This window comes from Aporhodopirellula sallentina SM41, from assembly GCF_000346505.1.
Taxonomy (GTDB): domain Bacteria; phylum Planctomycetota; class Planctomycetia; order Pirellulales; family Pirellulaceae; genus Rhodopirellula; species Rhodopirellula sallentina.
This window is the reverse complement of record NZ_ANOH01000224.1, coordinates 1-45,551: the sequence shown is the minus strand read 5'-3', so window position 1 is coordinate 45,551 and position 45,551 is coordinate 1. Positions and strand designations below refer to the sequence as shown.

The 45,551-nt window shown below is 52.5% G+C and carries 40 protein-coding genes and 1 pseudogene; 18 read left to right on the top strand and 23 right to left on the bottom strand.

All coding sequences use genetic code 11. The annotated features are described in order from the left end of the window. The coding region (locus RSSM_RS15345; protein ID WP_008680427.1) for an ArdC family protein at nt 1-732 on the bottom strand (732 nt) is incomplete at its 3' end. 228 nt (nt 733-960) lie between these two features. Between RSSM_RS15345 and RSSM_RS15340 the strand changes: the two genes are divergently transcribed. Beyond that, nucleotides 961-1,830, top strand: a complete 870-nt coding sequence (locus tag RSSM_RS15340; RefSeq protein ID WP_008680424.1) for a PGN_0703 family putative restriction endonuclease — start codon at nt 961-963, stop codon at nt 1,828-1,830. 47 nt (nt 1,831-1,877) lie between these two features. Here RSSM_RS15340 and RSSM_RS15335 read toward each other — a convergent pair whose 3' ends face one another. Genes RSSM_RS15335 through RSSM_RS15325 form a run of 3 tightly spaced genes read right to left on the bottom strand, consistent with a single transcriptional unit; the run spans nt 1,878 to nt 4,972 of the window. Further along, nucleotides 1,878-2,798, bottom strand: a complete 921-nt coding sequence (locus RSSM_RS15335) for a TIR domain-containing protein (RefSeq protein WP_044302653.1) — start codon at nt 2,796-2,798, stop codon at nt 1,878-1,880. Beyond that, nucleotides 2,791-3,402, bottom strand: a complete 612-nt coding sequence (locus RSSM_RS34275) for an SEC-C metal-binding domain-containing protein (RefSeq protein WP_044302652.1) — start codon at nt 3,400-3,402, stop codon at nt 2,791-2,793. The genes RSSM_RS15335 and RSSM_RS34275 overlap by 8 nt, the downstream gene beginning before the upstream one ends. 4 nt (nt 3,403-3,406) lie before the next feature. Then, nucleotides 3,407-4,972, bottom strand: a complete 1,566-nt coding sequence (locus RSSM_RS15325) for an adenylate/guanylate cyclase domain-containing protein (RefSeq protein ID WP_008680421.1) — start codon at nt 4,970-4,972, stop codon at nt 3,407-3,409. 199 nt (nt 4,973-5,171) lie between these two features. On the opposite strand from RSSM_RS15325, the gene RSSM_RS31725 reads away from it, so the two are divergent. The 3 genes from RSSM_RS31725 (at nt 5,172) to RSSM_RS15300 (ending at nt 7,799) form a co-directional block, all read left to right on the top strand. Continuing rightward, nucleotides 5,172-5,588, top strand: a complete 417-nt coding sequence (locus RSSM_RS31725; RefSeq protein WP_008680419.1) for a helix-turn-helix domain-containing protein — start codon at nt 5,172-5,174, stop codon at nt 5,586-5,588. Nucleotides 5,589-5,826: 238 nt separating this feature from the next. Further along, nucleotides 5,827-6,588 carry a hypothetical protein gene (locus RSSM_RS15305; protein WP_008680418.1) on the top strand — a complete coding sequence of 254 codons (762 nt, stop codon included), beginning with the start codon at nt 5,827-5,829 and terminating at the stop codon, nt 6,586-6,588. Continuing rightward, nucleotides 6,480-7,799, top strand: a complete 1,320-nt coding sequence (locus RSSM_RS15300) for an AlbA family DNA-binding domain-containing protein (RefSeq protein ID WP_081613798.1) — start codon at nt 6,480-6,482, stop codon at nt 7,797-7,799. Before RSSM_RS15305 ends, RSSM_RS15300 begins: the two co-directional genes overlap by 109 nt. Before the next feature lie 64 nt (nt 7,800-7,863). Here the strand turns inward: RSSM_RS15300 and RSSM_RS15295 are convergent, their stop codons facing one another. Together RSSM_RS15295 and RSSM_RS15290 are read right to left on the bottom strand one after the other, a co-directional pair. Further along, on the bottom strand, nt 7,864-9,009 hold the full coding sequence (locus RSSM_RS15295; protein WP_008680412.1) for a DUF3883 domain-containing protein: 1,146 nt from the start codon (nt 9,007-9,009) through the stop codon (nt 7,864-7,866). A gap of 14 nt (nt 9,010-9,023) precedes the next feature. Next, the gene (locus RSSM_RS15290; RefSeq protein WP_044302659.1) at nt 9,024-9,380 is read right to left on the bottom strand and encodes a helix-turn-helix domain-containing protein; all 357 of its coding nucleotides are present in this window, start codon (nt 9,378-9,380) and stop codon (nt 9,024-9,026) included. Nucleotides 9,381-9,504: 124 nt separating this feature from the next. Here RSSM_RS15290 and RSSM_RS15285 point away from each other — a divergent pair, with 124 nt between their 5' ends. Genes RSSM_RS15285 through RSSM_RS33220 form a run of 3 tightly spaced genes read left to right on the top strand, consistent with a single transcriptional unit; the run spans nt 9,505 to nt 12,497 of the window. Continuing rightward, nucleotides 9,505-10,140: a hypothetical protein gene (locus RSSM_RS15285; RefSeq protein ID WP_144059843.1), complete on the top strand. Its 636-nt coding sequence runs from the start codon at nt 9,505-9,507 to the stop codon at nt 10,138-10,140. Continuing rightward, a complete protein-coding gene (locus tag RSSM_RS32500; RefSeq protein ID WP_008680407.1) occupies nt 10,133-11,185 on the top strand; it encodes an AAA family ATPase in 1,053 nt (350 codons plus the stop codon). The genes RSSM_RS15285 and RSSM_RS32500 overlap by 8 nt, the downstream gene beginning before the upstream one ends. Nucleotides 11,186-11,237: 52 nt before the next feature. Further along, nucleotides 11,238-12,497 (top strand): hypothetical protein, encoded by a 1,260-nt coding sequence (locus tag RSSM_RS33220; RefSeq protein ID WP_144059842.1) that lies wholly within the window; start codon nt 11,238-11,240, stop codon nt 12,495-12,497. Here the strand turns inward: RSSM_RS33220 and RSSM_RS15275 are convergent. After that, the gene (locus tag RSSM_RS15275; RefSeq protein WP_144059841.1) at nt 12,457-13,557 is read right to left on the bottom strand and encodes a DNA-methyltransferase; all 1,101 of its coding nucleotides are present in this window, start codon (nt 13,555-13,557) and stop codon (nt 12,457-12,459) included. The two genes, RSSM_RS33220 and RSSM_RS15275, sit on opposite strands and share 41 nt — an antisense overlap. Before the next feature lie 350 nt (nt 13,558-13,907). Between RSSM_RS15275 and RSSM_RS15270 the strand changes: the two genes are divergently transcribed. From RSSM_RS15270 to RSSM_RS33205, 5 genes are all read left to right on the top strand, one after another. Beyond that, nucleotides 13,908-14,177, top strand: a complete 270-nt coding sequence (locus RSSM_RS15270) for a hypothetical protein (RefSeq protein WP_044302648.1) — start codon at nt 13,908-13,910, stop codon at nt 14,175-14,177. Nucleotides 14,178-14,439: 262 nt separating this feature from the next. After that, the gene (locus tag RSSM_RS33760) at nt 14,440-14,592 is read left to right on the top strand and encodes a hypothetical protein (protein ID WP_008680404.1); all 153 of its coding nucleotides are present in this window, start codon (nt 14,440-14,442) and stop codon (nt 14,590-14,592) included. Nucleotides 14,593-14,607: 15 nt separating this feature from the next. Further along, nucleotides 14,608-15,777 (top strand): hypothetical protein, encoded by a 1,170-nt coding sequence (locus RSSM_RS15265; RefSeq protein ID WP_008680402.1) that lies wholly within the window; start codon nt 14,608-14,610, stop codon nt 15,775-15,777. Beyond that, nucleotides 15,722-17,008 (top strand): hypothetical protein, encoded by a 1,287-nt coding sequence (locus tag RSSM_RS33210; RefSeq protein WP_160168136.1) that lies wholly within the window; start codon nt 15,722-15,724, stop codon nt 17,006-17,008. The genes RSSM_RS15265 and RSSM_RS33210 overlap by 56 nt, the downstream gene beginning before the upstream one ends. Before the next feature lie 432 nt (nt 17,009-17,440). Then, nucleotides 17,441-17,989, top strand: coding sequence for a DUF7002 family protein (locus tag RSSM_RS33205; protein WP_144059840.1), 549 nt, complete (start codon nt 17,441-17,443; stop codon nt 17,987-17,989). A gap of 9 nt (nt 17,990-17,998) precedes the next feature. Here RSSM_RS33205 and RSSM_RS15245 read toward each other — a convergent pair whose 3' ends face one another. The 6 genes from RSSM_RS15245 to RSSM_RS31720 form a co-directional block, all read right to left on the bottom strand. Next, nucleotides 17,999-18,871, bottom strand: a complete 873-nt coding sequence (locus RSSM_RS15245) for a DNA adenine methylase (RefSeq protein WP_008680392.1) — start codon at nt 18,869-18,871, stop codon at nt 17,999-18,001. Further along, nucleotides 18,871-19,464, bottom strand: a complete 594-nt coding sequence (locus tag RSSM_RS15240) for a hypothetical protein (RefSeq protein WP_044302644.1) — start codon at nt 19,462-19,464, stop codon at nt 18,871-18,873. Before RSSM_RS15240 ends, RSSM_RS15245 begins: the two co-directional genes overlap by 1 nt. A gap of 221 nt (nt 19,465-19,685) precedes the next feature. Next, nucleotides 19,686-20,225, bottom strand: a complete 540-nt coding sequence (locus RSSM_RS15235; RefSeq protein WP_144059839.1) for a hypothetical protein — start codon at nt 20,223-20,225, stop codon at nt 19,686-19,688. Nucleotides 20,226-20,426: 201 nt separating this feature from the next. Further along, entirely contained in the window at nt 20,427-21,176 is a 750-nt protein-coding gene (locus RSSM_RS15230) for a helix-turn-helix domain-containing protein (protein ID WP_008680386.1), read from the bottom strand. A gap of 177 nt (nt 21,177-21,353) precedes the next feature. After that, nucleotides 21,354-22,901, bottom strand: a complete 1,548-nt coding sequence (locus RSSM_RS15225; protein WP_008680384.1) for a hypothetical protein — start codon at nt 22,899-22,901, stop codon at nt 21,354-21,356. A 1,322-nt stretch (nt 22,902-24,223) separates the two neighbouring features. Next, nucleotides 24,224-26,266: a recombinase family protein gene (locus tag RSSM_RS31720; protein WP_008680379.1), complete on the bottom strand. Its 2,043-nt coding sequence runs from the start codon at nt 26,264-26,266 to the stop codon at nt 24,224-24,226. On the opposite strand from RSSM_RS31720, the gene RSSM_RS15205 reads away from it, so the two are divergent. From RSSM_RS15205 to RSSM_RS15180, 5 genes are all read left to right on the top strand, one after another. After that, entirely contained in the window at nt 26,259-26,978 is a 720-nt protein-coding gene (locus tag RSSM_RS15205; RefSeq protein WP_008680381.1) for an ATP-binding protein, read from the top strand. The genes RSSM_RS31720 and RSSM_RS15205 overlap by 8 nt on opposite strands. Nucleotides 26,979-26,987: 9 nt before the next feature. Beyond that, entirely contained in the window at nt 26,988-27,500 is a 513-nt protein-coding gene (locus RSSM_RS15200) for a hypothetical protein (protein WP_008680377.1), read from the top strand. 370 nt (nt 27,501-27,870) lie between these two features. Then, a complete protein-coding gene (locus RSSM_RS15190; RefSeq protein ID WP_008680374.1) occupies nt 27,871-28,536 on the top strand; it encodes a zinc metallopeptidase in 666 nt (221 codons plus the stop codon). Beyond that, complete coding sequence (locus RSSM_RS15185) at nt 28,529-30,541, top strand: YjhG/YagF family D-xylonate dehydratase (RefSeq protein WP_008680372.1); 2,013 nt, start codon at nt 28,529-28,531, stop codon at nt 30,539-30,541. Before RSSM_RS15190 ends, RSSM_RS15185 begins: the two co-directional genes overlap by 8 nt. Continuing rightward, complete coding sequence (locus RSSM_RS15180) at nt 30,534-30,887, top strand: DUF971 domain-containing protein (protein ID WP_008680371.1); 354 nt, start codon at nt 30,534-30,536, stop codon at nt 30,885-30,887. Before RSSM_RS15185 ends, RSSM_RS15180 begins: the two co-directional genes overlap by 8 nt. Nucleotides 30,888-30,923: 36 nt before the next feature. On the opposite strand, the gene RSSM_RS15175 is transcribed toward RSSM_RS15180, so the two are convergent. From RSSM_RS15175 to RSSM_RS15150, 6 genes are all read right to left on the bottom strand, one after another. Beyond that, complete coding sequence (locus tag RSSM_RS15175; RefSeq protein ID WP_008680369.1) at nt 30,924-32,309, bottom strand: tRNA modification GTPase; 1,386 nt, start codon at nt 32,307-32,309, stop codon at nt 30,924-30,926. Between the two features lie 199 nt (nt 32,310-32,508). Continuing rightward, nucleotides 32,509-34,152 (bottom strand): di-heme oxidoredictase family protein, encoded by a 1,644-nt coding sequence (locus RSSM_RS15170; protein WP_008680368.1) that lies wholly within the window; start codon nt 34,150-34,152, stop codon nt 32,509-32,511. After that, nucleotides 34,149-35,399: a hypothetical protein gene (locus tag RSSM_RS15165; RefSeq protein ID WP_144059838.1), complete on the bottom strand. Its 1,251-nt coding sequence runs from the start codon at nt 35,397-35,399 to the stop codon at nt 34,149-34,151. The genes RSSM_RS15170 and RSSM_RS15165 overlap by 4 nt, the downstream gene beginning before the upstream one ends. A gap of 638 nt (nt 35,400-36,037) precedes the next feature. Then, entirely contained in the window at nt 36,038-37,504 is a 1,467-nt protein-coding gene (locus RSSM_RS15160; protein WP_052336060.1) for a trypsin-like peptidase domain-containing protein, read from the bottom strand. 324 nt (nt 37,505-37,828) lie between these two features. Continuing rightward, nucleotides 37,829-38,584, bottom strand: a complete 756-nt coding sequence (locus tag RSSM_RS15155) for a dehydrogenase subunit C-like protein (protein WP_008680363.1) — start codon at nt 38,582-38,584, stop codon at nt 37,829-37,831. Beyond that, complete coding sequence (locus RSSM_RS15150) at nt 38,581-39,636, bottom strand: purine-nucleoside phosphorylase (RefSeq protein WP_008680361.1); 1,056 nt, start codon at nt 39,634-39,636, stop codon at nt 38,581-38,583. The genes RSSM_RS15155 and RSSM_RS15150 overlap by 4 nt, the downstream gene beginning before the upstream one ends. 383 nt (nt 39,637-40,019) lie before the next feature. On the opposite strand from RSSM_RS15150, the gene fusA reads away from it, so the two are divergent. Beyond that, on the top strand, nt 40,020-42,107 hold the full coding sequence (gene fusA / locus RSSM_RS15140) for an elongation factor G (RefSeq protein ID WP_044302638.1): 2,088 nt from the start codon (nt 40,020-40,022) through the stop codon (nt 42,105-42,107). 365 nt (nt 42,108-42,472) lie between these two features. Here fusA and RSSM_RS15135 read toward each other — a convergent pair whose 3' ends face one another. From RSSM_RS15135 to RSSM_RS15125, 4 genes and pseudogenes are all read right to left on the bottom strand, one after another. Continuing rightward, entirely contained in the window at nt 42,473-44,065 is a 1,593-nt protein-coding gene (locus RSSM_RS15135; RefSeq protein WP_052336058.1) for a DUF3987 domain-containing protein, read from the bottom strand. Between the two features lie 426 nt (nt 44,066-44,491). Next, nucleotides 44,492-44,632, bottom strand: a pseudogene (locus RSSM_RS35455) (bifunctional DNA primase/polymerase); the annotation flags it as partial. Beyond that, nucleotides 44,572-44,964 carry a bifunctional DNA primase/polymerase gene (locus RSSM_RS15130; RefSeq protein ID WP_008680356.1) on the bottom strand — a complete coding sequence of 131 codons (393 nt, stop codon included), beginning with the start codon at nt 44,962-44,964 and terminating at the stop codon, nt 44,572-44,574. The pseudogene RSSM_RS35455 and the gene RSSM_RS15130, both read right to left, overlap by 61 nt. 92 nt (nt 44,965-45,056) lie before the next feature. Then, the gene (locus RSSM_RS15125; RefSeq protein WP_044302636.1) at nt 45,057-45,428 is read right to left on the bottom strand and encodes a hypothetical protein; all 372 of its coding nucleotides are present in this window, start codon (nt 45,426-45,428) and stop codon (nt 45,057-45,059) included. Nucleotides 45,429-45,551: the final 123 nt, after the last annotated feature.

Below are 45,551 nucleotides of genomic sequence, written 5' to 3'. Positions count from 1 at the left end.
TTCAGCACACATGAACGCAGCCGCCATTTCAGCCCGCAATTCTCCTTCAGCGTAACTGCCGGTCCAATCGCACCGTTTTTCGCTCCAGTGACTCAGTTCATGAAGCAACGCCGCATAGAACTCCTTCTCGAACTCGAATCGATGTTTCTTCACCATCTGGATGTGGTCCGTTGAAGGCGAGTAAAAGCATCGGTCTCCACCGCACAGAATGGTTGCTCCAGTTGCCCGAATCGCTGCTTCAGCAGGAGCGAAGTCGATGAACTCGCTTTTCTTCGATTCAGGTTCAACATCAGCCAAGTGTTGCAAGTTATCGGGCAATTCAACTTGTTCAGCATTGAACACGCTGTACTGCTTCAGCATCGGGAAGTTCACTTCCACTTCCTCGCCGGTCCGAGGGTCTTCCTTTGTCCGTTTGATTGGGGCGTAGAAAATAATTCCCGCACCCCACTCACCCGGTGCTACGTCGTTCGGACGCCGCATTACGTTGGCACCAAGGTCCCGCCACTGGTTCCACGTTGCGTACCATTTGCTGTGATAGTCGTTCTCATGGCGATGCAGTTCTAAGAGCAGCGGATTGATCCCCCTGTAACGCTTGCCACTGACGAGATTGGTGGGTGCTCCGCAGTTCGGCGAAGTGCTCCACGGCTTACGCCAAGGAATCGTGCCTTGCTTGAGCGACTCGATGATCTTGTTGGTGATGTCTTCTTGAATTTGTTTTGCTGACTTAGCCATCGTTGTTCCCTTGAGGTGGAAGGTTGGGTTGACGATGGCGGTCTTTGGTCCAAGGCGGCGTTGGGTGAGTTGAGAATTCGCAGTTGGCGCACTCTTTCTAGGTTGAGTACCGAAGTGGGAAAGATACAGGCTTGGTCGATGAAAGTTCGCTTCGTTTCACGTTGCGTCCATTGCTGTTAGAATCTGCACGAAGTTGAATCGTTGTTGGGCAGCTGGACCGAGAGTGAAATGATGTGGGACAGAGTCAAGACAAATCCGACGCTTTACAAAACAGCGCTAACTGAAGACGAAGGGGATTCATTTCGTTGGCATACCCATGCAAACCAACCGCATTCATCTCAGGTTTTCTGCGTGTCACTTTTTGGCGCATTGCGAAACCTCTGCAAGCGTGATTCGATAGTTCAGCAGATTCTTGGCGCTGCGAAACTGACAAGCGAGGAGAGAGATTGGACCGCTTCGCTCGAATACGAAGATGAGTCGCTATTGTCGGAATTTGGAGGAAGTCAACCTACGAGTATCGACGCACTTTTGAAAAGCAAGAATTCGTTGTTCTGCATCGAGGCAAAGTTTCTGCGTGACGCAAAGGCAGGATTTGGAAAGTGCAGTCAGCCGAAATCGGTAAACGGCGTTTCAAAATGCGCAGGCTTTTTTGGTCCTGGTTCGGATATGGGGACGCAAACAAATGCCTGGTGCAGACTAGAAGCCTGGGACGGTAGGCGCTCTCCTCGCACATATTGGACGCTGGGTCGAGCGTACTTTCGTGATTCTGTTTATGCACGCCAGTCTGAAGGGGAAACATGTCCTTTCAACCGCCCGCACTTCCAGTTGATGAGGAACTTCCTCTTTTCAGCATCGCTGGCCCAAAGGGAGAAAAAGTCTCAATTTGGTGTCATCGTTGTTGCCCCAAGTAAGTTTGCTAACTCCCTTGAAAGTCAAATCACCGATTTTCGCAACAACGTTCTTCAACCGTCTTTTGGACAGCTCATTCAACTCGTGCAGTACGAGCAAATAGTTGAGATTCTAATGGGCGCCGACGCATCAGACTCAACTGAGCTGGGTGTGTTCCTGGCCGAGCGACTGAACTCGCTTATTCACTGAACGAGTTTCGAGAATTACCGGATGACGGATTTATCTTCCACTTTAGTCTATCTCGGCCCGGCTTTGGTAAACATCGATTTGAGTTGGGTGCAAACTGGTGCTAAAGCAATTGCGAGTTTTCTAGGATCACTCGGATCGCTTGGAGGATCAAATGTAATCGGGTTCAAGCCGAGTAGATCGCTGGGCAATTTGAGGTCAACGCCACGTGGGATTACCATTGCGGTTCGTTCACGCCCCAGTTGCCCAATGAACAAACCGAGTTCAAAAATGACGTTATCTCTCGGCGCCGCCTTTTGCTTTTTCCTTGCTCGAACCACATCCTCATTCATTAGAACTGCGATCCCAAAGTCCGCCGACTGAAGCTCTCGTTCCAGGTCTTCCATCGTTTGCTTCATCGGACCAAATACCTGGTCCGTCCAAACCGTCACTTCACTTGCGTGATGATCTAGCGTTAATTGAATCCCTTCCGCATAGGTCAGATTCTCGCTTGATGAGCAAATGAAAACATTGGGCACTTCGTTTGGACGACGAATGAATCGGTTGCGGTTACGGAGTCGGTCACACAATTCTATTGCGATCCGTCGCCACAGCTCTGGATTGCCATTGGCCACCTGACTGAAGTCCGGTTCGGAGACCATTGCAACAACGGTCTTCTCTGCTGCCAAAACGGTTGCTGATCGGACGGCTTGTCTGTCGATCAATGCCATCTCACCAACATGTGTTCCGGCACTTCGAGTGGCTACCGTTCTGCCGTTTGCCTGGATGGCTAAACTGCCCGTGATTACGAAGTACATGTCGGTGTCTTCACCACCTTGTGTGATAAGTATGTCACCTTTCTGTAATTCTCGAAGGTGCGACACATTTGCGAGCGCCCCTGCAAACGCTTCACAACCCAATACAACGGTCTGCTTCCGTAGTTCAGCAATCAAATGTCGCTTGCAGTCATCGCCTGAAAATCGCTCAATCATCGTTTCGCTTCCCCGCTTCTTGTATTGACTGTTCGTTTTGGTGTAAGTGACACTGTTTGTATTTCTTTCCGCTGCCACAGGGGCACGGCGAGTTTCTTCCGACGTTGCGCATCGCCTGGATCGCTTCCCTGATGCCTTGCTCACCATGAGAACGGTCTTCGCCAGGCCACTCTGCTATCACTCCAGTTTCTTTCGATGCAGCAAGGCGTCTCTGGTAGATTCGTTGCTTGATTAAGAAGGTGTGGACAACTGCGAACAAATCATTGAGCGATGTTGAATCGGCAAAAATGATTCCCGACTCACCAGGCACAAACAGACAGAATTTCCAGTCGCTCTCAATGTGACTATTGCCAGTGTTCTTCCATTTTCCTCGATGGCTTTCAAGAAAAACGCATGGCGGAACATTCCGGTGAGGAAACTTCGATGGGTACTCAATTCGCAAACCTATAGTTTCGTAAAGATGCCCATGCTGCGAATAGAGGTTGAACTTGCCCCGCATAAATGCCTTACCATTGCTATCGATTCCTGCTTGAAAATCATCGAGCAAACTGGCGCCAATAGCGATCTCATTTGACCATCGATCTGGGGAGACTTCGTGCCACATTGAATCACTCCGATCTCCACGGCTTACTGTCATGCCAAGGCAATGGAGATGGAGCCGTAGCATTTGTTGTCACATGTATGCGACCTTTGCTGACGCTGGCGCCGAGACGCCCTGATTCTGCGGCATCTTCCTCTTTCTTGTCGTCGAGTGCCGGGAATGTAAGATCGGTGGCCACGTAGGTGTTTCCACGCTTTCGAAACTCTTCTTTTACATCCTCGTCATCGAGTTCGTCGTAAATCTTGCTCGAAATGCGGATTTGCTTAGCGCTGGAACTCATCTGAAGTCGCTCTGCTTCCGATACCTCAGGACCAAAGCAGATGGTGATGCGTTCTCCATGTTTTCCAAGCCTAGATACCATGACCTTTCCTGCGTCGAGACCCACTGCGACATGGATATGCTTTCGGTCGGTAAGTTGTTCGTTGAGGACATGCTCCATCGACGACTGAAGGCCAATGGCAACGTCAACTGCATCTTGGCAACGGTTCTTGCGGTTGCCACTGCCACATGGCAGATGAACGATTCCCAAGATGCAGTCGCCCCGGTGCTGAATCGCCAACCCATCGAAGTCGGACTCAACGACGGCATGGAACTCAGCACGGATCATGTGAAACTGTCGAATCAGGCTAATCACCTTTTCGTCGGTCTCGGCTTCCTGAACGTAACGAGTAAAACCATCCAAGTCAGCATAGAACGTTACCGCTTCGGTGCGTTTGCAATTTCGCTCCGTTAGATCGGAGACATCGATCAGCTTGGTAGCGTCCGAAATTTCGATCTTATCTAGTGGGAGATCGTCACGACGTTTCTCAGTCTCTTTCCTCCACTTTCCCTCGTCCCAGTTCACGCCAAGTTCCTTGGCTAAATCTGTATTACGGCTCCACCGTAAACCAGTTGCTTGGTAGGGCTGGGGGTCAGACTCCGTGTCAAGTTTTACAAAGTGCCCCTTAAGGCATTCAGGCAGCACTTCGTACATCGACTCGGTAATCGTGATCGTGTCCCTGCGACCGATAATTTTTGCAGCGACGTTGGCGCAGGTTCCAAGGGAAATCAGCTCACGCTTGCCAGTCTTTCCAACATTGCAGATGTAGCTCGTGCCGCTTGCCAAGCCCACAGCACTACTGAAATCACGCACGTCTTCGAAGACATCATTGAAAACGTCAAGGACGTAGGTGTTTTGAGTAATGGCATGAATGACGGCCTGCTTAGCACGATCAGCATCTTTCGGCTCGTCCTTGCCGTTGTACGGTTTGTAGACAAGCCCGTGCGCTCGGACTGTTTGGCGTTGAATGTCGCCAACATCATCATTGCTCATCAAACTGCCCTGAATCCGACGCAGAACGCTGGCTGCTCGAACCAGCTTCCGTTGTTTTTGTTTGTCGTTTCCGGCATCCTCAACCGCTCTGTGGAAGTTCGGCACGTCCACATACAGGTGAACACCCTGCGCCCGGCGAACGTCTTTTTTTCCGAGTTTGTTGAAGTCCATCGACCGTGCAAGGTCTTTGACATTTACGTCGAGATCATCGAAATCGTTGTTCTCGACCCGTTCACGTGACTGTTTTTCATTCCAAGCCATCTCGATTTCTCCGTGGCATACCGAGGAAAGACTAGCGGCAAAGTCGCCGCAATCGCCAAGATCGCTACAGTCTATCTGTTCGCTATGCAAGAAGTCAAGCAGTCGCCGGAAGAGACAGTCTGCTTGAAGCGGACAGGCGGGAGCGGTAAGATGTCGTGGGAATTACGGTTTTGCATTTTCAGAAAAGGGTTGTGCCGCCATGACGACAGTCGGTGAACGCATCAAAGCCCGTCGAGATGAGCTTGATTGGACGCAAGATGACCTGGCCACCAAGGCCGGGATCAGCAAGAGCTTCCTCTCAGACCTCGAAAACGGAAAAAGAAACGTCGGAGCAGACAAGCTCCTCGATATCGCTCGTGCATTGAGTCTGTCGCTGGACTACTTGATGACAGGCAAAGACGCCAAGAAAACGACAACTAAAACGCCAGAGAAGGAGGTTCAGATACCTAAAGCGCTGGCGGAGTTCGCAGGCGATGAAGGAATAACGTTTCGACAGGCCATTGCTCTTCTGGAGATGCAAAACCAGATCATTGCCCATCGCAGTAGCACCAAAAAAAGTGATTTGGACAAAGTTGATTGGCAGAAGTTCTATGAGGCGGTAAAGGAGTTTCTATGAGCGCATTGGATCAGGAACAAGATGTTGTTGATCTTGCTGAATCACTGGGGCTTACCGGTTCTCCCGTCGCAGCAATCATCAATTTCTGTCAGAACCAGATAGACACTTGGGTCCATGAAGCAGGTGGCGTTTCGCGGTAGACGAACTGGAGGCCGTTGTTGCGGATCGTCTCAACCTTGCCTTTGAAGAAGTCAACGACGAGTCCGACTTTGCCCGGCTTAAGGCGAAGTACGTCCCGATGGGCGAACCCATCTTTGCCGCACTCCATCTTGATCTGACAGACGACACCTACGGTACGATGATCCGTTTGAGGGACGGCACCCACGTCGCTGTCATCGATTGCCGAGGGGACAAGGCCGCTCGCCGATTCTTCACCCGGTGGCATGAGATCGCCCACCTGCTGGTCGAAGAAGATGTAGACAAACAGGTTTTCAGATCCACTGACGAGCCGCTCGAACGCCTAATAGACCAAATCGCTGGTCACGTCGGCTTCTACGACTCAATCTTCTCGCCGCTGTTTAACACCCATGTTTCGCAGGGCGACCGATTGACGTTCGACATCGTCGAAGCCATCCGGAAGCAGTTTTGCCCATACGCCAGTTTCCAATCAACGCTGTATGCCTGCCACCGGCGACTTGCTACACCGCTGCTCTACATCGAAGCAAGCATGGAATACTCCGTCAGTGAGCGTCGGGGTTTGAACCAGATGCGCATGTTTGACGACGACAAACCGGAAAAGAAGCTACGCATCCAGCGTGCTGTTCCGAATGACGCCGCCAGCGAAATTAATTTAACAGTTAGATGGAACATGCGAGTGCCGGAATCATCGATCATTTACACGGCATTTCATGAAGAAATCACGGACGCAACAGGAGAAGAAAATCTGAATACATGGACCTTTTCCAAAGGTGGCTCCCTGATCGACTGCGATGTCGTCATTCAGACACGACGTGTCGATCAGTTGGTGATGGCAACGATCCAGCCGAGGGTTGGCCAGTGAACAGCGACTTTATCGAACAACTGCTTTACGAAGAAGAAGGGCCAACGCTGGACTTCAAGCGAGACCAGTACGCTTTCGCCAAGGCAACCGAGGAAGAAAAGTCTGAACTCTTGAAGGACATCATCGGATTCGTGAATTGTTGGCGTCGTGGTGAAGCCTTCATTCTGATCGGAGTGCAAGAGGTCCAAGGTGGAAAAAGTACCATCTATGGAATCTCCGACCATTTGGCGGATCATTCGTTGCAGCAATTCGTGAACAACTTGACAAATCGCCCAGTGCAGTTTGGCTACGAAGCGTGTGAATGTGACGGTAAACAGCTTGGCGTTATTCGCATTGAAATGCAGAAGCGGCCAGTCTTTTTGAAGCGTGACTACGGCAAGCTCAAGAAGGGCGAGGTCTATGTCCGCAGAGGGAGTTCGACAGATCTATCGAAACCAGCCGACCCTGATGAAATCGCATTGATGGGTAGCGGGCACTTAGCTGAACGGAAAGAAGCGTCAGTAAGCGTGGAGTTTGCTAACGCAGATGTAGAGCAAAGTTTGGGAATCCAGATGGAATGGACTGCTGAGTATTGTGAGATGCCAGAGTCGGATGAAATTCCGTTGTTGGACGACCGCCCCCCCGCCGTACAGCTTCCCGGTGGTCGGAGTTTTCAGATGCCGAGTGCTTCACCACTCGACCCAATGCACAGGCTGAACGAGACGTTTTATCACGATCTTGCATATTACGAGTTCATCCAACGACTCGTGAAAGAAGTCCGATTGGTTGTCACGAATACCGGCGACGTTCCAGCAAATGATGTTCGTCTGGAGATCGTTGCACCAGTTGGGCATGGATTCAACCTTGCTGACGCTTCGGAGATCCCTGACGAACCTGAACGTCGAAAATGTTTGCTGTCTTCCCCGGCAATGAAGAACCTTCATCTTCGCCCGGCGTTGCGCCACGCTGGCTATGTCAAGATAGACAAGAACGATCAGCACATGAAGGTCGAGGTTGACTGCGGCGACCTTCAGCCTGGACGCAAAGTCTGGACAGACACCTTCCATATCGGGATTGGCAATAGTGGTGAGATTGAACTGAAAGGCCGCATCTTTGCGGCCAATTTGGCCAAGCCCCAAGAGTTTTCGTTGAAGATCAATGCCGATATTCAACACACCTCGATGACGTTGGACGAGTTGTTCGCACTCGACGAGAACAACGAAGAAGAGTAACCGAGCTAGGTGGCTAGCCCAACAGAACTCAGATCGATGAAGGTGACGCAGCGCATTGGCTTCTTTAGATAACTGCCCGATACAATACCGGGTCAAGCTGACACAATTGGCTCAATGCACCGTGAAGAATGTACAGTCGTGGTGTTCTTCCAAAATCAAAGACCCGGAACAAGTTAAATTGTTCAGGGATATCCTCAGAACAACGAAGTTCGTTGGCAGTCACATAAAACGGGAAGAACTTGCCAAGACCTGTCGCTTTCACTTCCAACATTCGTTCTGAATCATCGGCATCGTCAAACGATAAAATGTCGAATCCCAATCCATCACCGATGTCTTTCGATGCCCAGACGACCTTTTGAGCCAAGTCATCACGACCAGCCAATTGAAGGCGGTAGCGTTCAAGGTCATAAACAAACTGTTCCGCCAAAGATCCCAATTGCCTGTTGCGTGCATCACGTTCAGCAAAATCAATTTTTCGTGCTCTTCGTGACAACCATGGTTTTTCTGATGACTTCGGTGGAACCATCTTCTCTGGTGGAGCGACAATGACCTTGTTGAAATCAGGCGTGATGATTTTCTTGGAATCAACTGGGTTGAGTAAAGGAGCGGAAGCGATCTTTTGAAGCAACCCCGGATGTTGATCAAGAAACAAATCAACTTCAGATGCCAGCAAGCTCTGGTAATTGCCACGAGGCTTGTAACCCTCGATGTAAGGCAAACCATGTTCAACCAAAACGGCACTTATATTCTGATGCTTGAATTCAACAGAACCTTCGGATCGACCTGCCAGTTGAGGAACCAGTGCCTTCCGGTGCTCTGACTTTTGGTATGACTTGTCGAGCAGTTCAGCCTCAAGCATGTCGAAGTAATCGGCAACAATCAGACTAACTTCATTTGCCGACCACTCTTTGCCGGTTTGTGGCTCCTCTTGTTCTTCACCTTTGCGAACCACGGTGAAGCCAAGTTTTCGCAAAACAAAATTGGCTTGTCCGGGAGCTTCGCCACCGCTGAATGCTTCCGGCTGGAGAATGCGACCAATTGAGAAGCGGCAAGCAAGTCCGATGACAGCCTTGGGGGCATATCGCTTGCCATCATGGTCAAGCTCGTAACCAGTTGCTATGCCAAAGGGATGATCGATCCCGGCGTCGAGATCAGCCAGTGTTTTGAGAATGTGTTCCTTCTGGAGTCCAGCGGGGATCGATTGTGGCACAGCAATCCCTTTCTTTACGCTGGCTTGGATTTTCTACGGCGTGGACGACCACCGATTTGCGACATCATCTTGTCGAGTGTTTTATCATCGCAATCCGCCAGTGCAGCAAACACTTCTGGCCGCTCAAACACTCGTTCCTTGATCTTTGACGGAACCTTCTTCGCCAAGATCAAAAGTTCGTCTTCGTCACATTCGAGCGCTGTTGCCAACTTGCAGATCAGTTCTTCACTCGGGAACTGGGCAAAGTCGAGTCGTTCGTTTTCGATCTTGCTCAAGTAGGTGAACCCGACGTTAACCTCTGGAGCAAGCTCCCTCAACGTCAAGCTCTTTGCCCTCCTGAGTTCCCGGATTCGTTTTCCAAAGGTTGTCATCGAATTCAACTAGCCTCAACTGCTTGTGAAGACTCTTGCCAAATTGTAGACTGACTTGCAGTTTTCAGGCAACATGCGGGCTCAGAATTTAGCCTGTATGCTCTTCGGCACAGGGCACGATGTAATGAATCCACACGATGCACGACGCAATGTTGTGTCAATGATAAAATCGACAATATCAGCCTATGGTCTTGAAGTAGCGGCCAGCGGCGGCAAGTTCGAAGATTTGAGGCAGAGTGTCGATCCCAGCACCGGCTACTGGTCTGACTCTTCCTACAATTCAAAGCCTTCTCGGCTTCTTGTTCACCTGCATCACGAGGACGACAAGATCGTAGCGAGTATTCCCGATGCGAATTCAGGTCGAACATTCTCATATGCGAACGCACAGGGCAACCGCTCAGTTGGTTGCATAGTTGTTCGTTTGATGGTCATACTTGCAGGTCCGAATGGAGACTTCAAGTTGATTGATGATTGGGAGTGGCTTCTTTGGTATTGCTTTCTTCCTGCCCTGCCCAGTGGAACAAGCGGAGAGGTATTCAACAATTTCTTTCCGAGCCGTGGAACATTCAACTACCAAGGACAGCCCTGCTCTTACATTTCAGCCGGGTTAGTTGGATTGTCGCCTTCCGAAGAGTTAAGAGAGTTTCCAAACGGCGAAAAGATCAGCTATGCGGTAGCAACCGAATCGCTATCGGAATTCATAAGAGTCAACGTCGAAGAATTCGACAATAGCGAATCTACAGGACAAGTCGATGAGTGAGCAGATACCCACATATAACGGTCTGAGCCCGACATCGCTCGATGCGATGCTGAAAACCATCCAAGCATCACTGGCAACCGCATCCGCATCGATACAGTCAGCCGAAGATGATGAGGGTCAAGGATCGGTTGCCTTGACGAACCATGTCAGCGATTTCGCTAACCTTCTTGGCGTTGACCCTGAAGTATATCGACAGATCAATTCGGCACTGGCATCTGGAAGCAGAAACCTCATGTTCTATGGCCCACCGGGAACTGGAAAGACAACAATTGCACAACAAGTTGCTGGGGCAATTTCAGACAACTATACAATGATTACGGGGTCTGCTGATTGGTCATCTCAAGAGATAATCGGAGGCTATCATCCGTTGTCGAGCGGTGAGATTACGTTCCTGCCCGGCGTTATGCTCAGGAACTTTGATAAACCGCTTATCTTCGATGAACTTAATCGGTGCGACATTGATAAGGTTATCGGGCCACTCTTTACAGTTCTCAGCGGTCAAGCTACCACCTTGCCGTATCTTACGGACGCCTCCGATCCAGAGTCTCCACGAATCGAAATCACACCCCATGGAGTTGCGGACCCTCCAAGAGTGTACGCACCATCTGCAGACTGGCGATTGATTGCAACAATCAACTCAATGGACAAGGCTTCTTTGTATCAAATGAGCTATGCGCTGACTCGAAGGTTTGCATGGATATTCGTTGACGTTCCCCGAAATTCACATGGATTTATCTGTGAATTTGTTCAGCGATATCCCTCATCTCCCCAGTCGCCCTTAGACGGCTTCAGTCCACTAGGGAAGATTTGGGAGTCTATTAACGAGGTCCGTCCCATAGGTGCTGCGCCAATAATCGACATCATCCGAACAGTCTTGACGGGTAATCCTGCTTTCAATTTATTTGTTAAACCATCTCCAGAAAACACCGTTGCAATCGACAGTTATCTTGATGGTTTTTTGTTTTTTTGCTCCCGATGCTCGATGGGATTTTGCGAGAAGCTGGCGAAAAGTTGGCGGCGGATGTTGTTTCTGCTTTGGGGCTAGAAGGGGTGTCGGCCGAGAAAGTCAAGCATCGCATTTTGGGCATGACTATCTGATGGCTTTCACAACAACGATTGAGAACGATATATCTCGCATCCTGATTCGCTACTTTCGAACGGGCGATGTTGTTGAAACATTGACTGGCGGTACATTCAATCTTGCCGATGATCTTGAGTTTCTGAGAATTCACTGGGCACTGTCCAGAGAAATCGAATCACTAGCAGAACACTTACTTGAAAGGCGACACGAGGCACAGGCAACACTGGAGGTAGTACGGAAGGATATTTCGGCCACGATAAAAGGCAGGCTGGATGTGGCACGCACGATAATGCGGAGACGCCTCACAGGCGACGTGTCACAAGTCTCATTCTACGAGCCTTGTCGCTCATTCCTCGACGGCCCGAATCATGTGCTGTCGTGGGTGCTTCGATACTGTGGCCACATACTCACGAGATACGTTACGAATCTAAATTCGGATGATGCGTATGGCATTCGATGCCGCAAGATTACTGGAGCACTCAATTCAATACAGCAAATAGCAGGAATCGGCGATGCGATAAGCAGAACCGGGTTAAGCCCACGCCCGTCAGTTAAATCGGTCATCCAAGCAGGCCAGTCACGTCGTTGGCTTTACAGAAAAGCGTTTGCTGCATATCAACGTCTACTAGCTGTTGAGCGGGGTGACTTGAGTAAAACGATGGAAATGCTCAACGGTTCGCTGATTGGCCCGATGGCAACTTGGCAAAAGTTTGAACTTTTACTTGGGCTTAGAATTGCAGAGAGCCTTTCCAAATCAACAAAAGTCGATCTCACGCTGTGCTCGATCAAGAGAGGAGGTGGATCGCCTTTAGCTGTAGTTGGTCCATACGAGATTTACTGGCAACAACGCACGCCATTGGCAAGGCCCCCTAACCTTGAACCCAGTGAAAAAACGACGAAAGTGATCCTCGAAAGCTACGGAGTTGGCATGGGAGGAGATCGGCCAGATATAGTCGTGTGCGATACAAGAACTAATACGATAGCTGCTATCGCCGAAGCAAAATATTCAGAGTCAACATCTGCTGCTTGGGAAGACTCATTTCGTGACGCAACAACACAACTGGTGCGGTACAGTCGTCTTTACTCACATCACACACCACAGGATCAACTACTTCGTCGCTCGGTGTTGGCTATCAGTTCGCTCCCTTCTGCCGTTCAGAATCGGACTGCTCATTCGATGTCTCCAATTGCCATTGGACTCAACGGGCTTGTTGAAGGGCGTCTTGATGAATGGGCTAATCGGCTTTCTTCGCATCCGTCGCTTTTGCCTTCTTAGAAGACTTCGATTTCATTGTTTTTGGGCGTTCCTTTCCACCATCTGCAGCAAGCGGATCTTCGGCAACGCCGTTCCAAAGGACAGCGGGGCTACTTACCGAATACGAAGGACGAGCCAATTTCGTAGATTCGCTTGAGTTGGTTGCGAACCGTCCTTTGGCACCAAGCAAGTAGTCCTCGACTAGCTCGCAACAAACCCAGCGTCTCTCAAGCCTCTCCGCCACCTCGCCCGTAATGCAACTCCCTGCAAAGGGATCGACAACCGTGTCACCGGGGTCTGTCAACATTCGTATAAAATATTCTGGAAGCTCAGCAGGGAACCGAGCGGGATGTTGAGGAAGATCGTGTTCCTTGCAGTAACGCAGGTAATAAGAGTTGCTGTCCGTATTCGGAAACGGGAGAAGATTTGGCGGTATGGATGCTCCATTGTTTCGAGAAAATTTCTCGCTGATGTCATGCCCACTTGGTCGCTTCTTTGCAATGTAGCCGTTCTTCAGCAAGTCTTTCATAGAGTCGCTGTACGGAGTCAGAACCCGTCGATTGCTCGCCTTTGGCCATGGAGTGGCAGATAGCCACCACACGCAGTTAACAGCATCTTTAACTCGAACTCGCCGAACCGTTACCCATTCGGCCGGTGTCGGGAGCTTTGCGGGATTCCACCAAAAAAAATCTTGTGCAAGATGAAAGCCAAACTCCTTGCAAAGCATGATCAACAATTCGTAGTGGTAGAGGCTGCGAGTCGGCTGCCCCGGAATCCACGCACCACCGATGTCGATAACGAGAGATCCAGAGTCCTTGAGAACTCGCCTAAAGAGTTCGCCAAAAGGCCGGAACCAGTCGAGATAATCGTCGGCGTCTACGTTGCCATACGCCTTCTTGCGGACTAGCCCGAATGGTGGACTGGTCATGATCAAATCCACGGATTTCTCTTCGATCTTTGACGAAAGCAAAATCTGTGAGTCGCCAAGGTAGGTCTCTCCAAACTTCGTTTTGTCGAAGCGTCTACAGGTCTTACTGTGTCCGGGTTCGTCCTTTGGTTTGGCATTTTTCTTCTTCGCCATCGTGGTTCTCCATTGGGGCCACTCTTGCCGTAAGTACTGCTGCTCGCACGAGATGAGCCGATCCTGTAAGCTGATTGAGCGAACCGAGTTACGGCACCGAGATTGTAGCGATTTTCGGTCCAATTACCAGCACGTCGGATGCGGGATAGATAATCTGGACCGGCTTCAATTCAGGAAAGTAGATCAAGCTTCGGATGAATCCTCTTCCCGCTGCCTGACGATTGGCAAAGCTCGACAAGCAGGTGCGGTGCGGAATGCCCCGTCAGTGAATCGAGTAACTGCTAAAAGCTGCAACTCTCGTTGCAACGCAAGTCGCTGTCACCAGACAAATCTGCAAGGAGAAACGACAAGTGCTCAAGTTGAGTATCACAAAAAGCAATCTTCGATTCGGCTATGTCATCTGGAAAACGAAGCAAGACGGTGCCGTCAAAAGGTTACTTGGCGATCAGGAGCAAATTCAGGTCATATTTGAAAACAGCGATCTCGGACTTAAACGCATTGACTGGAAATATCACAGAATTTCGCTTGGCCCGAGGAAAATGAGCAGTGTTCCAGAGGGTGCGGTGGAATTCACATTATCGCTAGATGATAAAAAGCGACTTTTGATTCGTTGCGAGTAATGGGAAGTTTCTTGGATCAGCTTGAGTCGCAAAAGAAGCCAACCTCGCTAATGCAACACAGTTTTCAAGTTCATTGGCTGACGAGGAAACTCAACCAAACTCATCACGAGCATCCATCAACGCAAACCCAAGCAAGTTCTGACCCTGCCAAGTTGCCGGGGTCTTTGATCGTTCATCGTCAGCCTTCAAAGCGGAGTGTTAAAATGACTCATAAAAGCCGGGCGGGTGCAACCCATTTGATTGATCTAAAACGGATAAGACAGTGACAACGAACACAGAAGAATTCGAAATCAAAGGTAAAGACGCCGAAGGAAAAGGAGTCTTCACCGACAACGGCTTTCTCGTGAAGGAAGGCTCGCTTGCACGACGAGAAATCGTTCCTTCTGCGCAGTCATGTTCGGAAACACGTTCTTGATAAAGGCGAAAGCGGATGGAGACGGGCAATCCAGCGATGTCGGACGCTCAGAAATTTCTTTCGTGGGTTAATCTTGCGATTTTGTTGGTGCTTTTGCCACTTGTTGCGACGAACTCTTGCTCGAAACCGGAGACCGTTGTAATTGGCGAAGCGGCCTCGTCCGCAGTTGTCGGGGACGATGTGGCGGATGCCCTTGCGAATGCAGAAGACCTGTTGGGGGCCGGTGATTTTGCGGGCTCGTTTGACATGCTCCTAGTGGCCTCAAGGCTCGCCCCTTCCGATCCCAAACTGTTTGACATGGTTGTCCGTTTTGTTGATCAGGCGTCTTCGTTCGAGTCCGAAGAGGCTCAAGCGTTGGCCGAAGACCTTCTTGGTCGTGGTGACTCCCTCGTCTACTTTCAGCGTCCCCAAAATGTAGCAGCCGCACGCAAACGCCTCACGGATCTTCAGCTGAAGTTCCTTGCGAGCGAATCGGAGTTCGAACCTCCCCAGCCGCTCGACTCGGTGTCGCAATTTGTGTCTGTCGCACAGAATGAAACGAATCCCACTTCCGTAAGAACAAGGGCGGCTGAGCAAGCCAGATCACTTCTGGATGATCTCCAGCTACAACTTGCCATGGGAGAACAATCCGAGACTGCGCAGTTGAACCAAGCGATCTTGATGGAAGTTTACGAGAAGATAGATGCAGTTGAACAACAATGTATCGAAAGCCTTTTCGCAGAAATAAAACCCAGAGTTAATGAATGGCAGACGAGCGCCGCACAACTGAACAGTAAAGCAGATTCGGCATCGAACGAAGAAGCTCCCGAGATTGGGCGGAAACTCGGGCGAATGGCTGATAAGGGTTACGATTTACTTCAAGAGTTAATGCCTTACTCAAAGTCGGGAATCGAAGCCGCAGTCGCAATGTCGGCGACTGTTGAGGATGCTGTGAAAGACTTACAGCGTCAGAAAACTTGGCTGTACAACAAGCAATCTTTGGCACGAGTTCGTGAAATTGAGTCCGCCGAAAAACCGACCCCGCAAGAGAAAATCGGATATCTGGCCGAGATTCACGAAGAACAACTATCGCCCTATGTACTTCGACGCCACAACGAAGTTTGGGAGAAGATATTTGAGGAACTTCCTGATGAAGATGAGAAAGTCAAGGCAGTTCGAATGCGAATTCTCAGAAGCAAGAATTAGGAAGCACACCATGCAAAAATCACCGATAATTTTGTTGGCCCTTGTCTTGCTGGGTTGCGGCCCCACAGGATTGCTTGCGCAAGGGACCATGTTGCAGTCAGGTCCGTTTGTTGACCATCCGGTCGCCCATCCTGCTACTTCACGATCTGCCGGAAATTGGCGGACTAGCGTGGGGGCTTGGGGAGAGAACTTCGCTGACCAGTCATTGAGACTGCGTGGATTCAACGAAATTCACGAGATCAAACATGGGGCGAATAATGGCATCGACCGGGTCGCTGTTAAACGAGGACTCTCTGGAAGAATCAAAGATGTGCGGTTTGTCGAAGTAAAGACCACTCGATCATCAAAGCCTAAACTGGGGCAGACTCGGTACGGCGGAAAGCAGATGTCTCGGCGGTGGTTAGCGGCAAACCTTCGGATTATGCGCAATTCTGGTGATCCATCACAAAAGAAACTAGCGCTGGACATCAGCCGATTTCGTAAAGCTGTCGGTGTTCCAATTGAGTCCATGGGCGAAGTGATGCACGTCAACACGAAAACGGGCAAATTGACTGGGTATGCCGCTGATGGACGAGCGATGCGGTATGGTCAATCAATTGAACGCTTGCTGAAAGATATTCAGGCACGAGCGAGTTCAACGACAGCACGAAATTGGGCTGCGAGAGCACTAGCTGGGTTAGATCAGATCAACGCATCGAGCATGTCTGACTATCTCGGCAAGACGGCAGCGCAACAGAGCAAACGCTCACTCGTGTCTGCTTCAAGTCAAAATGCACAGTCAACCAAGGCGGCACGGACCGCAGTTCTCCGACAATCGAAGAATGAGTTGGCTCCGACAATCATCAAGCGGTCAGCGGGCAGAATCGCAATATTCGTCGCCGTAGCTGTGGATGCCAAAGAGATCTTCGATGTTGAGTATGCCTATCGGAGTGGAGCGATTTCTCTTCGGCAAAGAAATATTCAATTGGCAACGTCGGCTGGGGGAATGACTGGAGCATTTGCAGGCGGGGCAACCGGTGCTGCTATTGGTGCTGTAATTGGAGTTGAGTTCTTTGGCGTTGGTGCATTACCGGGATCGATAATCGGTGGGATCATAGGGGGCGTCGGCGGCTATTTTGGCGGATCAAAAGTTGGGGCTTATGGGGCGACAGCTTGGTATGAATCTATTGACGAAACAGTTCGGGACAAATTTGAACTCAGTTGGCTCAACGGCAACGGAATTGGCAAATGACAAAATCGACAATAAGGAATCTCGCCCTTGTTTTCTGCTTACTTTCATTCTTGGGATGCGGTAATTCAGGCGGGGAATCTCCACAGGACGAAGCAAACGCTGGTGAAACGGAACAGTCGTCGAGCCAAGACGAAGGTTGGATCCCAAAAACAACACTTCCAGATCCAGACTAAAACACAAACATATGCAGCTTCCAAAATTTTTATCTGGACAGTAACACATTGCGGTGGTTGGGATGTAACCGTCCAACGACAAAATGATTGTTCATAAAGATCGTCTTTAGCGTTGACTGAAACGGGGATGAAAGAGATCGTCATTCTTTGCTCTCGTGACTCGATCTGGTTTGTAGTGTGATCATTCGTGACAGTGATTGTACAGATGACAAAACATCAAGTGATCATCGACCGATTGAATTGAGGCTGACGCTCTCCAATGGCAATTGATTTTACAAAGTTGATCGACCGGACGCCGTTCCTGTTTCACCTTACATATCTGCCGTCTCTGGAACGAATCCGACGTACCATGACGCTTGAGTCCGCTGCAAGGCTGCTCGATCTTGGCAACAAGCAAGAGTGGCTTAGGAAGCGACGAGAAGACATGCTTAGGTTCAACATCGGAAATGATAAAATTGTTCTGACAGATCAGCGTCCTCTGACCGCTGGTAATGTCGATTTCCGAGATGGATGGGAAGTTGGTGATCTTGTCGAATTCGTTAACCGTCGAGTCTTCTTTTGGCGTGGCGATCATACTGGCTTGCTATGCAAAGACCGTGGCCACTTTGGCACTTACAATGAAAGAGGCAAACAACTTGTAGGCCATTTCGTCGTCGGCATCGAACAGCAGATCGGAAACCGCATCCGCAGCGATGCGGATAACGTCCTCTGTCATATGGTGACTGATCCGAGCAAGCACTCGCTTTCTAATGGCTATCTCGTGATCTATCCCGTGTTCATTCATCGCTCTTTTCCTTGGAACTTTTAAGCAGTGAGATTAAAAGTTGCACCAAACCGACTCAACCATTACCCGTTTTTGTTGCGCCCCGGAAACCTTATTGTCGATTTCAAAGTCGTGTCGGTTCCAACCGTCCAGCATTTCGTTGTAAAGGTCGTTCGGATAACCCGAAAGCATCACGTTGCCTTTACAGGCACGGATTGTTTCGAGTAGCAAGACATGCTGATCGTTGGTCATCTCGTGTTCGTAGTTGCCACTGCTTGCTCTAGTCGAAGGCAAGTACGGAGGATCAAGGTAGAACAACGTCCTTTCACCATCCTGTTGGCAAATGACATCCAGGGCATTTCGACACAAGATAACGACCCGTTTCAGCCGGTCATGAACCGTTTCAAGTCCATCAATGGCGCCCAGCCATGCCGAAGCCTGCTCGTTCATTCGACTTCGTGTTCGGTTACGACTTAATGTGGCAAAACTTCTGAAGGAACCTGCACGACTCTGGCGACAGCGCACAAAGAATGCCACTGCCGCTTCCACGTCGAGTTCGTGCGCTGGAAACAATCGCTCAGCCGAAGCATCAAACTCAACTTCCGAAAACGTCGTAGCGCTAACGACACGCTGGAAATCCGAAAACGTATTCGAGTCTTTTAAGACGTTCCAGAAATTCTGAAGTGGGCCATAGACATCATTCACAACCTCGGAGACGCCTTGTTCATACGACGCCTTGCCCCACTGGTGTCGTGGGTCGAACGGGTCTTTATTGAGTAAGACCGCCAACCCGCCGCCAAATGGCTCGACGTAGTGCAAGTGCCGAGGCATCAGATCGATGATCTTCGGCGCCAAATAATGCTTGCCGCCATGCCACTTCAGCGGCAGCGTTAATCGAGTTGCAGCACCCAAGTCGTGAGTCAGCATCAGAATCCCTCCTTTCGCCAATTGACACCATCAACCTTATCCGCCTTGAGTTGCAGCCGTCTCTTGGCTTGAGAACGATCTGCCTCTTCTTGCATATATCGAATAAAACTTTCTTCATCAAGAAACTCATGAGGGGCGTCATTCAACAATTCTTGAACGTCGTTTACGCCGTCCTGGCTTGATTCACCATCGGCTTCCATTTCCTGAATATGGCGAAGGAAATCTTCCCGTTCACCTATCGCATCGCCTTCAGATACCGCTGGATACCATTCCACATCAGACTCTTGATACATCGCAGCAAAGTCAAGACAGGAAGTATCCCAATCTCCAGCCAATGCTTTACCAATCTCAACTCCTGTGAGGGATTCCAACGACTCGATGCTATCGTCAGCATCTTCGCATTCTTGATGAATAAACTCGTCGCACAGCCCGTCTGCATTGCTTGCGTCATAGTCGGTGGCCGAACATCTAGAACTAAGCCATTCGCTGAGTGGTTTCATCCCATCCGCACCACAACTCTTGACATAAGCAGTCATTACAAAAGTTGCAAACTTTTCTTGGAGTGGAGTATCAATTTTTTCATTCTTTGTCATTTCAGTAGTCCTTGGGTTTTAAAAAGGTAGGTCTCGCTTGAAATCAGCGAGGTTTGGGGAGTATCACAAAGTCGACGGAAGCCATGCGGCACGTCTACGGAAAAGTTTCGGAATCAACTCGACCGAAGGATCGAAGTTGCGGGCCGTACTGATCGATGCGCTGGAGGAGTCCGAGACATGCGGAAGATCAGCAGAAGCGAACAGAAAAGGTCTTGTAAGGTTTATGGGGTTGATGTGGGCGAGTCAGACGCAACGTCAACTACCTTCCGTACGAACGACAGCAGCCAAGGAACTCCATGCTCGTAAATCGCTTCTGTAATCACGTCGTCTGGCTCGACCCAATCGACTGCGGCGAGCTTGGCGGAATACTCGTGCAGAGCCGAATCATTTGCGCCGAGTCGTGCGATTACTTGATCCATGATGTTGTGATACCACTTCAGGTTCTCGCAGATTTCATTTGGGCTCATGGAGTCATCGTCAATCCAGTAACGGGCTGTGATCGCTCTCTTGCCCCACTCTCGCACATCATCATCAGAAAGCTGACTCAGATCGGGAGGCACCGGCATCCCTGCCGTGGACATTAAGCGTGTCCAGCCGGGGTAATCTGATAGTGTGAAGATTGCGTAGTGAGACGAGATCGTCTTCTCCAGACGCTTAGCGAATGGCATGACACTTTCTTCCGACTCGTCGAATCTGTCAGGCGTGACTTCGTACTCTCGATCCCCGTGTCCAAAGTCGGTATAAAGTAGATCGTCGTTCATTTTTTTATCCTTGTTTCGCATTCAGAAAATTCAGTCGCCAAACATCAGCGACGTACATGCAGCTTCTCAGGTTGCTCGGAAGTTCCGGGGAACGACTGCGGAAATCTGGCGGAAGGTGTCCAATGCTATGGGTTCAAATGAAAAGAGCCGAGGACTTTCCTCGGCTCTTTTCATGACACAGCAAACGACGAGTTTTATTTTCTAATCCAACTGCAACGCCCAAGAGTGATTCTTGAAATCGAGGGTAACGTTTGGAAGAGGCATTTGCTTCAGCGCCTTCCGTGCGAACCGTGCTTGTCGGTTTAGCGTCTCATCGTTGACGAACTCGTCCTTCCACACATCCCTCTTCAGCGTATCCAAGTGGACGTAAATTCCAGGGCGTATTGAAAGACGCTGAATTAGCCTGAACTTGAGCGAACCGTCAATTTTGAACGGTCCTTGTTCACCGTAGTAAAGAGTCATTGTTGAGAAGTCCACGATCAACTTGCCGGACGGCACTTCGGCGATGCCAGGCTTCGATGACCTAGCGAATATTAGCGCCGAAACCTGCTGCTTGATGTAAACCGTTTCCTGTACGGGATGCTCGCCCAGTTCTTTTAACTCATCGATGGCTTCAGGTCCCAGCAATTCGATTAACTCACTCTGTGACCAAAAGTCATGAACGCCTCCCTTGGTGCCGAAATCTCTACAAAACTCCACGGCATCGCCGTTTTCGAGAATGGTGGCATCGTCCCTAGCGACTCCGTTCACCAACGCAGTCAGGTCGAGAGACAGGTTGAACACATCACGTAATCCTTTGCGCACATTGGCAATGGTCTTCCCAGCGAGGGGATAATAGCCTTCGTTTGCACCGCTGATAACACGAACCCGGTTTGGAGATTGGTCGATTGCCGAACAATCGATTCGTTGGCTGGAAACAAGACCAGAAAATATGGTTTTCGCTTTCGTCATTGCTGACTCCTGTTGAATTTGTGTGTCTGAGAACCTCAATCTTCGAGTGAACTACTGAAGCGTAGTGATTTTACGAACAATCTACGGAATGTTAAACGAACGCAGCGACTTTTGAGCAAAGCGTTGCACCCAAGGATATGAAGTTCCCCAACCGATATGGCGCACTGCTCCCGTGGATCAAGCGGCAAATTGCATTGCTGGTTGGACAAACTTCGTCAGTTCGTCGGGTGAAAAGAGGTAAATCGGTTGCCTGAAGACGAGAGTTGGTCGGATTGTCTCGTTGTCTGGCGTAACAACGAGGGACGAACACCAATCGATAAAAGTCTGTTCCCATAAAGGATGTTCTCTCTCTTCCTCAGAAACGGGTGAGGAAGCGGAAACGGGAGAATCAATGGAAGATGACAGCTGTTCCATCAACTCAGACGAGAGTTTCCACTTGGCGGACCGCCCTGGAACATATTCGCCATCCTCTTTCTTCCAACCCACGCAGTACGAATGATCTTCCCATTCGATCAGTCCCAACGAAGACAATCGATCACGTATGAGCTTGAACCGTTTGTGGTCCCAAGCACGATCAATGTGGCTCTCTTCACAGAGACTTCGCCACATCCCTTCCCAGCGGGCAGTTGGCATCGATCCGTCTGAGTTCATGTTGGCAGTAAAGAACTCACCAAGCATCAAGACGATGGCCATGTCCAAAACCGTTACCTTGGCTCGGCTTCTTGTGGTCAAATCTTCACCAGACAACAGTGCTTGTGCGACGGCGTGATACTTGCCGCCTTCGTCCAGTCCTGCGAGATGTTCGGTTGTGAAGTGGTGACCACTTACGGAGCCAGCGGAAGCACATGACACTTTGTTGGGTTTCGCAAACTTCTTTGGCGTTTGGACAGCAGGAAGATTTCGCAATTCGCTGGCGGTCATGACCGTGGTACTGCGAAGCTCACTAAAACGATCCAGTAGGCCACGAGGCGCCTTGGCCAGAACGCCAGATTTGTAAGCCTTTAGCTCGTACTGATCCGTTCCCCAGGACAACTCAGGCGGTAACCCTTTTACCTCGACCAGTTCCACGTCGAAATCTGTGGCAACGTCATTCAACCAAATCTGAATCTGTTCCTTTAGGATCGGCTTGATGCCCTGAGCCGACATCTCTTCTTTGTCGAGAAGGAAGTAGCCATGACCGCCGTTTCCGTTGGTGGAAGGCTCAAAGTAAAGGTTGGGAAAATGTGCTTCCCGCAAGTGTTCGAGATACGACAATGCACCATCGAGCGAGCCGTAGTTGTGGCAATCGACATCGATCATCACGAGCGTGTACGGTTTGTACGACTCACTGGAACCTGCGAAGTAATAAGTCTCTTCACCTGAGCAGTGCGATGCGATGACATCGCTGGTCCACTTGCTTTTTAGCCAAGAGCCGCTTCCCCATCGCAGCCGTTCAAAATGGGTCTTTATCTCGTTATTCGTGTTGAGATGAATTGGGTGGGTGTGCCCTCGCTTTTTGGAAAACACTTTCTGACCCACGTCGATTTCAGAAACGACCGACTTGAGCCAAGCCAGCGGTGTCTTTTTGGAGACCGGGTATTCGGGATCACGCCGTTCGAGCTTTTTCCTGACTGGTTGCTCTCTGTCGATCCCAGCCTCACGAAGGCGCAACCGTTCCTGCACTCCTTCGTACACACCGAGGAAGGCTTGGCTGTTCATCCATGCTGTCAGTTTTCTTCCGTTCATAGGGCTACAAGACGTGCTTCGTTGGACTTTGTGTTGATCGCCATTCAACTGACGAACCAAAATACCCGGCGAGCTGCGTGACTTCCTCAGCGCTCCAAGCACGCTGGTTAGAAATCCATGCTTGCGGCTCCGGCAAATAACCGTTCTGCAAAGCGTAGATGATGCGATGTCGCAGCACGCCCGTCATCCGTGAAACCTGACCAAGTCCATAAAGTTGATTCATAACGACACTCCTCCTTTTCGTGTATGTATGTATGAGAGTGTCGTTCTCCTCATTATTCGGAAAAGAATTCTGGAATTTTTTTACGATGTGTGCTATTAGGCGCAAGCAGGTCAGGCTTGCCTCACTATTAACCGCCTGCTTCGCAGTTCATGGGCAGTTAAGTGTTTTGCCTGTAGGAAGTTGCGTGGAACCTGCCGGAAGTTGCTTCGTCGATTGATAACCGTGAGTTATCCGTTAACAACGGAAGTGGGTCGTGCCAGACCACTAAGACGTTCACAGGAAGCGGCTATTAACCAACGAAGAGATTGCTTGTGAAGTGATTCTCCAGCTTGCCTTCTCGGCAGCGCACTAAAGCTTTCAGTTTTTCGTAGATAAACAGACTGTGAGGTTTTGGTTAAATTTTCAAGCGTCCCCTGCCAACCGTCTTCCCCGTTGCGTTTGATAGCGGGATCATCAGAGCGAGCAAATTTGTCTCGGAGGATGAGCAATCACACAACGGGATTTTGGAAGATGAGCTTCGAGATCGAGGTAGGTGGAGTCGTGTACCGCCGAGACGAATTACAGTGGGTTAACGAAAGCACAAGTATGGCGGTGCCTACTGTCATGGAACACAAACTTAATCGAGCGTACCTTGACCGGCACGCCGAGTCTGATTTTCAGAGATGGGGTCGAGAAAACTTGTCGGGGTTTCTGGGGTTTGTTGATTCGATGGGCGGTAGCAAGGCAGACCTAGTCCGACTTGGCCTCGGCTTTCTCGTGGAAACGGAGCAAAGGGATGACCCATTCGAAAGCCCTTTGCATCTAATGGGCTACATTGTCGGGAAGAATGGGGCGCCGAGAGCAGAGAGGCGGCGAATCCTTACGGATGCGTTTCAGGGCGCACTTCCGAATGCGGGGTCAGCCGAGTACATGGCGAGATGGGGAATGCCTGGCACGAAACAGCGATTTTACGCCATAGCTGGACACATCAGAAAACGGCGGGACGAGCAAGTGCGCCCGTCCTACGACTACTCGGTTGCGGACAAAGATTGGACCGAGGACTTGAACTGGTTTGCAGCGAAATTCAAGCCGTGAGGGATTGCACCAGATGAACTACTGCTCATTCACCGCTCAAGACTTGCGCTGCACTTTCTTTCCATCCCGGCCATTCAGTTGTAAGACCTTCCTCGAACAGCCAAGCGAGAAGTTCCTTACTTCGGTTGTAATTTACTCTTGCCGTATTCACGGTAAGCTCTCCGTTTGAAAGCATTCTCTTCAGCGTGCGCTTCCACTTTCCCCACTTTTGCTTATTTAGGTCGGCGCATTTGAGTTCCTTGCCCAATGCACGAACTGTTCGGCGAATTGCGGCAGGTATTGTGCGGTACGACCCAGCGTCCACTTCATTTCTTTTCTGCGCAAGCCATTTTTCCGCAGCTTCCGCAATGTTGCGTGGCTTCGCCGTTGGTACGGGATGAAGTGCCGAGTCGGATTTCTCCATGATGTCCTTGGCAGACCAAGACAGATGACCTTCTGGATGACGAAGGTCTGTGGCCCAAGAAATCGAATAGGGAAAGTGCGGAAGTGTGTCAGCTTTCTCTCCGGTTCGGATAGTCACACTTCGTGTGCCAATAAAACGATCCGGTAACATAAGCAGGTGCTTAGCTCCTCCATCTAAGAAGTTCAACTGGATAACAGCAACGCTCTTTGACCGGTACTTTTCCGGTTTGACCCAAATCGATTCGACAATTTCGGGCAGCAGCATTTTGACCTTAAGCCGAAGCCTTTCCGCTTCCTCTCGTTCATTGGGCTGTTCTAAAACCGCAAGCACGCCTTGAGCCTCTGCAATTGGATTCTGTCGGTGCATCGCCTGATTGAGTTTATCAATCTCCTGGTCGAGAGCTGAAAGCTTCTCTTCAACATCTTTGAGCGTCTGAGCCAGAGCCTTGACGTTTGAAAACTTGGGATCGGCAAGAGTCTCCTGCAACTGTTTGAGATGCGCTGCCAGACCTGCTCGCTCTCGTTCTTTAGCTTGAAGCGCCGAATTGTCATGATGAGGTCGAAGGTCATCTGGATTCAACTCAGAAAGGAACGACAAGACTGCTTTTTCGAACTTTTCATACTCAATCGATACCGGCCAAGCACCGGGTTGTTTCGACTTGTGTTTATAAGACACCATACGTCGTACTCGCCCGTCTTTGCTGTCCGGTGATGAGTACACGTGCATACTGCTTTGGTCCTGAGCGCAAAAGACAAGACCAGTGAAGAGATTGAGAAACTTGCTATTTGGCCCCTTCTGTTTCTTGCGAGTGCTTCTTGACGATTTCGATTGATACCACAAATCTTCATCGATAATTCGGGGATAGTAGTTTGGAATCGGTGGGCCAACCGGAACTCGATTGCCATCATCATCGATTTCCTTGGGTTGCAGTTCACCGAGCACCGACCGATCTGCGAGAACCGAGTTGATGAACGAACCGTTCCACGTGCCCGAAGTCCCCAGCGGTTTGTAGTGTTCATGCAATCCGGCAAGAATCCTGTGGTGACCATAGCCTTCGGCCGACTTCTGGAAAATGAAGGGGATTGCTTCCCACCCGTCTCGTTTGACGAAATCCCGCTTTGAGTCACTCCATCTCAGCCAAGAGGGACACCTTTTGTTAAATTTCTCTCCCTCTTCCGCACGTCGCCGCTTCTCAGTCCAAGCCTCTTTCAGCCGATTACTCTTTTTTTGGGATTCCAAGTACGCCAAGTAGAAGTGAATTAGCGGTATCATCATTCCGATGAGATCGTTGGCGGATTGCTTCGTGTAGTGCTGCTCGTAGGGTTGGAGTACGACAATGTCGATTCCGGCTTCGAGGATTTTTCCGAAGAGGTTGAGTGCTGGGTGGATGCCTTCACGGGATAATCGGTCGAGGTTTTCAACCAGCAGAATCGATCCCTTCTTCACGCTGCCAGATTGAACTTCATCGAGGAAACGCTTCAACGCCCCTTCATGCCGATTCTTCCCCCGAAAGGCACTGACCCCAGTGTCTTCGAGGGTGAGGTTGCCTTTGGTATGGTTATTCTTCTCGATCCATTTGTCGCCGAGCTCTCGTTGTCGCCGAAGCGAATCGCCTTGCTCTTGCTTTTTGCTTGAAAATCGAATGTAGGAGTAGACTATGGCCACCGATTACTCGCCTCGATTTCAACGTTTGAAACCCCAAGTTTACACCGATGAGTTCAAAGCCGCAATGCAAGGAAACGGCATTCTCTTCCTCGACGAACTTCCCGAGTTCAATCGCAAAACACTCGAGGTCATGCGGCAACCGCTCGAAGACGGCATCGTTACCATCTCCCGAGCACTACGCAGCACCACGTTCCCCGCTGACTTCATGCTGATCGCCGCGGCCAACCCATGCCCTTGCGGGTATCGCAGCGACCCTCGACGCAGTTGCAACTGCACCCCGCCCCAAATTGAACGTTACATGGGAAAGATTTCTGGCCCCTTACTCGATCGAATTGACATTCACATCGAAGTCCCCGCGGTTCCGTTTGAAGAACTTTCGGCGAAATCGGCGTCCAGCGAAAGCAGCGCGATGATGCGTGAAAACGTGGTTCGTGCGCGGGAAGCACAGGCGGAACGGTTCCGCGACAGCCCAGTTCGATACAATGCTCAGATGACCAGCCGCCAAGTGAGACAATACTGTGAACTCGAACCGGCCAGCGTTCAATTGCTGCGTGCCGGAGTCGAATCGCTCGGCCTTTCCGCCCGAGCACACGACAAGATCTTGCGGGTCGCTCGAACGATCGCTGACATCGCCGGCAGTGGGACGATTGGCGAAGAACATCTCGCCGAAGCGATCAGCTACCGAAACCTCGACGCCGATTTGTGGGTTTAACACACACCGATGAAACTTCTCTCACTCTGCTGCAACCACTGCGGTGCACCGATCGAGGTTCGCAAGTCGGCCAAATTTGTCACCTGCGGCTATTGCAACGCTCACCTCGCGATCCACCACACCGGCAGCAGCTACTCAACCGAACTGCTCGAGGAAATCAAACAGACCACCGACACGCTCGTCCGGGATGTCGCAAAACTCAAAGGCGTTTCCGAACTAGACCGACTCGACCGCGAGTGGGAACAAGAGCGACGCGAATACATGTCCACCAACAAGGACGGCACCCAACGCGTTCCTGATAAAGGGACAGCCATTGCCATGGGGGGATTCGTGACGGTCTTTGGAATTTTCTGGACCGTCGGTGCCGGAATCGCGTTCCCTCCGATGGCGTTGTTCGGAATCATCTTTATTTGCATGTCGGTATGGGGAATCATCCATACCTGCGCGAAGGCAGACCAATACAACAGTGCGAAACGGCGGTATCACGAACGACGTCGCCAACTGATCCGCGACCATGAGTAATGGCATGAGCGCCCCCATTGGCATCGTAACTTTTTGGCAGAGCAAAATTGGATACGAATCGATGATTCGCCACCGTTCCAAGCCCTCTCGCCACAAAGCGAACACAGCGGCCGAGCCAACGCGAAGGAGACGGAGCCTCCCCGGCGAGCAGGAACTCGACACCAACCAGAATGCGATCGCAACCTTCGACGCGAAAAGGACTTAAGGAAACACCAACCCGCAATCGACGATGCGATTCGAACGTTGGCCCGATTCTTGCGTATCAATCCGTTGACCTACTAACGTCTGCCGAAATGGCGTTAGAATGGTCCGTGGACCGCGACCGGATTCCTCCGGCACACCTTTCACCCAACACTCATTAGTTTCACCGATGATCTATTTCCTGTTTGTGCTTCCCCCGTTTCTGTTGGGCCTTTACGCCCAGTGGAAAGTCAAGTCGTCGTTTGCGGCAATGAGCGAAGTGCCAGCATCGATGACGGGCGCCACCGCTGCCCGCCGAATGCTCGACGCAGCAGGTTTGCAATCCATTGGCATTGAACAAGTCCCCGGTCAGCTTTCTGACCACTACGACCCACGCGCGAAAGTACTGCGTTTAAGCCCGAATGTTTACGGCGGACGATCCATGGCCGCGCTCGGAGTCGCCTGTCACGAAGCCGGCCACGCTTTCCAAGACGCCGAAAGATACGCGCCGTTGGTCGTTCGCAATCTCGCCGTCCCGGCAGCAAACTTTGGTAGCGGGATCGGGGCGACGCTGCTGTTCGTCGGCGCGATCATGGCTTTCAAACCGCTAATGTGGATTGGCGTGATCCTGTTCTCAGCGGTTGTCTTCTTCCAAGTTGTCAACCTGCCGGTCGAGTTCGACGCGTCGAATCGCGCACGAGCTCACTTGGTCGAGTACGGACTGATCTCTGCCCAAGAAGAGAAGTATGTCGCGAAGGTACTCAACGCCGCCGCACTCACCTACGTCGCGGCGACGCTGCAGTCGATCATGACGCTCGCGTACTACCTCTTCATCCTGATGGGCCGACGTGACTGAGAAACAACCGGTCACACCACTTCGCCCCGACTACTTTGCCGCACTCGATCCGCCGGAGTCTTTTGAGACAACGGCGGATGGCCCCGCTGGTAGCCTCCCTTTGAGCGACGAAATCCTTCGCCAATGGAGCAGCGGAGACATCTTCGGGCTGACCCAGAGCGTCGGCATGGGGTTCGATCCGAGACGAGTGCTCGGCGACCAGTATCTCATCCTCAGCACCCAAGGTGGCGTTCGCAATCCAGACGGAACGCCAGCCGCGCTCGGATATCACACCGGACACTGGGAAGTCGGCTTGCTCGTGCGTGCCGCCGCCGAACAGATCGAAACAAACGGCGGTGTCCCCTTCGCGGCGTTCGTCAGCGATCCGTGTGACGGACGGACGCAGGGCACCAACGGCATGTTTGATTCGTTGCCGTATCGAAACGACGCGGCCATCGTGATGCGAAGGCTGATCCGGTCACTACCGCAACGAAAAGGCGTGATCGGGGTTGCCACGTGCGACAAAGGCTTGCCCGCGATGATGATGGCCCTCGCCGGGACAGGGCATCTCGCGAATGTTTTGGTCCCCGGTGGAGTCACGCTGCCTCCAACGGTCGGCGAAGACACAGGCAAAGTTCAAACGATCGGCGCTCGCTACTCGCGAGGCGAACTATCGCTCGAGGACGCTTCCGCGGCAGGTTGCCGGGCCTGCGGAACACCGGGTGGCGGTTGCCAATTTCTCGGCACCGCCGCTACCAGCCAGGTGATCGCCGAAGCACTCGGGATGACGGTCCCCCACGCGGCGCTCGCGCCGAGTGGTCAACCAATCTGGACCCGCCTGGCACGTGACTCGGCTGCCGCAGCGGCCGCGATGCATGCCAACGGCATGGCAATGAGCGACGTTTTGACCGAAGCCGCATTCGAAAACGTGATGCGAATACATGCGGCCGTCGGAGGCAGCACCAACCTGCTATTGCACATCCCGGCAATTGCGGCGGCCGCTGGCGTTCGGCGTCCAACCGTCGACGATTTCTCACGGGTGAATCAACGAGTCCCGCGTTTCGTTGACTGCCTACCCAACGGCCCCGTTGGCCACCCGACGGTACGATTGTTTCTCGCCGGAGGTGTCCCCGAGGTCGCCTTGCATCTTCACCGCGCGGGATTGTGGAACGCCGATGAGAAAACGGTTTCCGGTTTAACATGGGGTGACATTCTCGACGCCTGGGAACGTTCTCCCCGGCGAGAGGTTTGCCGCGAACGATTACAACTCGCCGACGGCGTCGACCCCGACGACGTCATCATGTCTCCCGACAAAGCCAAAACAGCGGGACTCACCAGCACCGTGTGTTTCCCAAAAGGGAATCTCTGTCCCCAAGGTTCGGTCATCAAAGCGACATCGATCGATCCTTCGGTAGTCGATAACGACGGCGTGTATCGCAAACGAGGGCCTGCCCGCGTGTTCACGAGCGAACGCCGGGCAATCGAAGCCGTCAAAGGCCAAACCGATTCGCCGATACAGCCAGGCGACGTGATCGTGTTGATCGGACGCGGGCCTCTCGGTTGCGGGATGGAGGAAACGTACCAAATCACCTCCGCACTCAAATACCTATCCTTCGGCAAAGAAGTTGCGTTGATCACCGATGCCAGGTTCTCCGGCGTCAGCACCGGTGCCTGCATCGGTCATGTCGGCCCGGAAGCACTCGCGGGCGGACCAATCGGGCGAATTCGTAACGGCGACATCATCGAAATTGAAATCGATCGGCATTCTCTGCAGGGGCACGTCAATATCGTCGAGACTGTCGACGGGGATACACCCGCCAAGGCACTCGCGACACGGCCGATGCATCCCGACCTGCAGGTGGACCCCGCGATCCCGGACGACACTCGTTTGTGGGCGGCACTCCAACAAGTTGGCGGCGGCACATGGGGTGGATGCGTGTACGATGTGGATCGGATCGTCGCCACCCTTGAGGCCGGCCAGAGGGCTCTCGCAAACATCGAAAACAAAGGGGACAACAATGAATGACTCGGTAACCTACTCACCCACAGCGATCGAGCGAATCGGCGAAACCGGAATCGAGATCACCTGGAGCGATGGCGAAAAAACCCGTTGGACCGCGCAACAACTTCGCGACGCCTGCCCCTGCGCGACCTGCCGAGAAAAGCATGGCAAGATCCACGACGTCGATGAGGACACCGGTGCGACACAACCAAAACCGATCGGATTACCTGTATTGAGCGCCGCCGAAGCACAGCCGACGCGAATCGAAGGCATGCAACCGGTCGGCACCTACGGATACAACATCGCGTTCAGCGACGGACACAATTCCGGCATCTTCACATTCCCCCGCCTGCGACGCGAAGATAGCTGAGGCCATTGCAGGACGGTTCTGTTTCCAAACAGACCGCTACTTTCCGATACAAAACCGGCTAAACACTCGGTCGAGCAGATCATCGGTGTAGACCTCACCGGTGACGTCACCAATCAATCCCGCCGCCTCGCGAATTTCCGTTGCCACAATTTCGTGACCGGCTTGCAACTGCGTCGCCTCCATAGCTCGTTCGATCGCCTCGATCGCGCCGACCAATGAACCGCGGCAACGGGCGGCGGTACCCATGACGCTTCCGATTTCGGTTGCATCGATCCGTTCCGCCATCTCGACGATTCCACTGCGGAGGTCACCGATACCGCTGCCGTCGAGTGCACTGAGCATCATTACTTTGGAAACCGAATCGCTCAGATCATCGGCCCATCGAGGCGGCTCGGATACCAAATCGCCTTTGGTCAATACTCCCCAATTCTCCACCACCTTTTTATGCGGCTGCCTCTGCGTCGACAATAAACGCAGATACTCAAGCGCATCGTCTGGTTCTTCCTCGGTCGCGTCCACGCACCACAAACAAAGATCGGCACGCGAGACTGCTTCCATGGCTTGCTCCTGTGCCTTCGCCAGGACCTCGGCATCGGGATCATTCGACGGACGCGATTCGATTCCAGCCGTGTCCGTCACGCGAATCGGATAGCCTCCCAACTCAAACGAAACCGAGATGCTATCGCGAGTCGTCCCAGCCTGCTCCGTGACAATGGCAGACTCCGTCTGCGTCAACGCATTGAGCAAACAACTCTTTCCCGCATTGGGCAACCCCCTTAAAACGACTTCGAAGGCTGACGAAGATGCGGACCGCTCGCGCAGTTGCCCACTCGCCTGCCGAAGAAGACTTCGGAGCGATCCGAGCCGATCGACAAGATCACCGTCTTCGATGAATTCGATATCCTCATCGACAAAATCCAAACCAGCTTCCACATCAGCAAGCAGGTTCAACAGTTCGCCACGAGCGGTCTGCAATGGTCGCGACAAATTACCAGCGAGTTGCTCGAGGGCGTGATCGAGCGTACTCGGATCTTCCGCGTCGATGACTCCCAACACAGCTTCGGCCTGCGGCAGATCCAATCTTCCCGCCAGAAAAGACCGCATTGTGAATTCGCCGGCCCGGGCCGCTCGACCTCCGGCCGCGATCAATCGATCGACCACCGCATCGAGAATCGGCAACGAACCGATCAGATGCAATTCCGCCGAGGGCTGTCCGGTGTAGCTACGCGTCGTCGGCCACAGCATCACATCAACATCGATCGCGCCGAACGGATCACCCAACTGAACACAGGCACGATAGCGACGTGCCCTTCTGTCCGTGGTTCCCTCCGACAGCAGCTCGACCCGACGTAAGATCTCGACCACACGATCGCCCGACATTCGCACAATGCCGCGGGTGGCGGGAACGAGCGGCGATGCCACCGCAATGATCGTGTCGTCGACTGAAAAACCGTTAATGCTGCTGACCTCGAGGACGAATGAACGCGCTCCCCACGTCGGGAGAAATACTCGGAGAAACGCGTATCATTGACGCCCGCTCACTCGATTGCAACGCGAAATGGACGCTGCGAGGACACGCCAAGTCGCTGGATCACTCTGTCGCCAGGCGAAACGGTCTTCGTCAATTTTTCGGGGCGACCAACGATTCCAAGAACGTGATCAGAGCTTGGCGATCTTCGTACGACAGCGAAAGAAATCGGTCGCGGGTGCCAGCGGCCTCACCGTCGTGCATCGCGATCGCTTCGAGCAAAGTTTCCGCTCGCCCGTCATGCATGTATGGCGCCGAATCACGGACTCCCCAAAGAGGAGGCGTTCGCCATTCTTGCACAAAATTCGTTGGTTCGATTTGCATTCTCTCGTAGTAATCCACGCGAGTGATCGGATCGCGATCAGCAATGCGCAGTTGTCTCTGCCTTTCAGCAGCAGGTTTGATCTCAGAATCGATCAGACGAAACGCAACCAACACTTGCGGTTGTTTGGGGGCGAAGAAAGAAAACGTTGCACGACCGTTTTGATTGGCCCCCGATTGTCCCGCCAACGGTGCGTTCGTAACGTTGCTGACCGATTGTTCGAAGGCATCCGGCAACGGTATGGCCGTGGCCGGACCGTAGTAGGCGACTGGTGGCCCCGCCATCGCCTGCGCTGGAAACGATGCTTCCACTTCATTCTCGACGAGTTTTCGGCGAACGACGTACGGTTCGGCGTGATTCAAATCGAGTGATTCATAGCCCATGTCGTGCAACAACAGGTCGCTGTAAATTCCTCGCGCTACACCCATGTCCTGTGCATGACACACCGCGCATCCGATTCGATTGAAAGCGACCTCACCTTTTTGAACGATTTTCCGTTTCGCCGGATCATGAGGCACCGATCGAACCGGTGCGGGCAATGCAGCCACAAACTGCGTGAGCGACTGGACTTGGGTGTCGGTGATATCGAACGTAGCGTTCATGTACGACTTGTTCGTCGGATCGCCGGTTTGTTGTTTGCGCCGCGTTTGCAAACCCATCTCATTCGCACACGCTTGGTCAGTGAACTCAAAGAGCGTCGCCACGTTGGCACGCCAGCCAAACTTTCCATAACGATTGTCACGTAGCGTGGATGGCCGACCGCTAATCTCCGGATGGTTCTTTTGGAGACGAACTTGATGATCGAGCAGTTCGTCGGGAACTTGATCGATCAAGCCGCTACCAAAGAGCGACGTCGTGTTGCGACCAAACATGCGTGCCTTGATTCGCACCAAATACCCGTTCACGTTCCGTTCGAAAACGATCGGCGTTTGAGAAGCAATCCGCACTTCGGATGCATCCATCGGGCCGCCTGCATCGGCAAACTCCGCCCCCGCCGCGTTGACCATCGCATCGTGGAATTCTCGCGCCAGCGGTGTTCCGCCTTGATGAGACAACGCGACCACATTGATGATGTTCCCTTCAGCTAACACAAACCCAGGATGAAAGTTCGAAACGATCTCCGCCAATCGCGTCCCTGTCAGCCCGTGGCCTTGGATCTCGATCGATTCGATACCAATCGATTTCGCGTTGAATTCGGCTTCACCACCGCCGCCCATACCACCCTGGCGATGACAGGTGGCACATGAGTTTGCGTTGAACAAAGGGCCCAAACCATCGCTGCCGAGCGATGGATTTTGGGAATCCCACTCTTGTTCGAAAAGCTGCGCTCCGACGACAACCGCATCCGGAGCGACCGCATACGCGTGGGCCTGAGACAGTACCAACAACAATCCACAAACGTATCTCAGTTTCATCGCTGAACCTTTCGAATCATCGTGATGGTGGGGCCAGGGGCCTCACCGTCACGAATAGGGTAAGGGTGATCCGCCGCCGATCGAAAAAACAAATGCCTAGCATGACTCGGACGGCTAATATCGACAGGTCGCCGTTGACCTCGAATCAACCACTTCGCCAAATCACGATTGGAAACACGAAGTATCGGCAACTCTTCGATTTCCGCATCCAAATCATCCCATCCGAGCCGATGCCGCCGAGCGACTTCGGAGACCGGAATTCGCTGCGCGCCTCCACGCCGTGAAAGCAAAGGAGGCGTTAACTCGAACGTGAATGCCGCTTGAGCATCCTGCTGTGACACCCAATCCGCAACCACATCTGGTTCTCCCGCTAGTTCACCGGGTACGGCAATCTGCATCGCGGAGCGACTCCAAATGATTTCCGTTAGGTCAACATAGAGTTTTCGTAAATCCGCCCCCGCGACGAACGGACCGATGGTCGATGCCCACGGCATTCTCGTCGCAGAATGCTGTTCGAGAACGACGAGTCGGTCGAGATCACTTTTTTCGGTGAGCCCAAACCGCATCTGCACGTCCTTCAGGTAGACGTTCTGCAATTGATCGGCAAGCGGCCCCAGCCGAACGACGATCTCTTCGGTTAGCGTCGGTGAATCTTTAAAAGGCTGTTCCGCTTCGTCCGAAGCAGTCGCTAACACTTCCAATTGGCGTTCGAGTTCCAGTCGCCAAATTCGAGTCACACGCTCGCGATTCCGATCGGCAATCTGTTCTACAAACTCTTTCGGATGATCGGGGAACTGCCGAATCCACATCCGTGTATCTTCCGCATCGCCTATCATCCGCGAAAGATCGTCGCCATCGGGCACGCCGACAGACAACTCCAACACGCGATACTGACCGTCGGTGATAACGACGAATGCTCGGCCCGGCTCCGACGATTTTTTTCCTCCCGTCAATACCGCGGGCAACCCCAACGGCCAGTGCTGAAAGTAGATTGGAGCCGACGGATGCAGAAATCCGCTCGGAAGATTGGCAATGGATTTCTCAGCAAATTGGGCACACCAACAATGTTGCGGTATCGCACGGTCACTCCGGCTACTGCCGCGCCGAGTCTGCCATTCGGAAGACACGTCGTTGGTGATTAACGCAACAACCAGCGCATGTTCACGATTTTCCGTCGGCACATCCGCCAGTGGTGGCAATTTGACGATCTCGCTGGCAAACGATCGCGTGCCTGCAACAATGCCCATGAAGAGAATCGCTGCCGCAATCAACAACGAGTTCAACCAAAAGAAGCGCCGCGCTCTCTCATCAGTCACAACGGCACAGTTGGCATTGTGGTCTTCCTGGCACAAACAGCACTGCCGTTCCCACCCATCAAAACACGCGACTGCCCGATATGTCATGTAGTCCGCCCCTCACTACAAGCTTACCTAGAAGCAGACAGAAAACTTGCCTGATCCGATCAACAGGCGGGTGTTCGTTTTCCCACACCGACCGTCGCTAATCCTAAACCACAGCTAGCATATTTTCTGTCCGGCACTAACCGAAAACACATCGAGAATCGATGTGAGGTTGGAACGCCGCGCCTCATGCACGAGTCCTTTTCCAACTGCTTGTATAACGCAAGTGATCGGCGTCGTCAAAGAAATAGCGAAGCGTATACCAAATACTTTCGACACGCTCCGGCCGGATCCTGTGCCCTAAAAAATAGATAGATTCCAGCGGCTACATATATGTGTCGCTAAAAACATAACTCGCGTGTGGTTTTACGTTCCAAAGACACCGAGACATTCCCAAACGTTCAGTGCACTGAACGATCAATACATTGAAAACCGATAGTGTCTTACGAGTTCGATCTATTGCCGACGAGACGCCGTAGCGAACGTTAGCGTCGTGCGGCTTGTTGAATTTGGCGAACCAAGTGCGCGTCGGGCTGGCGAAGCGTCAAGACTTGCTCACGCACATTGCCGTCCCGATCTCGCAGAATGACGATCATCTCGGAAGCCGTCGATCCCGTTGCGTTCGCTCCCGAAGCGACGTTACTGGCAAACTGGTTGCTCTCGGGGAGAGACTCAGTCACCGCAGCAGACGGATCAGACGATTGGTTCGGTTCGACTTGATCGGCAACCAATGCTTCGTTGGGATCCGCCTGATACAAACGTGAGAGCTGCACCCGGTCCAATTGCCAGTGGATCGAACCCGGACCGGTATAGATACCAACATCGGACTTATAGTCTGCCGCGTTGCAAACCCCGATCAACACACCTCGTTCGTCAAACAATCCGCCACCACTGCGACCGTCGATCGGAGCGCCAGAAATCTCGAGGTTGGAACCGCCAATGTTCTGGTTGTACTTATTGACGCCGGTGATTCGTGTGTCACGTCGCGAAGGGGGATCGCCACGATCGCAACCAAAGCTGAATGCCGTTTGCCCTACTTTCATCTTGTCATTCTCAGTCACAACCTTGACGGGTTGGACCGGAATTCCTGGGCGGATCGCCACGAGCCCGATGTCCCGATCGCCCGCGTCATAGTCGACGAGATGACCAGTCACCGTATGAGGTTCGCCACCGACAAACAAATCGACTTCAATTTTGTCTTTGCCTTCTCCATCACGGAACAAGTGGCCGCAGGTCAGCACCAACGCTTCCTCGCCGTGCACATCAATGATCGTTCCCGTTCCGGCACCGTAACCGCGACCGTCGTATACACGCAAACGAACCGTCGCCGCCTGAGCTCGTTCGACCGCATCGGCCAACGAGATACTGGGCATCGCTTCGACAACGACGTCGTCTTGGGGACGTCCCATCGCGTCACGATTCGATCCCATGCTCGGCGTCTTGGCCGACGTGAGTGACTCAAGCGACCGCCATTGATCCTCTCCTTGTTCGCGTCGAAATGAACGGTTCCCCGACGCGTTCATGCTGCCCGGGCGAGCGTTCAAAGGTGCCAACCGAGTTTGTGGCTCCTGTATGCGATTCGCGTCGGCGAAGCTCGGTGCGCGTCGCGACGGTGTTTCGATTTGACTATTGGTTGGGACGATCTTCCCGGACGGACTCGTCTGCAGTGCTTGACGCAATTGCGCGGCGGTCTGCGCTCCTACGAGACGTGTGACCTCACGCCCTTCTCGCAAGATGACATAGGTCGGTGTGCTGCGAATCCGATAACGCTGCACTAGCTGCGGTTCGGACCGAACATCGACTTGGCGAACCGGGACACCACGAGCAATCAATTCCGAAACGATCGGCTGCATCGCCCGGCATGGAGGGCAATTTGCCGAGCTGAACTCTAACAAGATCGCGTCAGCCGAAACCGCGCCGGAGGCTCCGATTGCCACCACGAACAGCAACAACGCGGACCATTTTGACGCAACGGTAGCGCGTGAAATTTTGGGGGTGAATCGCACGTGTTCGTCCCTCCTTGGACGTATTGAATAGGAGTCCCGCCGCCCGGTTTCGAGCCCGTCTCAACAACACAATCCTTGCATTGCTGTTGTGACAAAGTCGATTCATCGCAAAAGCATGATCCTTCACGGATGCGACAATACGCCGGGTGCAGCGAACGGGGATCGTCGGTGATCCGGACCGTTGATCACAACCCCAATGAGTCGGCGAGGAAGCGGAACTTTAATTATTTTGAGTTTCACGCTTAAGAAATCTCAAAATAACCAACTCAACTATCTCCAGTTCGGTCGCACCTCACCCGCACCGGCTTCCTCTGCGTTCCAGCGAGCCTCAGGAATGATGCGGCGAAAGTCCGCCGCTTTGCCTCGGATGGAGGCGCTCATCAACAGCAAACCGAGCCGCACCTCTTCACGCTTTCGCAGCGGAGCCTCGATCACGCCAGGAGCGAGTGACTCCGCACTGCCACGCAGAAACACCGTCACGTTATTGAGTCCATCGCCGAGGTTCGCCCCCGCATCACCACCGACCACGATGGTTCCCGCGACCGCCCCGGCCCCCGTGTCGTCACCCACATCGCCACGGACGAAAATACTGCCGCCACGCATCGCGGCCCCCACGCGCGGCCCCGCCGATCCGTACACCGCGAGCGTTCCACCGGTCATCGCCGCACCCAAACCACACCCGGCGTTCCCCGTAATCCGAACCACACCGCGTCGCATTCCTTCGCATGCACCGTCGCCAACATTCCCATCCAAATGCACGTCGACTCCGCCGAACCACGCAAACGCGTAGTCGCCGAGATCGCCCGCGGCGCGAACTCGGCTCGGATGTGACCAACGCATGCACGCCGCCCTCTGACCGCTGAGCCCGGACAACTCGATCAGAGGAAACTGTTCACCGACCGACGACGAGGAATCCGAATTCTCGTTAGGTTCCGGGACTTCGATGGCCCGGACTGCATCGCGTAACTCGTCCGCGTGCAACTCACTGAGGTCAAACGAATGGTCAGCCAACTCAACTTCGTTCATCGCATGGACTCCTGTTCTGCTGCGAGTGATCGAGCAATCTCGCGGACAATCAACTCCAATTTTTCTCCCGCTGCATTCGACACCGCGAGCACATCGTCATGCGCCGCAACGGCGGGCGCGTCGGGGATAGCCATGTTGGTCACGACTCCGATCGCCAGGGTTCGCAACCCGGAGCGGGATGCCAGGGCAACCTCCGGCACCGTGCTCATGCCGACGAGATCCGCCCCCCAATGTTTCATCATCCGGCACTCCGCTCGTGTTTCGTAGTTCGGCCCCGACACGGCAAGGTACGTTCCCGACTGCAAACGAAAGCCACCATCACGAGCCGCCCGCCCGGCTGCCTGAACGAACGCATCGTCACACGTCGAACGCCCACATCGGTGAGCATTGGCGAACCCTCGCTGCGACCAACTTTCATCCGGAACCTGCTTCCGCATCAGATGAAGATCGCTGCCAAACGCTCCCATTTGCCCATGCAACAGGCTCAAATGCTCGTCGATTAAGACCACATCACCCACGCGGTACCGGGGGTTCAATCCGCCTGCGGCACAACTGACGATGACTGCATCCGGTTTCATCGCCGCCATCAAAGCCATCGGGCGGGTGAGTTGGTCAATCGAATGCCCCTCATAAGCGTGCAGGCGTCCCGCCATCGCGATCACGCGGACCGAATGCATCCGCCCGACCAAGAATTCTCCACGATGTCCCGCCGCGGTCGATCCGGCCAACCCCGGAAGACTGTCATAGCGGATCACCGTGGGCGACTCGATCGACTCGGCTAATCCACCCAGCCCACTGCCCAACACCACCGCAATGAGGGGCGCGTCCGATTCAAAAAAACCGTCCTCGCCGACCTGCGATTCGCTCAGCCGAGCCTGAAACCGCCCGACCGCCCGATCGAGACCGAAATTCTGATCCTCGCCAATCCCCTGATACTCGCCATTCACAGCGCCACCACCACGATCAGACGGTGCCACCGCCGAGAAGAGAGAGGAATTTGCAAACGTGTCATGATCGCGTCGCGGTGGTTCAGAGAGACAAACGGGATCCATCCCAGACTAACGAGAAACAAGCATTCATTAAAGACACCCAAAGAGGCCATCCCGCCCATAAGAGCGTTTGTTTTGCGGAAACCAGAGGAAATTCCACGGAACAGACGCGACATATGGCCGCGATCCTTGGCTCATCACACTCTCTCGGCCCATGAATTGCTGACGAAGTCTCAACGTTTTACATGTTTTGGCCTTTCCGTTCACGCGGACCTTTGCGATATTTCCGGTTCGCGCGCACCCATCGGTGAATTGATTCTTAACTATCCACACCACGACGATCGAGGCGCTTTCGTCTCCGAATCCACCGGTTTTTTCCAGATGCACACGTTTGTCGCATCCCGGGGTTTCAGCGATCGAGCGTGCGGCAGCTTAGGTGAAGTAGCATGAAGTTGGAGACAGTCAGGAACATCGGTATCAGTGCCCACATTGACTCGGGCAAAACCACGTTGAGCGAACGGATTCTGTTTTACACAGGACGAATCCACAAAATCGAAGACGTTCGCGGCGGCGGTGATGGCGCGACAATGGACCATATGGAACTGGAGAAAGAACGTGGTATCACGATCACCAGTGCCGCAACGAGCGTTCAGTACGACGGCCACCACATCAACCTGATCGACACTCCCGGCCACGTTGACTTCACCGTCGAAGTGGAGCGTTCGTTGCGCGTCCTCGATGGTGCCGTCCTGGTTCTTTGCAGTGTTGGTGGCGTCCAAAGCCAATCGATCACCGTCGACCGCCAAATGAAGCGGTATCAAATTCCACGCCTCGCGTTCATCAACAAGATGGACCGCACCGGTGCGAACCCACGCCGCGTCGTCGAACAACTCCGCGAGAAACTCGGTGCGGACGCGTTCATGGCACAAATCCCGATCGGTGCCGAAGACAACTTCCGTGGTGTCGTCGACCTGATCGAAATGAAGGCCTACACCTTCGAAGGCGAACAAGGCGAGAAAGTCGTCGTCGCCGACGTGCCGGATGACCTCAAAGATGAAGCCGAAGATGCTCGCGTGAACATGCTCGATTCGCTGTCCAACTACAGCGACGAAGTCATGGAATTGCTGCTCAGCGAAGAAGAAGTCTCCAAAGACCTCATCTACAAGACCATGCGTCAAGCCGTGCTCAACGGTGCCACCCCGGTCTACATGGGCAGTGCGTTCAAGAACAAAGGTGTCCAACCTTTGCTCGACGCAATCACGCAGTACCTGCCGAGCCCTCTCGACCGAGACATCTACGGTCGCGACCCTTCGGACGAAAGCAAGAAGATCGAACTGACGCCAGACAAAGACAAACCATTTGTCGGCATGGCGTTCAAGATCGTCGAAGATCCGTTCGGCCAACTCACGTTCATGCGTATCTACCAAGGATCGATCAAGAAGGGCGACGCTTACGTCAACCAACGGTCCGGGAAGAAGGAACGATTCAGCCGTATCGTTCGGATGCACAGCGAAAAACGTGAAGAAATCGACGAAGCCTACGCGGGCGATATCGTCGCGGTCATGGGTATCGATTGTGCCTCCGGGGACACGTACTGCAGCGAGCGTGATTACGCGACACTCGAATCGATGTTCGTCCCTGAACCTGTGATCAAGATCGCTGTGACCCCGCTCAACCGCGGTGACGGCGACAAGATGAGCAAGGCTCTGCAGCGTTTCCGTAAAGAAGACCCAACGTTCAGCGTTTACACCGACGAGGAAACCAACGAAATCCTCATCTCGGGAATGGGTGAACTCCACCTGGAAATTTACATCGAACGTATCCGCCGCGAATACGGCGTCGAAATCGAAGTCGGTGCACCGAAGGTGTCGTACCGCGAAAGCCCCACCAAGGCCGTCGAATTCGACTACAAACACAAGAAGCAAACCGGTGGATCGGGTCAGTTCGCTCATATCAAGGGAACACTCACACCGATCGCTTCGGAAAGCGAAGACAGCTTCGAGTTCGAAGAGAAAATCGTCGGTGGTCGTATTCCAAAGCAGTACATTCCTGCTGTGGAAAAAGGCTTCCGAGACAGCCTCAGCAAAGGCCCAGTCGCCGAATACCCAGTGGTGGGAACCCGAATCGAATTGATCGACGGTAGCTACCACGAAGTTGACTCGAGCGAGAAGGCGTTCTACACCGCTGCTCAAGGTTGCTTCCGCGAGTACTTCAAACAGGCTTCGCCGAAACTCCTCGAGCCGATCATGAAGGTCGAGATCGAAACACCTGAGGACTTCCAAGGTACCGTCACCGGTGACGTGATCCGCCGCCGCGGTGTCATGCTCAGCAACGACACCAACGAAGGCATGACCGTCATCATCGCCGAAGTGCCGCTGGCAGAGACCTTCGGCTACGCAACCGACCTCCGCAGCATGACGCAGGGTCAGGGTACCTTCACAATGGAACTGGCTAAGTACAGCCAAACGCCAAGCAATATCCAAGAAGATATTATTGCCGAACGCAAGAAAGACGAACTCGCCGCCGCTCGCTAATCACGGGGCGTCGATATTCTGAAACAAGAAAGCCGGAGACAATCGTCTCCGGCTTTTTTTATGCCATCATCTCGCGCGAGCAAACATCGCCCACGCAAGTCGACAGACAGCACCTTCACAGTTCGTGGCGACCAGCCCCAAAACCGCCACCCAGCAAGCCCCACCAATGCCTCAACGCGCGACGCAAATACCCAGGGCGGGACTCGAACCCGCAAGGCCGTATCCGGCCGGGGGATTTTAAATCGTTAGCGTTTTTTATTCGAAACGCTTACGTTTAAACGACTTACGTTACCGCACTCACGTTGGCCGCACCGTATTTGCACTAAATATCGGCTACGGCGACGGCTAACGCAAGCGATTCTTAATTAGTCGGGGGCATTGCGATACATTTCGTTTAGCTTGTCAAAAAACGTGTCGTAGTCCATACTCGCTATGGGCTTGGCGTTGCTACCGATGACGATACCGCCACTCATCCTGACGGCGTGATGCTTTCCTTCAGGCTGAACGAACGACGACACAACGCCTTGGTTGGCGGCAACGGCTAACGTAATCGGTTCGGGGATCGGTTCAGTTGATTCCAGGCTAATCACACCATCACCACGAACGAACCGTAGATCGGGATGTGTGTTTCGATAATCGAGCAGTTCCGAGAGCGTGGCGACGGTTTTGTCTTCGGTGGCAGGTGGCAAGGTGGCAGAGTGGCAAGATTCGTCGTCGTCAGTAGGCTCGCCACTTTTGCCACTTGCCACGTGACACGACCCAGGATAAAAGCGACCGTCCCTCTCGTATATCCGATTCATTTCAATTAGATATTCGATCGCAATATTAAGGTCGTTTGCCGACACCTTGCCGTTTGGTCGGTATTTCGATTTCGTTAAACCCGGCTTATTCGTGATTCGATTCAATATGTCAATCGCCAACCGTGATTCGTCGTCGTCATCGCCAAAAATATAACGTGCTGACTGATCGCAGTACGACCAGATAGTGAGTGAGTGTGTGATATGCCTGGTATCTATCGTCGTCGATCCATCGACTACCGCTAGTATCAAGGCTATCCGTAACACCATCGCCTCGGCTCTCGTAGTGACCGACTCGTACAGACCGTTACGACTACGAGTCAAATGATCGTACTGCGATTGATAGATACGCTTAGCGTCTTCAGTCATCGTCACGCTGCCGATGCTTTCTGATTTAGCGATCGCATCCGCTAACCGTCCCTTCATCGCCTCGAAACCGTCAATTGATTCAAGCGGTGGTGCCAGCGGTAAACGTTTCGACCTTTCCGAAAACACCCAAAGGAAACGATTCGCAAAACCGTTAGACGATTCGTCGCCTTTGGCGTTAAAGAAATTGTTTAATTCTTTCGTGGTCACGTGAGCGATAATCGACACGTGAGGATCGGTAGCGACTAGCTTGCTACCTTTGGTTGTAATTCGCAACGTCTTGCCGTCCCAGGCATCACGTATCACTGGCGATAACGTGCAACCGTCACGTTTAATCACCTTTAGAATTGTCCCGAATTCCGTAGCTTCAACGATAACACGCTTATCGTCGGTACCATCGACGACGACAAACGTTCCGTCGTTTTTCGCTTTCGTTTCGATATCCCGTATAGCATCTATAAGACCCTCACCGCTACCGATACCGCTAAGCGTTGGCGGTTTGCCGACTACACTACTGAGCAATTGCTTTGCGACGTATAGCGACGTCCCTTTGCGTGCTCTCGACGACGCACCGACGATACACGAAAAAAGGTTAGCGTGATGGGGCTGACCACCGTACACGGTAGGCTTATCAAAATACGACCCGACTAACGTGATTAATGAAATAAGAATCGCCACCGGATCGGCTTCGGTATGCGGCTCCACGAGTTTGACGGCATCCCCTAGGATGCCGGAAAACATTAGCGGATCGGCTACGGGCTTCGAAGCCATATCGTCATCGTGTTCAATGACCACACCTAAATCGTCGTCGCTATCGTCATCGTCACGTTGACTTTCGACGTGTTCTCTCGCTTCATCGAGTTTCGTTTGTAGTGACTTATAGCCGGTGATGCTCCTCGGTGGCTGACACGTTTTGTTCCAAGCGTCGACGCCACGCAATATTTGCTCGTCAGTCGCATCACTGAACGCTTCGACGAGATAGCAAAATAAACGAAACGTTTTGATTCGTCTGCCCTGCCCTTTGATCCCAGGAGGTATCTTTCTGCAATAGCTAGCGATACGTGCTACCGTATCGTCTTCGATCGTGTAGCTATCGGTGGATACGTTTACCGGCTTCGTCTTCGTCTTCGTCGCACCACGCCTAGGTAGCTCGTCCTCGATCCACGCCGGTAGATCGGATATCGGTTCGTCTTCGTCTATGAACTCGTATACGTGACCGCTCTTGTGCCTCGACCCTGGTGCGACAACGTAACCACCATCGCAGCGGATATCGACACAACCGAAGAGGCTTTGGCAGTTCTTTACGTCTGCATAATCGTCACGATACCTAAAGTAAAGGTGTCGTCCTTTGCTTGTCGACACCGATAGCGTCTTAATAGGTTCGTGTTTTTTTCAAGTTCTGAAAACTTATTAACATCATCGACATCGACGACGATAATGTTTGATCGTTTGCCGGTGGTGATACCGATATTGTTTTTATTCTTGCCTTCGAAAAGGCTATTGATTCCAGGCATATCACTCACCGCATCTTTTAGACCGTTAGCGGTGTCGGGATGCTTGCCGACGTCCTTACAGTTAATATTGCCGCATCGGCAATATCCGGCATCGTTTACGCCGTGCAAGGGGAAAACCGCATAGCCTTTTTCGGAAAGTTTTTTTGCTTGTTCGATAATATTGTTATTGGTATGATACATATCTATAGTGCTCCACGCATAAGAGTAAAAGTAAAAAGTAAAAAGTAAAAAAAACGCCACCGACGACGAATCGGTGCGTTTTTTTATTTGCCTTACGACAAAAAGTCACTTAACAAATAGTCCTTGTCTACCAACACATCGACACCGAGTCGACCAAAGCACAATACGACATTCCCATATCGTCTTGCTCTCAGATTCGTGCTCAGCAACGCTGCTTCTTTCGGCGAATAATAGTACGCACCATCGCTTGGTACGGTATACGACGGTTCGCATTTGAGGCGGCATCCTTCGTAACTCACCTTTAGTTTATGTTTTATAGTAACGCCAAACGGTGTAGATGACTCCATCGTATATCCGTTATCTATATAATCAGCGACACGCATAGCTTCGTCACCGTTTAGTTTTATCTCGTCCGGTGAATATCCGAATGATGGCGGTAAATCGGTCAAGTTCTTATCACTCATCTCGCACCTCCGTCGATTCTCGAAAACGTCTCTAGCTTGCCGCCGCCTTTACCGTTGTCTCCAACGATCAGTAGGTATCGTTGGCCGATATAGTCGACGGGATCGACAGCGGTACCGGCTGTT

What these genes read in the sequence shown, in the direction of transcription:
- RSSM_RS15300 (WP_081613798.1), top strand. Translation starts at nt 6,480, where the DNA reads ATGGACCTTTTCCAAAGGTGGCTCCCTGATCGACTGCGATGTCGTCAT.
- RSSM_RS32500 (WP_008680407.1), top strand. Translation starts at nt 10,133, where the DNA reads ATGAGTGAGCAGATACCCACATATAACGGTCTGAGCCCGACATCGCTC.
- RSSM_RS15205 (WP_008680381.1), top strand. Translation starts at nt 26,259, where the DNA reads ATGGCCACCGATTACTCGCCTCGATTTCAACGTTTGAAACCCCAAGTT.
- RSSM_RS15265 (WP_008680402.1), top strand. Translation starts at nt 14,608, where the DNA reads ATGGAGACGGGCAATCCAGCGATGTCGGACGCTCAGAAATTTCTTTCG.
- RSSM_RS15200 (WP_008680377.1), top strand. Translation starts at nt 26,988, where the DNA reads ATGAAACTTCTCTCACTCTGCTGCAACCACTGCGGTGCACCGATCGAG.
- RSSM_RS31725 (WP_008680419.1), top strand. Translation starts at nt 5,172, where the DNA reads ATGACGACAGTCGGTGAACGCATCAAAGCCCGTCGAGATGAGCTTGAT.
- RSSM_RS15335 (WP_044302653.1), bottom strand. Translation starts at nt 2,798, where the DNA reads ATGATTGAGCGATTTTCAGGCGATGACTGCAAGCGACATTTGATTGCT.
- RSSM_RS15170 (WP_008680368.1), bottom strand. Translation starts at nt 34,152, where the DNA reads ATGAAACTGAGATACGTTTGTGGATTGTTGTTGGTACTGTCTCAGGCC.
- RSSM_RS15285 (WP_144059843.1), top strand. Translation starts at nt 9,505, where the DNA reads ATGAATCCACACGATGCACGACGCAATGTTGTGTCAATGATAAAATCG.
- RSSM_RS33210 (WP_160168136.1), top strand. Translation starts at nt 15,722, where the DNA reads ATGAAGATGAGAAAGTCAAGGCAGTTCGAATGCGAATTCTCAGAAGCA.
- RSSM_RS15245 (WP_008680392.1), bottom strand. Translation starts at nt 18,871, where the DNA reads ATGCTGACTCACGACTTGGGTGCTGCAACTCGATTAACGCTGCCGCTG.
- RSSM_RS15290 (WP_044302659.1), bottom strand. Translation starts at nt 9,380, where the DNA reads ATGACAACCTTTGGAAAACGAATCCGGGAACTCAGGAGGGCAAAGAGC.
- RSSM_RS34275 (WP_044302652.1), bottom strand. Translation starts at nt 3,402, where the DNA reads ATGTGGCACGAAGTCTCCCCAGATCGATGGTCAAATGAGATCGCTATT.
- RSSM_RS15165 (WP_144059838.1), bottom strand. Translation starts at nt 35,399, where the DNA reads ATGGGCATTGTTGCAGGCACGCGATCGTTTGCCAGCGAGATCGTCAAA.
- RSSM_RS15155 (WP_008680363.1), bottom strand. Translation starts at nt 38,584, where the DNA reads ATGAACGAAGTTGAGTTGGCTGACCATTCGTTTGACCTCAGTGAGTTG.
- RSSM_RS15305 (WP_008680418.1), top strand. Translation starts at nt 5,827, where the DNA reads ATGGGCGAACCCATCTTTGCCGCACTCCATCTTGATCTGACAGACGAC.
- RSSM_RS15125 (WP_044302636.1), bottom strand. Translation starts at nt 45,428, where the DNA reads ATGAGTGATAAGAACTTGACCGATTTACCGCCATCATTCGGATATTCA.
- RSSM_RS15150 (WP_008680361.1), bottom strand. Translation starts at nt 39,636, where the DNA reads ATGGATCCCGTTTGTCTCTCTGAACCACCGCGACGCGATCATGACACG.
- RSSM_RS15240 (WP_044302644.1), bottom strand. Translation starts at nt 19,464, where the DNA reads ATGACAAAGAATGAAAAAATTGATACTCCACTCCAAGAAAAGTTTGCA.
- RSSM_RS33205 (WP_144059840.1), top strand. Translation starts at nt 17,441, where the DNA reads ATGGCAATTGATTTTACAAAGTTGATCGACCGGACGCCGTTCCTGTTT.
- RSSM_RS15130 (WP_008680356.1), bottom strand. Translation starts at nt 44,964, where the DNA reads ATGTATCATACCAATAACAATATTATCGAACAAGCAAAAAAACTTTCC.
- RSSM_RS15340 (WP_008680424.1), top strand. Translation starts at nt 961, where the DNA reads ATGATGTGGGACAGAGTCAAGACAAATCCGACGCTTTACAAAACAGCG.
- fusA (WP_044302638.1), top strand. Translation starts at nt 40,020, where the DNA reads ATGAAGTTGGAGACAGTCAGGAACATCGGTATCAGTGCCCACATTGAC.
- RSSM_RS15180 (WP_008680371.1), top strand. Translation starts at nt 30,534, where the DNA reads ATGAATGACTCGGTAACCTACTCACCCACAGCGATCGAGCGAATCGGC.
- RSSM_RS15190 (WP_008680374.1), top strand. Translation starts at nt 27,871, where the DNA reads ATGATCTATTTCCTGTTTGTGCTTCCCCCGTTTCTGTTGGGCCTTTAC.
- RSSM_RS15230 (WP_008680386.1), bottom strand. Translation starts at nt 21,176, where the DNA reads ATGACGAAAGCGAAAACCATATTTTCTGGTCTTGTTTCCAGCCAACGA.
- RSSM_RS15325 (WP_008680421.1), bottom strand. Translation starts at nt 4,972, where the DNA reads ATGGCTTGGAATGAAAAACAGTCACGTGAACGGGTCGAGAACAACGAT.
- RSSM_RS15225 (WP_008680384.1), bottom strand. Translation starts at nt 22,901, where the DNA reads ATGAACGGAAGAAAACTGACAGCATGGATGAACAGCCAAGCCTTCCTC.
- RSSM_RS33220 (WP_144059842.1), top strand. Translation starts at nt 11,238, where the DNA reads ATGGCTTTCACAACAACGATTGAGAACGATATATCTCGCATCCTGATT.
- RSSM_RS15275 (WP_144059841.1), bottom strand. Translation starts at nt 13,557, where the DNA reads ATGGCGAAGAAGAAAAATGCCAAACCAAAGGACGAACCCGGACACAGT.
- RSSM_RS15235 (WP_144059839.1), bottom strand. Translation starts at nt 20,225, where the DNA reads ATGAACGACGATCTACTTTATACCGACTTTGGACACGGGGATCGAGAG.